General features: G+C 64.4%; 60 protein-coding genes and 1 riboswitch. Of the genes, 11 read left to right on the top strand and 49 right to left on the bottom strand.

What is annotated here, in order from left to right:
• Positions 1–165: 165 nt before the first annotated feature.
• From gcvH to ACNQOP_RS16580, 4 genes are all read right to left on the bottom strand, one after another.
• On the bottom strand, positions 166–552 hold the full coding sequence (gene gcvH / locus ACNQOP_RS16565; RefSeq protein WP_257368931.1) for a glycine cleavage system protein GcvH: 387 nt from the start codon (positions 550–552) through the stop codon (positions 166–168).
• A gap of 34 nt (positions 553–586) precedes the next feature.
• A complete protein-coding gene (gcvT, locus tag ACNQOP_RS16570; protein WP_416405176.1) occupies positions 587–1735 on the bottom strand; it encodes a glycine cleavage system aminomethyltransferase GcvT in 1149 nt (382 codons plus the stop codon).
• Between the two features lie 13 nt (positions 1736–1748).
• On the bottom strand, positions 1749–4595 hold the full coding sequence (gene gcvP / locus ACNQOP_RS16575; RefSeq protein ID WP_416405177.1) for an aminomethyl-transferring glycine dehydrogenase: 2847 nt from the start codon (positions 4593–4595) through the stop codon (positions 1749–1751).
• A 177-nt stretch (positions 4596–4772) separates the two neighbouring features.
• Positions 4773–4870: riboswitch (glycine riboswitch) on the bottom strand.
• A gap of 95 nt (positions 4871–4965) precedes the next feature.
• Entirely contained in the window at positions 4966–5505 is a 540-nt protein-coding gene (locus ACNQOP_RS16580; RefSeq protein ID WP_416405178.1) for a TetR/AcrR family transcriptional regulator, read from the bottom strand.
• Positions 5506–5577: 72 nt separating this feature from the next.
• Here ACNQOP_RS16580 and ACNQOP_RS16585 point away from each other — a divergent pair, with 72 nt between their 5' ends.
• Entirely contained in the window at positions 5578–7125 is a 1548-nt protein-coding gene (locus ACNQOP_RS16585) for an MFS transporter (protein WP_416405179.1), read from the top strand.
• 58 nt (positions 7126–7183) lie between these two features.
• Here ACNQOP_RS16585 and ACNQOP_RS16590 read toward each other — a convergent pair whose 3' ends face one another.
• Positions 7184–7999 carry a sigma-70 family RNA polymerase sigma factor gene (locus ACNQOP_RS16590; protein ID WP_257368936.1) on the bottom strand — a complete coding sequence of 272 codons (816 nt, stop codon included), beginning with the start codon at positions 7997–7999 and terminating at the stop codon, positions 7184–7186.
• A gap of 210 nt (positions 8000–8209) precedes the next feature.
• Here ACNQOP_RS16590 and ACNQOP_RS16595 point away from each other — a divergent pair, with 210 nt between their 5' ends.
• Positions 8210–8761 carry a flagellar protein FlgN gene (locus ACNQOP_RS16595; RefSeq protein WP_416405180.1) on the top strand — a complete coding sequence of 184 codons (552 nt, stop codon included), beginning with the start codon at positions 8210–8212 and terminating at the stop codon, positions 8759–8761.
• Between the two features lie 554 nt (positions 8762–9315).
• On the opposite strand, the gene csrA is transcribed toward ACNQOP_RS16595, so the two are convergent.
• From csrA to ACNQOP_RS16725, 26 genes are all read right to left on the bottom strand, one after another.
• The gene (csrA, locus tag ACNQOP_RS16600) at positions 9316–9555 is read right to left on the bottom strand and encodes a carbon storage regulator CsrA (RefSeq protein WP_235518896.1); all 240 of its coding nucleotides are present in this window, start codon (positions 9553–9555) and stop codon (positions 9316–9318) included.
• A 4-nt stretch (positions 9556–9559) separates the two neighbouring features.
• The gene (locus ACNQOP_RS16605) at positions 9560–10525 is read right to left on the bottom strand and encodes a hypothetical protein (RefSeq protein WP_416405181.1); all 966 of its coding nucleotides are present in this window, start codon (positions 10523–10525) and stop codon (positions 9560–9562) included.
• The gene (locus ACNQOP_RS16610) at positions 10503–12554 is read right to left on the bottom strand and encodes a flagellar biosynthesis protein FlhA (RefSeq protein ID WP_235518894.1); all 2052 of its coding nucleotides are present in this window, start codon (positions 12552–12554) and stop codon (positions 10503–10505) included. The genes ACNQOP_RS16605 and ACNQOP_RS16610 overlap by 23 nt, the downstream gene beginning before the upstream one ends.
• A complete protein-coding gene (locus tag ACNQOP_RS16615; protein WP_416405182.1) occupies positions 12551–13636 on the bottom strand; it encodes an EscU/YscU/HrcU family type III secretion system export apparatus switch protein in 1086 nt (361 codons plus the stop codon). The genes ACNQOP_RS16610 and ACNQOP_RS16615 overlap by 4 nt, the downstream gene beginning before the upstream one ends.
• Complete coding sequence (locus tag ACNQOP_RS16620) at positions 13636–14394, bottom strand: flagellar biosynthetic protein FliR (RefSeq protein WP_257368941.1); 759 nt, start codon at positions 14392–14394, stop codon at positions 13636–13638. The genes ACNQOP_RS16615 and ACNQOP_RS16620 overlap by 1 nt, the downstream gene beginning before the upstream one ends.
• A 1-nt stretch (position 14395) precedes the next feature.
• The gene (fliQ, locus tag ACNQOP_RS16625; protein ID WP_159708780.1) at positions 14396–14671 is read right to left on the bottom strand and encodes a flagellar biosynthesis protein FliQ; all 276 of its coding nucleotides are present in this window, start codon (positions 14669–14671) and stop codon (positions 14396–14398) included.
• Positions 14671–15414 (bottom strand): flagellar type III secretion system pore protein FliP, encoded by a 744-nt coding sequence (fliP, locus tag ACNQOP_RS16630; protein ID WP_235519720.1) that lies wholly within the window; start codon positions 15412–15414, stop codon positions 14671–14673. The genes fliQ and fliP overlap by 1 nt, the downstream gene beginning before the upstream one ends.
• 122 nt (positions 15415–15536) lie before the next feature.
• Positions 15537–16082 (bottom strand): flagellar biosynthetic protein FliO, encoded by a 546-nt coding sequence (gene fliO / locus ACNQOP_RS16635; protein WP_416405183.1) that lies wholly within the window; start codon positions 16080–16082, stop codon positions 15537–15539.
• Positions 16083–16808, bottom strand: coding sequence for a flagellar motor switch protein FliN (gene fliN / locus ACNQOP_RS16640; protein WP_284985909.1), 726 nt, complete (start codon positions 16806–16808; stop codon positions 16083–16085).
• Positions 16805–17701, bottom strand: a complete 897-nt coding sequence (locus ACNQOP_RS16645) for a flagellar motor switch protein FliM (protein WP_284985908.1) — start codon at positions 17699–17701, stop codon at positions 16805–16807. The genes fliN and ACNQOP_RS16645 overlap by 4 nt, the downstream gene beginning before the upstream one ends.
• Before the next feature lie 63 nt (positions 17702–17764).
• Positions 17765–18586: an OmpA/MotB family protein gene (locus tag ACNQOP_RS16650; RefSeq protein ID WP_257368946.1), complete on the bottom strand. Its 822-nt coding sequence runs from the start codon at positions 18584–18586 to the stop codon at positions 17765–17767.
• A complete protein-coding gene (locus tag ACNQOP_RS16655; protein ID WP_349471992.1) occupies positions 18583–19395 on the bottom strand; it encodes a motility protein A in 813 nt (270 codons plus the stop codon). Before ACNQOP_RS16655 ends, ACNQOP_RS16650 begins: the two co-directional genes overlap by 4 nt.
• Before the next feature lie 3 nt (positions 19396–19398).
• On the bottom strand, positions 19399–19743 hold the full coding sequence (locus ACNQOP_RS16660; RefSeq protein ID WP_416405184.1) for a flagellar FlbD family protein: 345 nt from the start codon (positions 19741–19743) through the stop codon (positions 19399–19401).
• Between the two features lie 155 nt (positions 19744–19898).
• Positions 19899–21071: a flagellar hook protein FlgE gene (locus ACNQOP_RS16665; protein ID WP_235518879.1), complete on the bottom strand. Its 1173-nt coding sequence runs from the start codon at positions 21069–21071 to the stop codon at positions 19899–19901.
• Between the two features lie 46 nt (positions 21072–21117).
• Positions 21118–21558, bottom strand: a complete 441-nt coding sequence (locus ACNQOP_RS16670) for a flagellar hook assembly protein FlgD (RefSeq protein WP_235518877.1) — start codon at positions 21556–21558, stop codon at positions 21118–21120.
• Positions 21559–21572: 14 nt separating this feature from the next.
• Entirely contained in the window at positions 21573–23759 is a 2187-nt protein-coding gene (locus ACNQOP_RS16675; RefSeq protein ID WP_416405185.1) for a flagellar hook-length control protein FliK, read from the bottom strand.
• Positions 23759–24424 (bottom strand): C40 family peptidase, encoded by a 666-nt coding sequence (locus tag ACNQOP_RS16680; RefSeq protein WP_416405233.1) that lies wholly within the window; start codon positions 24422–24424, stop codon positions 23759–23761. The genes ACNQOP_RS16675 and ACNQOP_RS16680 overlap by 1 nt, the downstream gene beginning before the upstream one ends.
• A 2-nt stretch (positions 24425–24426) precedes the next feature.
• A complete protein-coding gene (locus tag ACNQOP_RS16685; protein ID WP_416405186.1) occupies positions 24427–24852 on the bottom strand; it encodes a flagellar FliJ family protein in 426 nt (141 codons plus the stop codon).
• Positions 24849–26186 carry a FliI/YscN family ATPase gene (locus tag ACNQOP_RS16690; protein WP_416405187.1) on the bottom strand — a complete coding sequence of 446 codons (1338 nt, stop codon included), beginning with the start codon at positions 26184–26186 and terminating at the stop codon, positions 24849–24851. The genes ACNQOP_RS16685 and ACNQOP_RS16690 overlap by 4 nt, the downstream gene beginning before the upstream one ends.
• The gene (locus tag ACNQOP_RS16695; RefSeq protein ID WP_416405188.1) at positions 26183–26800 is read right to left on the bottom strand and encodes a FliH/SctL family protein; all 618 of its coding nucleotides are present in this window, start codon (positions 26798–26800) and stop codon (positions 26183–26185) included. Before ACNQOP_RS16695 ends, ACNQOP_RS16690 begins: the two co-directional genes overlap by 4 nt.
• A complete protein-coding gene (gene fliG, locus ACNQOP_RS16700) occupies positions 26790–27818 on the bottom strand; it encodes a flagellar motor switch protein FliG (RefSeq protein ID WP_235518867.1) in 1029 nt (342 codons plus the stop codon). Before fliG ends, ACNQOP_RS16695 begins: the two co-directional genes overlap by 11 nt.
• Positions 27815–29449, bottom strand: a complete 1635-nt coding sequence (gene fliF, locus ACNQOP_RS16705) for a flagellar basal-body MS-ring/collar protein FliF (RefSeq protein WP_416405189.1) — start codon at positions 29447–29449, stop codon at positions 27815–27817. The genes fliG and fliF overlap by 4 nt, the downstream gene beginning before the upstream one ends.
• A complete protein-coding gene (locus ACNQOP_RS16710) occupies positions 29449–29748 on the bottom strand; it encodes a flagellar hook-basal body complex protein FliE (RefSeq protein ID WP_235518865.1) in 300 nt (99 codons plus the stop codon). Before ACNQOP_RS16710 ends, fliF begins: the two co-directional genes overlap by 1 nt.
• Positions 29748–30140: a flagellar basal body rod protein FlgC gene (locus ACNQOP_RS16715; protein WP_235518861.1), complete on the bottom strand. Its 393-nt coding sequence runs from the start codon at positions 30138–30140 to the stop codon at positions 29748–29750. The genes ACNQOP_RS16710 and ACNQOP_RS16715 overlap by 1 nt, the downstream gene beginning before the upstream one ends.
• Positions 30140–30481, bottom strand: a complete 342-nt coding sequence (locus tag ACNQOP_RS16720; protein ID WP_349471985.1) for a flagellar basal body rod protein FlgB — start codon at positions 30479–30481, stop codon at positions 30140–30142. The genes ACNQOP_RS16715 and ACNQOP_RS16720 overlap by 1 nt, the downstream gene beginning before the upstream one ends.
• 119 nt (positions 30482–30600) lie before the next feature.
• Positions 30601–31257, bottom strand: coding sequence for a cyclodeaminase/cyclohydrolase family protein (locus ACNQOP_RS16725; RefSeq protein ID WP_416405190.1), 657 nt, complete (start codon positions 31255–31257; stop codon positions 30601–30603).
• A 90-nt stretch (positions 31258–31347) separates the two neighbouring features.
• On the opposite strand from ACNQOP_RS16725, the gene ACNQOP_RS16730 reads away from it, so the two are divergent.
• Positions 31348–32574 (top strand): amidohydrolase, encoded by a 1227-nt coding sequence (locus ACNQOP_RS16730; protein WP_416405191.1) that lies wholly within the window; start codon positions 31348–31350, stop codon positions 32572–32574.
• 1 nt (position 32575) lies between these two features.
• On the opposite strand, the gene ACNQOP_RS16735 is transcribed toward ACNQOP_RS16730, so the two are convergent.
• From ACNQOP_RS16735 to ACNQOP_RS16750, 4 genes are all read right to left on the bottom strand, one after another.
• Positions 32576–32860: a hypothetical protein gene (locus ACNQOP_RS16735; RefSeq protein ID WP_416405192.1), complete on the bottom strand. Its 285-nt coding sequence runs from the start codon at positions 32858–32860 to the stop codon at positions 32576–32578.
• Entirely contained in the window at positions 32847–33305 is a 459-nt protein-coding gene (fliS, locus tag ACNQOP_RS16740; protein ID WP_235518853.1) for a flagellar export chaperone FliS, read from the bottom strand. Before fliS ends, ACNQOP_RS16735 begins: the two co-directional genes overlap by 14 nt.
• Positions 33302–34684 (bottom strand): flagellar filament capping protein FliD, encoded by a 1383-nt coding sequence (gene fliD / locus ACNQOP_RS16745; RefSeq protein WP_235518851.1) that lies wholly within the window; start codon positions 34682–34684, stop codon positions 33302–33304. Before fliD ends, fliS begins: the two co-directional genes overlap by 4 nt.
• 107 nt (positions 34685–34791) lie before the next feature.
• Entirely contained in the window at positions 34792–35637 is an 846-nt protein-coding gene (locus tag ACNQOP_RS16750; RefSeq protein WP_235519712.1) for a flagellin, read from the bottom strand.
• 229 nt (positions 35638–35866) lie between these two features.
• On the opposite strand from ACNQOP_RS16750, the gene ACNQOP_RS16755 reads away from it, so the two are divergent.
• Genes ACNQOP_RS16755 through ACNQOP_RS16770 form a run of 4 tightly spaced genes read left to right on the top strand, consistent with a single transcriptional unit; the run spans position 35867 to position 39084 of the window.
• Complete coding sequence (locus tag ACNQOP_RS16755) at positions 35867–36349, top strand: flagellar protein FlgN (protein WP_349471979.1); 483 nt, start codon at positions 35867–35869, stop codon at positions 36347–36349.
• Positions 36350–36379: 30 nt separating this feature from the next.
• Complete coding sequence (gene flgK, locus ACNQOP_RS16760; protein WP_416405193.1) at positions 36380–37813, top strand: flagellar hook-associated protein FlgK; 1434 nt, start codon at positions 36380–36382, stop codon at positions 37811–37813.
• A 3-nt stretch (positions 37814–37816) separates the two neighbouring features.
• The gene (gene flgL / locus ACNQOP_RS16765) at positions 37817–38704 is read left to right on the top strand and encodes a flagellar hook-associated protein FlgL (RefSeq protein WP_416405194.1); all 888 of its coding nucleotides are present in this window, start codon (positions 37817–37819) and stop codon (positions 38702–38704) included.
• On the top strand, positions 38701–39084 hold the full coding sequence (locus tag ACNQOP_RS16770) for a flagellar assembly protein FliW (protein ID WP_416405195.1): 384 nt from the start codon (positions 38701–38703) through the stop codon (positions 39082–39084). The genes flgL and ACNQOP_RS16770 overlap by 4 nt, the downstream gene beginning before the upstream one ends.
• A gap of 139 nt (positions 39085–39223) precedes the next feature.
• On the opposite strand, the gene ACNQOP_RS16775 is transcribed toward ACNQOP_RS16770, so the two are convergent.
• Together ACNQOP_RS16775 and ACNQOP_RS16780 are read right to left on the bottom strand one after the other, a co-directional pair.
• Positions 39224–39439, bottom strand: coding sequence for a hypothetical protein (locus tag ACNQOP_RS16775; RefSeq protein WP_416405196.1), 216 nt, complete (start codon positions 39437–39439; stop codon positions 39224–39226).
• Positions 39440–39506: 67 nt separating this feature from the next.
• Positions 39507–40502 carry an NAD(P)/FAD-dependent oxidoreductase gene (locus tag ACNQOP_RS16780; protein ID WP_416405234.1) on the bottom strand — a complete coding sequence of 332 codons (996 nt, stop codon included), beginning with the start codon at positions 40500–40502 and terminating at the stop codon, positions 39507–39509.
• A gap of 122 nt (positions 40503–40624) precedes the next feature.
• Here ACNQOP_RS16780 and ACNQOP_RS16785 point away from each other — a divergent pair, with 122 nt between their 5' ends.
• Positions 40625–41212 (top strand): helix-turn-helix domain-containing protein, encoded by a 588-nt coding sequence (locus tag ACNQOP_RS16785; protein WP_284985889.1) that lies wholly within the window; start codon positions 40625–40627, stop codon positions 41210–41212.
• On the opposite strand, the gene ACNQOP_RS16790 is transcribed toward ACNQOP_RS16785, so the two are convergent.
• Complete coding sequence (locus tag ACNQOP_RS16790) at positions 41209–41499, bottom strand: helix-turn-helix domain-containing protein (protein WP_235518839.1); 291 nt, start codon at positions 41497–41499, stop codon at positions 41209–41211. The genes ACNQOP_RS16785 and ACNQOP_RS16790 overlap by 4 nt on opposite strands.
• Positions 41500–41566: 67 nt before the next feature.
• Between ACNQOP_RS16790 and map the strand changes: the two genes are divergently transcribed.
• Positions 41567–42346 carry a type I methionyl aminopeptidase gene (map, locus tag ACNQOP_RS16795; protein ID WP_416405197.1) on the top strand — a complete coding sequence of 260 codons (780 nt, stop codon included), beginning with the start codon at positions 41567–41569 and terminating at the stop codon, positions 42344–42346.
• 216 nt (positions 42347–42562) lie between these two features.
• Positions 42563–44101: an APC family permease gene (locus ACNQOP_RS16800; RefSeq protein ID WP_416405198.1), complete on the top strand. Its 1539-nt coding sequence runs from the start codon at positions 42563–42565 to the stop codon at positions 44099–44101.
• Positions 44102–44214: 113 nt separating this feature from the next.
• On the opposite strand, the gene ACNQOP_RS16805 is transcribed toward ACNQOP_RS16800, so the two are convergent.
• The 11 genes from ACNQOP_RS16805 to ACNQOP_RS16855 all read right to left on the bottom strand — a co-directional run bounded on the left by ACNQOP_RS16805 (position 44215) and on the right by ACNQOP_RS16855 (position 54348).
• Positions 44215–44760, bottom strand: a complete 546-nt coding sequence (locus ACNQOP_RS16805; protein WP_416405199.1) for a hypothetical protein — start codon at positions 44758–44760, stop codon at positions 44215–44217.
• 216 nt (positions 44761–44976) lie between these two features.
• On the bottom strand, positions 44977–45279 hold the full coding sequence (locus ACNQOP_RS16810; RefSeq protein WP_211712788.1) for a DUF4193 domain-containing protein: 303 nt from the start codon (positions 45277–45279) through the stop codon (positions 44977–44979).
• Between the two features lie 131 nt (positions 45280–45410).
• The gene (locus ACNQOP_RS16815; RefSeq protein WP_416405200.1) at positions 45411–45623 is read right to left on the bottom strand and encodes a hypothetical protein; all 213 of its coding nucleotides are present in this window, start codon (positions 45621–45623) and stop codon (positions 45411–45413) included.
• 80 nt (positions 45624–45703) lie between these two features.
• Entirely contained in the window at positions 45704–46909 is a 1206-nt protein-coding gene (lhgO, locus tag ACNQOP_RS16820; RefSeq protein WP_416405201.1) for an L-2-hydroxyglutarate oxidase, read from the bottom strand.
• A gap of 144 nt (positions 46910–47053) precedes the next feature.
• Positions 47054–47548: a DUF805 domain-containing protein gene (locus ACNQOP_RS16825; protein ID WP_235518832.1), complete on the bottom strand. Its 495-nt coding sequence runs from the start codon at positions 47546–47548 to the stop codon at positions 47054–47056.
• Positions 47549–47896: 348 nt separating this feature from the next.
• Positions 47897–49447: an o-succinylbenzoate--CoA ligase gene (menE, locus tag ACNQOP_RS16830; RefSeq protein WP_416405202.1), complete on the bottom strand. Its 1551-nt coding sequence runs from the start codon at positions 49445–49447 to the stop codon at positions 47897–47899.
• A gap of 11 nt (positions 49448–49458) precedes the next feature.
• On the bottom strand, positions 49459–50784 hold the full coding sequence (locus tag ACNQOP_RS16835; RefSeq protein WP_349471969.1) for an MFS transporter: 1326 nt from the start codon (positions 50782–50784) through the stop codon (positions 49459–49461).
• Between the two features lie 41 nt (positions 50785–50825).
• Positions 50826–51281 (bottom strand): MaoC family dehydratase, encoded by a 456-nt coding sequence (locus ACNQOP_RS16840; protein ID WP_235518828.1) that lies wholly within the window; start codon positions 51279–51281, stop codon positions 50826–50828.
• Positions 51282–51312: 31 nt separating this feature from the next.
• The gene (locus ACNQOP_RS16845) at positions 51313–52509 is read right to left on the bottom strand and encodes an acyl-CoA dehydrogenase family protein (RefSeq protein ID WP_416405203.1); all 1197 of its coding nucleotides are present in this window, start codon (positions 52507–52509) and stop codon (positions 51313–51315) included.
• Between the two features lies 1 nt (position 52510).
• Complete coding sequence (locus ACNQOP_RS16850; RefSeq protein ID WP_416405204.1) at positions 52511–53401, bottom strand: amidohydrolase family protein; 891 nt, start codon at positions 53399–53401, stop codon at positions 52511–52513.
• 2 nt (positions 53402–53403) lie between these two features.
• Complete coding sequence (locus ACNQOP_RS16855) at positions 53404–54348, bottom strand: SDR family NAD(P)-dependent oxidoreductase (RefSeq protein ID WP_416405205.1); 945 nt, start codon at positions 54346–54348, stop codon at positions 53404–53406.
• A gap of 139 nt (positions 54349–54487) precedes the next feature.
• On the opposite strand from ACNQOP_RS16855, the gene ACNQOP_RS16860 reads away from it, so the two are divergent.
• Positions 54488–54946: a MarR family winged helix-turn-helix transcriptional regulator gene (locus tag ACNQOP_RS16860; RefSeq protein ID WP_211712778.1), complete on the top strand. Its 459-nt coding sequence runs from the start codon at positions 54488–54490 to the stop codon at positions 54944–54946.
• The last annotated feature ends 64 nt before the right edge of the window (positions 54947–55010 follow it).

Genomic DNA, 55010 nt, shown 5'->3' on the forward strand with positions numbered 1-55010 from the left:
CTTGAGATGTCCCGGCAGATGGTCCTGCCGGATGGCCGCTCCCGCTTGTGGCGGAAGTCAACCGAAGCACGACGCCGGATGGCCCCCAAAGGCGGCAACCCGGCGTCGCAATTTTTCAGTTACTGGTTACCACGCTACGCCCATGGAGCTCGCGCGGCGGGATACCTAGGACAGGTCTCCGCCATTCTTGGAGGCGTATTCCTCGGCGGAAAGCAGCGGACCGTCGGCCTCGGCGGCCACCTTGAACAGCCAGCCTGCACCGTAGGGATCGTTGTTGATCAGTGCGGGGTCGGAAACAACGGCGTCGTTGATTTCGGTGACCTCGCCGGTGACGGGCGAGTACAGGTCCGAGACCGACTTGGTGGACTCAACTTCGCCACAGGTTTCGCCTGCGGTCACAGTGGAACCGACCTCCGGAAGGTCAACGTAGACAATGTCGCCCAGGGCGTCGGTGGCAACCTCGGAGATACCAACAGACACCGAGTTCCCTTCGCCGCGGGAAACCCACTCGTGTTCGTCGGAGTACTGAAGTTCGGGCGCTACTTTGGGCATTCTGTTTCCTAACGTGTGGTGAATGAAAAACTGGCTACTTTTGGCGCTTGTAGAACGGCAAGGCAACGACCTCGAAAGGCTCGGCCTTGCCGCGAAGGTCGATGTCCAGGGCGGTTCCAACCTCGGCAAACTCGACGTCGACATACGCCAACGCTACCGGGTAGCCGAGCGTCGGGCTGGGCTGGCCGGAGGTCACTTCGCCAACAACCGCTCCGTCCTTCAGGACCGGGTAGTGGCTGCGTCCGGCGCGGCGCCCCAGGCCCTTGAGGCCAACGAGCTTGCGGCCGGTGGTGGACCCGGCCCCGTCCGCCTTCAGGGCAGCCAGGGCTTCCTTGCCCACGAAGTCGCCTTCCTTGGACAGCGCAACCACGGGCCCAAGTCCTGCGGCGAAGGGGTTGCCCTCACGGGAAAGTTCGTTGCCGTAGAGGGGCATGCCCGCTTCGAGCCGGAGGGAGTCGCGGGATGCGAGGCCGGCGGGGATGAGCTCGCCGTCATCCGCGACTGCGGCAATGGCCTGCCACAGGGCTGCGGCGGATTCATTGGGCACGAAGATCTCGAAGCCGTCCTCGCCCGTGTAGCCGGTGCGGGCCAGGAGCAGGTCCTGGCCGCTGCCGGCTACCAGGAACGTGACCTCGACGGCGGCGTAATACTTCAGTTCCGTGACCAGGGAGTGCTGCTCGGCAGGCACGAGCCGCAGCAGGATCGATTCCGCAAGGGGACCCTGGACGGCGATGAGTGAGGTCTCGGCGGAGGCGTCCTGAACCACAACGTCGAATCCGGCGGCCCGTTCGGCAAGGGCGTCAGCCACTACCTTCGCGTTGCCCGCGTTGGGGACTACGAGGAACTTGTCCTCACCTTCTTCGGGTGAGGGGCGACGGTAGGTGATGAGGTCATCGATGATGCCGCCGTCTTCCTGGCAGATCAGCGAGTACTTGGCCTTGCCGTCGGCCATGGCGGAGATTTTGCCTACCAGGGCGTAGTCCAGGAACGCAGCAGCTTCCGGCCCGGTGACCCAGACTTCGCCCATGTGGGAGAGGTCGAACAGGCCTGCGGATTTGCGGACGGCGTGGTGCTCAGCCAGCTCCGAGGAGTACTTGAGCGGCATTTGCCAGCCACCGAAGTCGGTGAAGGAGGCGCCGAGTTTCTTGTGCTCTTCGTAGAGGGCCGTGTAGTTCTCAGTCATTTTCCGGAACCCCCTAGTTCTCGAAGTCTTCGATGGGCGGGCAGGAGCAGACCAGGTTGCGGTCTCCGGCTGCGCCGTCGATGCGGCCAACGGGCGGGAAGTACTTGTCCTGCTTCAGGTGGTGGACCGGGAAGGCAGCCTGCTCACGCGGGTAGGCGCGGTCCCAGTCGGAACTTACGACGGCGGCTGCCGTGTGGGGCGCGCGGCGAAGCGGGGAGTCCTGCACGGAGAAGTCACCGGCAGCGACCTGGTCGATTTCCTTGCGGATGGTGATCATGGCTTCGATGAAGCGATCGATCTCCACGAGGTCTTCGGACTCGGTGGGCTCCACCATCAAGGTCCCTGCAACCGGGAAGGCGAGCGTGGGGGCGTGGAAGCCGAAGTCAATGAGGCGCTTGGCCACATCTTCAGCGGTGACGCCGGTCTTGGCCGTCAGTTCCCGCAGGTCCAGGATGCACTCGTGTGCCACGAGTCCACCTTCGCCGGTGTAGAGCACCGGGAAGTGGTCGTTGAGGCGGGACGCGATGTAGTTCGCAGCGAGCAGCGCGGACTTGGTTGCTTCGGTGAGGCCCTGGCCACCCATGAGCTTCACATATGCCCAGGAGATCGGCAGCACACCGGCGGAACCAAAGCGGGATGCGGAAATCGGAACGTCGTTGCCTTCGGTCCAGGAAGCCGCATCGCCCGGCATGAACGGTGCCAGATGTGCCTTGGCAGCAACCGGACCAACGCCGGGACCGCCACCGCCGTGCGGGATGCAGAAGGTCTTGTGCAGGTTCAGGTGCGAGACATCGCCACCGAACTTGCCGGGCTGGGCAAGGCCAACAAGGGCGTTGAGGTTGGCACCGTCGATGTAGACCTGCCCGCCGGCTTCGTGGATGGCGTCGCAGACTTCGCGGACGTCGGCATCGTAGACACCGTGCGTGGACGGGTAGGTGATCATGATTGCCGAGAGGGCGTCGCGGTTGGCCTCGATCTTGGCCTTGAGGTCCACGTGGTCGATGGTGCCATCCGGCGCGGTGGCAACGACCACCACCTTCATGCCCGCCAGGACGGCAGAGGCAGCGTTGGTGCCGTGGGCGGAAGCCGGGATGAGGCAGACGTTGCGCTGCTCGTCACCGTTGGAGTGGTGGTAGCCGCGGATCGCGAGGAGCCCGGCGAGTTCACCCTGGGAACCGGCGTTCGGCTGGATGGAGACCTGGTCGTAGCCGGTGATCTCGGTCAGCTGTGCCTCGAGGTCGGTGATGAGCTCACGCCAGCCTTCGGTCTGGGAGTCCGGCGCGAACGGGTGGATGGAAGCGAACTCCGGCCAGGAGATAGCTTCCATTTCAGCCGTGGCGTTGAGCTTCATGGTGCACGAACCCAGCGGGATCATGGTGCGGTCCAGCGCGAGGTCCCGGTCGGACAGCTTGCGGATGTAACGCAGGAGCTGGGTTTCGGAGCGGTGGGTGTTGAACACCGGGTGCTGCATGAAGTCGCTGGTGCGCTCAACGGAGGATTCCAGCGCGAAGCCTTTAACGGCTTCAGTTACCGAAGCGCCGAAGACGCTTGCGACGTCGGCGACAATCGCCGTCGTTGTTGTTTCATCCACTGAGATGCCAACCGTGTCGGCGTCGACGCCGCGCAGGTTGATGCCCTTGGCTTCAGCTGCGGCCACCAGCTCGGCGGCCTTGCCCGGGACGTGGACCGTGATGGTGTCGAAGAACGAGCCGTGGAGGACCTCGACGCCGGCAGCCTTCAGGGATGCGGCCAGGGTCCGGGCGTGGTCGTGGGCGGTCTCCGCGATTGCCTTCAGTCCCTCGGGGCCGTGGTAAACCGCGTACATGGAGGCCACAATCGCCAGGAGTGCCTGGGCTGTACAGATGTTGGACGTAGCCTTCTCGCGGCGGATGTGCTGCTCGCGGGTCTGCAGCGCCAAGCGGTAGGCGGGGACACCGGCGTCGTCCTTGGAAACGCCTACCAGGCGGCCGGGCATGGAGCGCTCCAGGCCCTTCTGGACGGCCATGTACGCGGCGTGCGGGCCGCCGAAGAACAGCGGCACGCCCAGGCGCTGGGCGGAACCGACAGCGATGTCGGCGCCCTGCTCGCCCGGAGGGGTGATGAGCGTGAGGGACAGGAGGTCGGCGGCGACCGTGACCAGCGCGCCGCGCTCTTTGGCTTCAGCAATGACGGCGGAGTGATCGAACACGCGGCCGGAAACGCCGGGCTGCTGGAGGACGACGCCGTTGATGGCACCTTCCGGAAGACCGGCGCTCAGGTCGGCTACCTCAACTTCGAAGCCGAGCGCTTCCGCGCGGCCCTTCACGATCGCAATGGTCTGCGGCAGGCAGTCGGCGTCGAGGACAGTCTTGCCGTCCTGGGCGGACTTGTTCTTGTTGGCGCGGCGCATCATCAGCACGGCTTCGGCCACAGCCGTTGCTTCATCCAGGAGGGAAGCGTTGGCGATGGGCAGGCCCACCAGGTCCTGGACCATGGTCTGGAAGTTGAGGAGCGCTTCGAGGCGGCCCTGGGAGATTTCCGGCTGGTACGGGGTGTAGGCGGTGTACCAGGCCGGGGACTCGAGGATGTTGCGGCGGATCACCGGCGGCGTGACGGTGTCGTAGTAGCCCTGGCCGATCATTTGCACGGCGGTCTTGTTCTTGGAGGCGAGCTTGCGGAGCTCGGCAAGGACTTCGACTTCGCTCAGGGCGTTCTGCAGGGTGAGGGCGACGTCCTGGCGGATGTCGTTGGGGACGGCGGTGTCGACCAACGCGTCAACGGTGTCGTAGCCCACGGACTTGAGCATGGTCTCAATGTCGGCCTGGCGGCGGGCGCCAATATGCCGATCAACAAAGGTGGTGGAGGCAGAACTAACCGTCACGAAGGAACTCCATTACTTGGGCGGCGTTTGGGTACGCCACAGTGGCTGGGTTCCTCCCCGCTCTGTATTGGACCTGAGAGTTTCCGCGTTGTTGGAACAACATCGCTTGCACCGTCGGTGAGCACAGCGCTCTTTCACCCTTCGGTGGTCAGAGCGCCTGCTGCTTTCCAGAGTTGCCTTGCCGCGGCGGTGCGTGGGCCTGAGAGATTCCTGGGGAGGGTTTGCTCCTACGGCGCCTGCATCACGTGCTTGCAGGACTCTCCCGCCGCAGATCATAGGCAATGTTCAGTTATAACGCGGCCCGAATTCAGGCAGGCCACAAGGGTTAATTGTCCTACGTGTGGCGCGTCGCCGCAAATGGGATGATGCGCTACTTCCGCAGCCGCTCCAGCACTCCGAGCAGGATTTTGACGTCGGCTTCCCGGCCGTCGTCGCCGGCCTCCTGGCCGCCCTCGAACATTGCGTTGAAATACAGTCCGTCGCCCATGTAGCTAACGGCCTTCGCTACCTCGGGTCCGACATCCTTGGCCAGGACATCAAGCCACTGCTTTTGGATTCCGGCAAACCTGCGGCGCGTTTCTTCGTGGGCAACCTCAGCCAGCCGCGTAGCAGCGACGAAAGCGCGGTCCATCGGCGTCCCGGCCCACAACGACGTCCGGATGAAGTAGGCAGCGGCGCCGTCCGGCGCGGCCCTCATCTGCTCAATGTCCTGTACTGCCAGTTGGTCCAGGCGTTCCAGGAGGGCACTAATCAGCGACTCCTTGTTCGGAAAGTGGTACAGCAAACCGCCCTTCGAGACGCCCGCACGCTTGGCAACTGCATCGAGCGTGGCGGCCCGCTCCCCTACCTCTATAAGGAGGGCTTCGTAGGCATCCAGGACGGCGTCCCGGGCAACTGGTTTTCGTGGCATGAGTACATCATTCCCTAAAGGTTTGCTGAGGATTAATTTGAAACTATACCGTCTGGACGGTACAGTAAGGACATGTTCTCGCCGTCCTCCACCCAAGCTCCCCGTTCAGCTCGTCCCGTCATGGGCCCTGCACCGTGGCGCGACTGGACGGCCCTGGCACTCCTGATGTTCCCGGTACTGCTGGTGGCCGTCGACAACACCGCGCTCACCTTTGCCCTGCCCGAGATCGCCCGATCCCTCGATGTCGGTGGTGTGCAACTGCTCTGGATCGTCGACGCCTACCCCTTGGTCCTGGCCGCGCTGCTGGTCTCCATGGGCAACCTCGGCGACAGGATCGGACGACGGCGGCTGCTTCTGATCGGCAGCACAGGCTTTGCTGCGGTTTCGGCTGCTACGGCGTTCGCGCCTTCCGCGGAATGGCTGATTGCCGGACGCGCCGCCCTTGGCGTTTTCGGCGCCATGCTGATGCCCTCGACGCTTTCCCTGATCCGGAACATCTTTACCGACCCCAACCGCCGCCGGCTCGCAATTGCCGTGTGGGCGGCCGGGTTCTCAGGCGGTGCTGCCCTCGGGCCGATCTTCGGCGGTTGGCTGGTGGAACACTTCTGGTGGGGCGCCGTCTTCCTGGTGGCAGCCTTCCTGCTGCTGCCGCTGCTTGCCTTCGGTAGGGTGCTCATCCCTGAGTCCAAAGACGCGAACCCGGGCCGGGTGGATGTCCCCAGCATCGCTTTGTCCATCTTGACCATGGCTCCGTTTGTCTACGGCATCAAAGAATTCGCAGTGCACGGCTTTGGGGCATCAGCGGCGGCGTTCATGCTTTTCGGTCTGGTGATGGGTGTCCTCTTCGTCCGACGCCAGCAGAGGATCGACAGCCCGATGCTGGATGTCAGCCTGTTCAAGAACAAGGTGTTCAGTACGGCAATCGTTGCCAACGTACTTTCCCTCTTCTCCATGACCGGCTTCATCTACTTCTTCGCCCAGCACCTGCAATTGGTTGAAGGCCAGTCCCCCATGGAGGCGGGTATCGCAATGATCCCGGCCCTCCTGGCAACAGTCATCGCCGGACTGCTGGTGGTGCCCCTGGTCAAAAAGGTCCGGCCCGGTTTTGTGGTGGCCGGAGGGTTGACGCTCAGTGCCATTGGCTACTTCGTGGCTGTTGTGGGCGACCACGGCAGCGGCCCCGTGTTCCTCCTGTCGGCCCTCACAGTTCTTGCTATTGGCGTGGGCGCGGCGGAGACCATCTCAAACGACCTCATCCTGGCCTCCGTACCGGCTGACAAATCCGGGGCAGCATCAGCCATCTCGGAGACCGGTTACGAATTGGGTTCGCTGTTGGGAACGGCTGTCCTTGGTTCCATCCTCACGGCCTCCTACCAGCACAACCTGGTCATACCGGACGGCGTATCCGGCCACGCCGCTGAAAAGTCCGGGGAAACCCTGGCCGGCGCCGTTGACGTTGCTACCACGCTCCCAGCGCCCTTGGCTGAAGCCTTGACGGCCTCGGCACGCGTCGCCTTTGACTCCGGCGTCCACATCACTGCGGCGATTGGGCTGGTACTCATGGCCGGAGCGGCTGCCCTTGCCGCCGTCGTACTCCGGCGTGTCCCCAGGGCGCACTAGCCGAGTCTACGCAAGGAGGCCGGGTCGCTGAGCGGCCCGGCCTCCTTCGCATCAGTGTCTAAACGGCGCTGTTGAGTGAGGTCCCCAGGCCAAAGCCGCGAGTGATTCCACCCGTGGTTGCCGCGGCAAGGGATGAAAGATAGTCATTGCGGCGGCGGGCAGTGATGCGCGATTCCGGTTCGAAAACCTGGTCGGGCGAATCGGCGTAATGGGCCGCCAGGCCGTCGCGCATGAGCCGTATCCCCTCAGCCCGCTGCTGCGAGACGGCGGCATGCGTGGAACCCAGTTCCTCGGCAAGCTCCTTCACGGACCGTCCCGCGAGATAGATCTCCTGGACCACGAAGCGCATTTTTTCGGGGAGGGCATCGACGGCGGCACGCAGGTACTTGATCCGCTCATCAGCCAGCACCGAGTGTTCCGGGGAATCCGTGGGGGACGCAACGGTGTCCGCCACCACCTCATCCAGTGAAGTCAGCGTCCGGGATGCGTCCACCAGGGCAGCTTCAACATGGCTACGCTCGACACCCAGGGCCGAAGCCATCTCGGCGACGCTGGGACCCCGTCCCAGCATGCTGGTCAAGGTCTCCTGGACGCCCAGGGTTTCCTTGATCCGCTTGCGGGCCGACCGCGTAGCCCAATCTCCGGCTCGCATCTCGTCCGCAAAGGCACCTACGATCCGGCGGCGCGCGAAAGCACCGAACGGAACACCGAGGTCCGGATCGAAGGAATCAGCAGACGTTATCAGGGCAACGGCACCGACAGAAGCAAAATCATCGCGCGATAAATGCGACGCGCGCGCGCAAAGGTCAGAGACCAGGTAACCAACGAGCGGAAGGTGCTGCAACACCAGCTCGTTGCGCTGTTCGCGATTCAAAAGTGAGTCCCCCCATGAGACCGGATTATTGAGTTGCAAACCCGACTTCTTTGCCGTTTCGCCGATGTCCAGAGACCAATCAGAGCATCGTTGTTGAGCGTTCAATCAGGTACGTATTCAGTGAACATACCACCTCAAAAGCTCCCTGCGTGTACGCTCGACAGAAGTAAAGATAAACCCTGCCAAATTGTGATTTTGGCGGGCCATAAAATGAATTGGGGAACCGTGGGGGCGGACGAGCTATCGGCAACGCTGTGGCGCGAACGGAGGCAGCTGGATTTCCTGCTTTTCCTCCTCGAAACACAGCTCCTGCATCTCCGGGCAGGCAACTGGCACCGGTTGACCTTCACCGCGGCCGAACTCGAAAAAGTCCTGGAAAATCTACGTTTCGAATCCCTCGCACGCGGGGTGGAGGCCTCGGCCCTGGCGGCCGAATGGAAAGCCCCGGATCAATCCACCCTTCCATCCCTTATTTCGCTGGCGCCCCCGGGTCTGTGGCCCGAACTCCTTGACGATCACCGCCGGGGACTGACTGCGTTGTTGGCAGGAATTGACCTTGCCGTTGCCCGGAATGTCGAGCTGTTGAATGCTCCGCCGGACGAGGCCGGGATACCCTCGCCGGCGTCGGGCACCGATGAGGCACTGGTTAGCGACGTTGCGGACTTGGACCTCCTGGCCCGTGATTCGAACATCCAACGCGCCTTGGCTGCAGTGCGCTCGGCTACCCTGCCCACGCTGCGCGATTTCCTGGAGCTGGACTAGCCCCCCCTCGACGCTCCATCACATCCCGGCGCCTTCCGCCCAACCCTCCATCACAACCCACCCCCATCAGCCCAACCCTCACTCACAACCCACCCCCATCACCCCAACCCTCACTCACAACCCACCCCCATCACCCCAACCCTCACTCACAACCCACCCCCATCAACCCAACCCACCCCCATCAGCCCAACCCTCCATCACAACCCACCCCCATCAGCCCATTCAGCCCAACCCTCCATCACAACTCTGCGCCTTTGGCAGTAGACGCCCATCCGTGAACCGCATTTACTGCGCCACCATGGGTGGCGAGCTCTTCCCGCGGATCCCAAGGCCCGGCGTCGACCTTCCCCAGGAGGACGCATCCGGCTCAACCGGGCGGGACGTGAGAGAGGATCCCCGCCCAACTGGGCGGGACGTGAGAGAGCGCCCCGCCCAACACGGTGGAACGTGAGAGAGCGTCCCGCCCAACACGGCGGGAGGTGAGAGAGCGTCCCGCCCAACACGGCGGAACGTGAGAGAGCGTCACGCCCAATAGGGCGGGATGTGAATGAGGGTCAGGCTTTGGGGGCAGGCGGGCGGAGGGCCGCCAGGAGTTCCTCGGCGTCGGGGCCGGCCTGGGTTGCTGCCAGGTTGGCTGCGGCGATGGCTTCCACCACCTCGCTGCGCTGGATGGACACTCCGCGGGGAGCCTCGATTCCGATCCGGACGCCGTCGCCGCGCCCTTCCATGACGGTGATGACAATGTCGTCCCCGATCATGATCTTTTCGCCCGGCTTACGCGTCAGTACCAGCATGCTTTCAATTTACCTTTCCGAGGACGGGTGCGGTGGCGGGTTTGCCATCCACCCAACCGACAGGAATGTCCAGCCTATCCACCGTTTGCGGACTCGCGGTTTCCGAGGCACCGATGACGGCGAGCGCGTCAACACCCAAGGACTCCCCTGCCACGACACGCTGGAGTGCCTGTACCCAGGCCTGGGTGTCTTCCGCTTTGTGCCGGGCGTCGACCACCACCCACATTTGGTCGGCGGCCAGGAGGGAGATGTCCGCGCCATGTAATGGCACGTCCCCCGGGCGTCCGAGCCCGAACGCAACCACCACGGTCTGGCCGGTGAGGACGGCTTGGGCGCGTGCCGCCGTCGTGCCTTGCCTTCCTTGGACGTGAAGGTGGCCGAAGGCGGTGAGCCGTCCCGCGGTGCGGACATCCGAGCCTCCGGCGGCTATGGACATTTCCAGGGCCGGTCCGAGCGCGTCGTCGCCGAGGCCCAAGAGGACGATGAGGTTACCGTCGCCGGTCATGGGCTGCGGAACCTTCGGCATGGGCTTAGGGGCCGACGGCGGCAGGGTCGCCAAAGCCGGCACGGAGGGGGACGGACCAGCCGGCTGGAGTTCCTTGCCGAGTTGTTCCAGCAGGCCCGCGAAGTCCGGGGATGCGGTGGAGACCGGCGAGGGGGTGGGCTGGTGCATCTCGAGTTCGGCGGCGTCGGCTTGCTCCAGGAGTGCCGCGATGGCTGGCCCGTGGAGTTCGTGAACGGGACTTGGCTCAACAAGCCGGGCAGTCAGCGGCGCCTGCTGGCCAGCGGGTTCAGGGACGTCCGACACCTCCACTGTGGCTTCGAACCTGGCTGCGGCGAACAGTCCCACGATTCCCGGATTGGTGACCTTCTCGGCCGAGACTATGCGCGCGCCGGGTCCGTACTGCTTGAGTGCTTTGGCGCGAATGGCTTCCAGCGACGCACCGCTAAGCTTGTAGCGCTTCTGCATGGCGGACCACCCCCACCGTCTCGATACGGATGTTGGCGGAGGTCACTTCGCGATACGAGAGAACGGGGACACCGCCGTCGGGGGCTGCGACGAGCCGCCGTATCGCTGGACGCAGGGTTGGTGCACACACAAGCACGGCTTCCCGGCCGGCAGCAGCGGCTCCGTCGGCAGCGGACTTCAGGGAGTTCAGGACGCTGTCCAACTTCGCCTGGCCCATGACAATCTGGGTCCCGCCTTCGCCTGGACGCATGTCTTCCAACATGGACTGCTCCAACAACGGATCGATCATGATCACGTTGAGGACCTCACCGTCCATGTACCTGTCTGCCAGCACCGGACCCAGCGCGTGCCGGGCGGATTCCACCAGCGATTCCGGGTCGGTGGAAACCTTGGCCCGCAGCGCCAGCGCTTCGTAGATCCGCGGGAGGTCGTTGATGGGGACCTGCTCTTCGAGGAGTCCTTGGAGCACGCGCTGGATTTCCGCCAGGGACAGCAGGGCAGGCGTAAGTTCTTCGACGGCGGAAGGGCTTTGTTTGCGGACCCCTTCGGTGAGCACCCGTACGTCTTCGCGGGTCAGGAGCCGGGCCGCGTTTGCGGTGATGATCGAAGACAGGTGCGTGACCAGGACGGAGACCCGGTCAATCACCGTGGCTCCGGTCATTTCGGCGCTGTGCCGCATTTCCGTGGGAACCCATTTGCCGGAGAGACCGAACACGGGTTCCACGGTTGCGGTGCCCGGCAATGCGTCCAGGAATTCGCCCAAGGCAAGCAGCTTGCCCGACGGCGCCACTCCCCTTCCAGCCTCGACGCCGGCGATGCGGATGGCGTAGGTGGAGGGCGGCAGGTCCATCGCGTCGCGTGTACGGACGGGCGGGACCACGAGCCCCAGTTCCATGGCGATCTTGTGCCGGAGTGACCGTACCCGCGCCAAGAGGTCATCGGAGGCACCGGAAACAATGTCCACAAGGTCCGGTGCGAGCAGGATCTCCACAGGGTGGACGCGCATGTCTTCCATGAGCCGCTCGTTGGGGTCCTCCTCCCCGGTCAAAGCTGCTGCGTTCTCTGTCTCCTGCGTTTCGGCCTGGAGTTTTTGTGCTGTGGCTACACGCCTGGAAGCGAGGACCAGCAGCGCGCCCACCACCACGAACGGAAGGATGGGCATGCCGGGAATGAGGGCCATGCTGCCGGCGGCCAGTCCTGCGATCAGCAGCGCGTTGGGTGATTGCATGAGCTGCGAGGAAGCGGTGCGGCCCATGTCTTCTTCGGCATTGGACCGGGTGACGATCATGCCGGTGGAGACGGCCATGAGCAGTGCGGGAATCTGGGTGACCAGGCCATCGCCCATGGTCAGGAGGCCGTAGGTGTTCAGGGCATCCCCGGCGTCCATGCCGCGCTGGAGCACGCCAATGGCGATTCCGCCTACGAAGTTGATGATGATAATGATGATGCCCGCGATGGCATCACCCTTGACGAATTTCGAAGCACCATCCATGGCACCGTAAAAGTCGGCTTCTGCGGAGACTTCAGCACGCCGCTTCCGGGCTTCGGCGTCGGTAATGAGTCCGGCGTTGAGGTCCGCGTCGATGGCCATTTGCTTACCGGGCATGGCGTCCAGGGTGAAGCGTGCGCCCACCTCGGCAACACGTTCGGCACCCTTGGTGACCACCACGAACTGGATGACCACCAGGATCAGGAATACCACGGCGCCGATGATCAGCGAACCGCCAACCGTGACCTTGCCGAACGCCTCGATGACCTGTCCCGCGAAGCCCTGGCCCAGCACCAACCGGGTGGACGCCACGTTGAGTCCCAGCCGGAACAGCGTGGCTACGAGCAGCAGCGACGGGAAGACGGAGAAGTCCAGGGGCTTCTTCACGAACATGCTGGTCAGCAGGATCAGCAACGCCAGGAGGATGTTGCACACGATCAGGAAGTCCAGCAGCGCGGCCGGCAGCGGAACAACCAGCAGCAGCACAATTCCTACGATGCCAACCGGCACGGAAAGCCGGGCGAACTTGTTGTTCTTCATGCCTGCATACTTTCTTTCATCTGATGGATTCCCCGTGCAGTTCCGCGTTTCTTCAGCGACATCACAAAGGCCAACACTCCGGCGACCGAGCGGTACAGCTCAACCGGGATCTCCTGGCCCAACTCGCAGGCCGAGTGCAGGGCCCGCGCCAGGGGGATGTCCTGGACCATGGGCACTCCCTTGGCTTCGGCTTCCTCCCTGATGCGGGCAGCGATCAGCCCTGAGCCTTTTGCCACGACGCGCGGTGCCGATTTACCGGCGTCGTACTTCAACGCAACTGCCACGTGCGTCGGGTTGATCAGCACGACGTCCGCGTCCCCAATGGCGCCGATCATGCGGTTGCGGCTCATGCTGAGCTGGCGTGAACGCCGTTGGGATTTGATGAGGGGGTCGCCGTCGGTGCTTTTGTTCTCGTCCTGGACTTCCTTCTTGGACATCCGCGTTTTCTTGCGGTTGCGGCGCATCACCACGAAGATGTCCGCCGCTGCCAGCACCAGCCCTGCGGCGACGGCGAACTGGATGAGCGCGCCAATTCCCCCCGCAGCCGCTGCCAAAATCCCGGCAACCGGAAGCCCGCCGGCGGTCAACAGCACCGGCATCAGTCCCTGCACCACGGCGTAAAGGACAAGACCCACGACGGCGGTCTTCAGGAGCGCTTTGACGCCTCCCCATAGTGCCTGGCCGCCGAACATGCGTTTGAAACCGGCGAGCAGGTTGAAATGCTCAAACTCGGCCCGGAACTTCTTGAAGCGGATGCCGCCCTGCAGGGCCGAGCCTGCCAGCACCACCACGGTGACAACCATGAGCAACGGCCCCAGGATTCCGGCGAGGGACCCCAGCCCTGCTTCCAGTGCAGCAACGGCTTTAGCGGGATCAGGCTGCGCGATGACGCTTTTCACGGTGAAGAGCTGGTCGACGGCCGCGTTCGAGGCGTGATCGATGGTTGCCGGGAGCATCGCCGCGGCGGCCCCCACTGCCAGCCAGGCCATGAGGTCCTGGGAACGGGACAGTTGCCCCTTTTCCCGGACTTCGCGCATGCGTTTGTCGGTGGCTTGTTCGGTCTTCTCTTGTGAATCCGCCACTAGCCCACCCCCATCAGAGTATTGGCTGCCTGCTCGGCAAGGGTGGAAACGAGCCGGGGCAACGCCAGGAACAGGAATCCTGCCAGCGCCAGCGTGATGAAGATCTTGAGCGGAAAGCCGAGGGAAAAGGCGTTGAGGGCCGGGGCCACGCGGGTGAGGAGTCCGAGCCCGACGTCGGCGAGCACCAGGACCACCAGGAGCGGACCGGCGATCTGCACGGCGGCGAGGAACATGCCGGTGACGGCGCCGATCAGGGCCTCGATGGGACGGCTGAGATCGATGCCACCCGCCAGGGGCAACGCATTGAAACTTCCCATGAGGCCGCCAAGGACCATCTGGTAGCCGTCCGAGGCGAAAAGGAGCGCAAGGGCCGCCATTTGAAGGAGCCGGGTGAACTGGGCCCCATTGACCATCATTTGGGGATCGAATGCCTGCGCCATTTGGAAGCCGCTGAAGAGGTCCACCAGGCTGCCGGCGGACTGGATCGCTGCGAAGATTACCATGACCAGGAAGCCCAGGACCAGGCCGGTGACCAGTTCCAGGACCACGGCCATGACGAAACCTGCCGTGTCCGACGGGACGGCTCCGGACGAGAGCCGTTGGGAAACGGCCAGCCCCAACCCGATCCCGAGCATGGCTTTGATGCGGGCCGGGATGGCGTGGTGGGCGAACGGCGGAGCGACCACCAAAAAGGCTGTCATGCGAACCGATGCCAGCAAGAGGACCTGGATCCACGACTGGTCGACGGGGATGTCCACCTCACGCTCCGCCGATCAGGCCGGGGATGCGGGCGAACAGCTCATTGGTGAAAGCCACCATTTCCGAAATCATCCAGTGGCCACAGACCACCAAGGCGATCGCTACTGCAACAGCCTTGGGGACGAATGACAACGTTGCTTCCTGCAACTGCGTGATGGACTGCAGGAGCGAAATCGCCAGTCCCACCACCAGTGCGGTAACCAATGTGGGTGCGGCGAGCTTGGCTGCGACGATCATGGCCTGGAGGCAGATGTCCAGGACTGCATTGGTATCCATCAGCCGCTCGAATAGCTCTGGATCAGGGACGTGATGACCAGTCCCCAACCGTCCACCAGGACAAACAACAGGATCTTGAACGGCAGCGAGATCATCACCGGAGGAAGCATCATCATGCCCATGGACATGAGCGCAGCGGATACCACGAGGTCGATGACCAGGAAGGGGATGAAAATGACGAAGCCGATAATGAACGCGGCACGCAGTTCCGAAATCATGAAGGCCGGAACCAGTGTCTGGAACGGCACGGCTTCAGGGTTGGCGGGGTTGTCCATCTTCGCGGCCCGAGTCATCAGCGCGATGTCCTCTTCCCGTGTGTGGGCCAGCATGAAGTGTTGGAGCGGAGACCAACCCGCGGACATTGCACCGTTGAAGTCCAGCCCGCCGTTCAGGTATGGCTGCACGGCCGCTGTATTGATGTCCGAGACCACGGGCCACATGACGAACAAGGAGAGGAACAGCGCGAGTCCGGCCAGGACCTGGTTGGGCGGGATAGCCGGCAAGGAGAGGGCGTTCCGGGTCATCGCCAGCACCACGAAGATCTTGGTGAAGGACGTCATCATGAGCAGCAGCGCGGGGGCTACGGAAAGCAGCGTGATCCCGATCAGCGTTACGACCGCCGTGGAGGGTGTCCCGTCCAGGCCGTTGATGTCTATGCTGACGTTCCCGGAACCGGGTGCCGCAGGCGGAGTTGGAGGCGTGGGCTGCGTGGGATCGATGGGGGTTGCCTGGGCGGCTGCCATTCCAAGCAGCAGCAGAACGCCCGTGAACAACACGACTGCCGCAGCAGAGAACAACTGCGGCAGTGCGCGCCGGCGTGCGGCAGGAAATGGCCGGCCCGGCAGGCCGAACCCAGCAGTTCGGATCAATTGCGGCGTCCCCGGATGGCATCCGAGGCTTGCCGCCAAGTGGAAGCGGACAGGATGGAGCCATGCATGGGGTGCTCCGGCATTTGGCCTCGACGGTGGAGTTCGCTCCGACGCCGAAGCACCGGCAGCGAGTCCGTTACCGGCTCCGGAAGCGACCCAGTGAGCGGCTGCGGCCGAAGTTCAGGCTGGGGGCGAAGTTCAGGCTGGGGCCGACCCGATGCCTGCCGGAACAGCTCCGCGAAGCTCCCGGCCGACTGGGCTCCCACTGCTTCCTCCGGCTCCGGCGCTATGGCAGGCGTGTCACCGCTGTGGAGCACTGTCACCGCGTGCTCGGTGACGCCCAACAGGAAACGCTTGTCCCCGGCGTCGACCACCACCACCGACGCTTTCTGGCCTACCACCTGACGGCTCACGACCGTCAGCGCGGCATCCGCGCGCCGGCGGCCTTTGCCCTTGCCGAGGCGCTTCTGCACCAGCCAGATGAAGCCCAGCACGGCGCCGAGGGCCACGAGCACCCGCAGCCCGAGGATCATTGTGTCCATCTACAGTGTTCCCTCGGACCCGTCCAGGATGCGGGTGATGCGCACTGCATAGTCCTGGTCCACCACTACAACTTCGCCATGGGCGATCAGCCTGCCGTTCAGCAGCACATCCGCCGGTGCACCGGCTGACCGGTCCAGTTCAATGACCTTCCCGGGCTCGAGTGCCAGGGCGTCCCGCACTGACATCCGGGTACGGCCGATCTCCACGGTCAACGCCATCTCAACGCTGCTGATCAGGCCCAAGCGGGCAGCCAGCTCGTTACCCTGTCCACGGGCACCGGCATCAGTGCCAGTACCGTTGTCCCGCACACGGACAGCGAACCAGCCGAAGGGGGCACCGCCGTCGTTCAGTTCAAAAACTGCAGTATCGGGGTCCGAGAGCAGCGCGGCTGAGTCCTCCTCGCGCACCTCACCCAACACGCCGGCGTCGAACGCTGACGCGGCCTGTTCCAGAGCGGGACGCAGAACGTCGCCGGCCTGCACGGCATGCTGGACCGCACCACCCAGCCCGGCTCCACCGGCGGCGGCCAGGAACGACCGGTCCACCAGCAGCAGCGCAAAATCGGCCGTCAAGGCTCCAACAAACGTGGCAGTGACGGCCGGAGAAGCATAGGCGGCCGCGTCCTGCGCCGGAACGATGCCGGCAACACGGAGGGTGGATGCGCTGGGCAGGTGCAGCGCGAGGCGCTCGGCAGCAGCCGCCTGCAGGGTCAAAATGTTGCTCATCGCTGATGCTCCTCGGTTGTGACGATGACTGCGGCGGCGCGGGAGCCGTTGCGGGCGGCCGCGGCGGTGGCCAGGCGGGTGCCGTTGATGGTGACATCGAACGGACGGTTTTCAAGGTGCGGCAGCGGCAGGACATCTCCGACGGCGAGACCCAGGATTTGTGCGGGTGTCACCGGTGCGGCGGTCAACTGTACGGCCACATCCACCGGCACCTGCGCCAGTTGGGTGCGGACCAGTGCTTCGTTGTCGACGCTGTGGACCATGGGGTTGACATCGCCGAGCCTGGACAGCAGCACGTCGGCAGGAACTGCCAAGGTGGCCGCGCACTGGGTTTCCCCCACGTTGACGTTGAAGGACGCCACGATCATGAGCTCGGAGGGGGCGGCCGCCTGCGCGAACTGGGAGTTGTACTGGATGCCGTCCATCGTCACGGCCTGCGTCAGGAGGTTGCCCAAAGAGTACCGGAGGTCTTCCAGCACTTCCTCCACCATCCGGGAAACCAGTGCGTGTTCGATCTGGGTGAACTTCCGCTCCGGCACTGCGGTTTCCGTTGAACCCCCCAGCATCCGGCTCAGCCACGACAGGGCGGCCGTAGCGGGGAACTGGATGACCAGGCGGGATTCGCTGCCATCAATCCTGCAGAGCACCATGGACGTGACCGAAGGGAGGGAGGCCGAGTATTCGTCGTAGCTCTGCATGCTCAGCTGTTCCAGCGTGGCCGTGGACTTCAACCGCACCTTGGCTGTGAGCTGCGTACCCCACTGCCGGGCGAAGGTTTCGAAAGCAACTTCCAGGACCCGGCTATGCTGGCGCGGCAAAGTGGTGGGTCGACGGAAGTCGTAGACCTCTACGGTGCGCTGGCGTACCGCCGCGCGATCTTCCTGTTCTCCCACGGACGGCACTATCGGCACGTCGGAGAAGCGCGTAAGACGTTTCCCGCTACGACTATTTGGACTCTATTTCGCAGCTTTCGCCGCCGCCGCGGATTCCTTGGTCTGGGCTTCTATCGCGCCGGGAATCAGCGCACGCACATCCTCCGGGCTGGAGGACAACAACACCACGTCCACGCGCCGGTTCAACTCCATGAGTTCCTCGGTGGAGTCGTCCGTCACCTGGCGCGCAGCACCAAAAGCCACCGCACCGATCCTGCCAGGCGGCATGCCGGCGTCGTCCACGAAGTACCGCAGGACGTTGACGGAACGGGCCGCCGACAGCTCCCATGTGGATGCATAGGCCGTGATTCCCTTGGCTGCGTGGCCCTCCACCATGACTTCAAGCCCGGAGCCCACCACGGTGGGTGCGATGGTCTTCAGGATCTCGAGGGCGCGGTTGGTCAGGTCCGGCATGTCCGGTTGGAAGAACGTCTGGGAGCCCACCAGTTTCACGGACAGACCCCGCTCGCCGACGTCGAACTGCACGTTCGCGCCAAGGCCCTGGGCATCGAGTTTGGCCTTCATTTCATGCTCAAGGGCAGTGAGCTTGTCGGCTTCCTTGATGGCCAAATCCAGTGCCGAAAAACCCTCGCCGTCGGAAGCAGCGAGCTCCGCCGGGACCACAACGCCAGTAGCCGTATCCACTTTCTGGCTGATCTGGGTGCCGAAGCCCGTGGCCAGCGAATTGCGCAGCTTCTCGAACTTATCCTGATCCACCGAGGACATGGCGAACAGGACAATGAACATGCACATCAGCACCGTGACCATGTCCATGTAGGAAGCCATCCAGCGTTCGTCGACGTGGTGCTCCTCGGGCTGGGCACCCCGCCTCCTCCGGGACCTCATGCTGCCTTGGACGCCGGCAACTTACCGGACTTGCCGCCGTCGTCCGCTTTTCCGTCTTTGGACTTGGCCTTGGCCCCTGCGGGCGCCATGGCCCGGAGCCGTTCGGCCAGGAGCAAGGGCTGGGTGCCGTTCTGCACAGCGAGCAGGCCCTCCATGAGGAGCGTCATGCGTTCGATTTCCAGCTCGGAGAGGCGCTTGAGCTTGGCACTCAACGGCAGCCAGATGAAGTTCGCGGACAGCAGGCCCCAGAGGGTGGCAACGAAGGCTGCCGCGATCATCGGCCCCAAATGGTCGGGCGATGAAAGGTTCTCCAGGACGTGCGTCAGGGAGACCACCGTGCCGATGATGCCGATAGTGGGCGCGTACCCGCCCAGGGCCGCGAAGAACTTGGACGACACGTGGTCGGCACGCATCTTGGTGTCGATTTCGTCCTCCATGAGCAGGCGCAATTCCTCTGCGTCCGTCCCGTCTGCGATGTTCTGGAGGGAGCGCTGCAGGAACGGATCCTTGGCGTTGTTGGCCTCCTCTTCCAAGGAAAGGAGGCCCTCGCTGCGGGCCTTCTCTGCGAGGCGGACCAGCTCGTCGATGCTCTCCGTGGGCTTGGCGGGCTTGCCGAGGAAGGCCTTGGGAACGTCCTTGAAGGCCTTGATGACATCCGCGAGCGTGTTCCCTGCCAGGCCCACCGCGATGGTGGCGCCGAAAACCAGGATCATTGGTGCCGGCAAGAGCAGCGACATGAGGTTCGCGTGCTCCAGGGTGACCATGGCCACCACGGATGCGAAGGCCAGCAGCAGGCCAAGAATTGTCATCGACTACATTCCGTTCGGGTGGTTGTTCGGCTGCGGCTCGGGCTGCGGCGCGTCGGCCGGGCCGGGCTCGGGCTCGGGCTCGGGCTCGGGCTCGGGCTCGGGCTCGGGCTCGGGCGACCGGACCAGGCTCAGCGGATACCCTGTGCGTGCGGGAAGATCCTGGGCACGGCGAAGGACACTGGCACGGTAATCCGCGATCAGCTCCACCACCTCGGCGAGCGATTCCCGCACGACGTAAGCGGCGCCGTCGAGAGTCACCAAGTGGGTGTCCGGACTCTCGTGGATCCGTTCAAGGATGTCCGGGTTCACGGCGAAGCGTGTGCCGTTGAGGCGGGTGACAACGATCATGGGCCGTTTCTGGTCAGGGTGTGGCTGGAAGTGGTGCTGTCCCCTACTGTCGGCCGGACCGGGCCGGGCGTTAGCTTGCGTGCAGCCCTCTCCCGTCCTTGTTCGGTTATCCGCACGTACTACGCGGCTGGAATCCGGACAAGGACGGGATCTGCTTAGCGCTTCAGGTTGCTCAGTTCCTGCAGGACCTCGTCCGAGGTGGTGATGATGCGGGCATTCGCCTGGAAACCACGCTGGGCCACAATCAGGTTGGTGAACTCCTGCGACAGGTCCACGTTGGACATCTCCAGCGAACCCGAAGCCAGCGAGCCAAGACCGCCTTCACCGGCAACCCCAAGCTGGGCCGCACCCGAGTTGGCCGTGGCAACATACGCGGAGCCTCCGGCCTTCTCCAGGCCTTCGGGGTTGGTGAATCGCGCCAGGGCCACGCGTGCCAGGACTTCCTTGGCACCGTTGCTGAAGGACCCCACCAGGGAACCGTCGCCAGCCAACGTGAACGACTCAAGTTCGCCCGCTTCCGCGCCGTTCTGGCCGGTAACGGAGAGGGTACTCATCTGCGCGAAGCCGGTGACCGCGCCCATGTTCACCGTGATTCCACCAACCGTCATCGTCCCGCCGGACGTCAAAGCACCGTTGGCGAAGGTCAAGGTGCCCGTTCCATTGGCTCCGTTGGCGTCCGCACCGGCCACATTCCAGCCCGTGGCCGAACGGCTGAACGTCAGGGTGAGGCTGCGCTCCGCCCCGTTGGCGTCGTACACCTTCACCTGGCGCTCCACGGAGGTGCCCACAGCGGCGTCGGAAGGCAGGTTGCCGCCCAAGGTGGCGTTCGTCGTCGCAACAGCCGGCGCGGTGGTGCCCGGCGACAACGTGATGGGCCCCGTTGCGCCGCCCGGGTTGACCACGCCGTTGGTGGCCGTCCAGCCCTGGAGGATGCCGCCGTCGGGACTGACCAAGCGGCCCGCAGCGTCCATCTGGAAGTTGCCCGCGCGGGTGTAGTACTGCTGGGTGCCCTTGCCGGTGACGAAGAAGCCCTCACCGGAAATCATCAGGTCCGTGCCGCGGCCCGTGCTCTGCGACGATCCCTGGCCGAAGTTGGTGCTCACGCCAGCCACCCGGACTCCGAGACCGATCTGTGCTGGATTGGAACCGCCCACGTTCTGCTGCGGTCCCGCCGCGCCCTGCGTCATCTGGGAGAGCGTGTCCTGGAACTGGGCGGACGAGGACTTGTAGCCGGTGGTGTTCACGTTGGCGATGTTGTTGCCGGTGACGTCGAGCATGGCCTGGTGGGCTCGGAGGCCGGAAATTCCGGAGTACAGCGAACGGAGCATGGTGTTGCCTTTCTTCGGTTTGGTTCGGGGTAAGTGTTTTTGGGGATCAGGTGGTCTTCTTGGGCTCGACGGGCGCTGGTGCCGTCATGCCGGTGATCAGGTCCAGGGGCACTTTGGCCTGCCCCACGGTCACGGTGGGTACACCGTCGGCGAACGACACCGCACTGGCGACGCCCGCGCCCTTGGTGCCGTCGGCGAGCGTATAGCTCACCTCGGTTCCGATGATCTGCGCCGCAGCGCTCCGCATCTGAAGCGAGAAGCTCTCCTTGGACCCGGCTGTCAGCTCGGTCATCTTCTCCATCATGGAGAGCTGCACGGACTGGCTCATCATCTGGTTGGTGTCCATGGGGGCACTGGGGTCCTGGTACCTCAGCTGGGTGACCAGCAAGGACATGAAGACCTCCGAATCCATGGCCTTGACCGGGCTCCTTGGGGTGCTGCCCGGGGCTGCGCCGTTGTTGGCCGCGATTGCGGGAATGGTTGTCATGCTCGTCTCTTTCGTCAGGCCAGGATGTCCAGGCGGTTCGGGCTACCCGGGCGGCGTACGACGCCGGGTGGCAGCTGTGGTTGGGCATCGGCACCTTCGTGCCCCGCTTCGCCGGGCCCTTGTTCGTTGGGGCCTTGGGTGCGGGTCCCTTGTTCGCCGGGCCCTTGTTCGCCGGGCCCTTGGGTGCGGGTGTCCGGGTCACGTGTTCCGCTGCCGGGACCTGAGCCGTGCCCTGTTCCTTGGCCGGGATCCCGTCCGCTGCCTTGCCCGGGATCCCGTCCGGCGTCGGGTGGGCTGTTCTGTGAAGAGAGGCTCAGGCTCGCGCCGGAGTCCTCGAGGCTTCGTCGAAGCTCCGGAAGGACATGCCGCACCGCGTCCCTGCCCGCGTCCCCGGGTGCGAACAGTTCGATTCGCACGCCCGCGGCGTCGATGTGGGCCCTGACCGTGAGGGGTCCCAGGTCGTCCGGGGCAACACGCAACGTCATCACGTGTTCCCCGTGTCCCGCCGAGGCCAGCGAAAAAAGTGGTGCGGCGAGCTGGGGTGCGAGGGCCGGTTGGGCTGCGCTAGCCAGCGGGGTTGGGGTAGCCGGCGGGGTCGGTATGGCTGGCTGGGTTGGGATGGTGTTGAGCTGCGGGGGTACAGGCTGCAGGCTCGGGGGAATTTGTGAAGCCTGCGTGACTTGGACTGCCTGGAGAGAGCCCGATTCGACGCTTCCCTGCTGGTTAGACGCAAAGAAGCGTCTGTCGTGCAGCGATCCGTCGAATTGGAGGGCCGGAGACAGCACCGAAGCAGTGCCCACCCCTACCCCTGCACTGGTGCCCACCCCTACCCCTGCACTGGATGGAGGAATGGGCTGCGCCGGCTGAGGGTTGCCGGCAGCGGCAAGCCCTGTGTTCCCTGCAAGCCCAGCCGCACCAGCACCCGCCACGTTCCCGGGTAAGCCGCCGGGCCCGGGCACACCCGATTCGGGGGTTTGCTGCGAATCGTGCCGTGCGTTCGGCACACTCCGCAGCGAAGCATCGAATTGGAGAGCACCAGAAAGTGCCGGAGGGGCATCAACTGCTACCCCGATGCCAGGAGCCGCTGCCCCGGGCACGCCCATTTCGACGGCTTGGTGCCCATTAGACGGTAGGAATCGTCTAGCCGGCAGCGAAGCGTCGAAATGGGTGGCCGAACGAATCCCGGGCACGCCAACATCTCCCTCAATCCGGGCCAATCCCGACACCCCGGCAGCCGCATAAACACCAGCGGGCACTGCAGACGCCAGTGCACCCGATTCGGGGGTTTGCTGCGAATCATGCCGTGCGTTCGGCACACTCGGCAGCGAAGCACCGAATTGGAGAGACGACGAGACCTCGACCCCTCCCCCGGCACTGGATGGAGGCGTGGGCTGCGTTGTCTGATAACCGGAGGCAGCGGCAAGCCCAGCCGCACCAGCACCCACCGTGTTCCCGGCCAAGCCGCTGGCTCCCGGCACGACGGCCCCCGCCCCACCGGCCACGGCACCCGCCGCTCCAGCCACCATGCCAGCACCGGGCACGCCGGCCTCGGGCACGCCCGATTCGGGGGGTTGCTGCGAATCGTGCCGTGCGTTCGGCACACTCCGCAGCGAAGCATCGAAACGGAGAGAGGAAGAGACCTCAACCCCTCCCCCGGCACTGGACGAAGGGGTGGGCTGCTTCGGTTGAGAACCGGAGGCAGCGGCAAGCCCAGCCGCGCCAGCTCCCACCGTGTTCCCGGCCAAGCCGCCGGCCCCCGGCCCACCGGCCCCCGGCCCACCGGCCCCGGGCACGCTGGCACCCGCCACGTTCCCGGCCAAACCACCGACCCCGGGCCCACCAGCCCCGGGCACGCCCCGCTCGGGGGTTTGCTGCGAACCATGCCGTGCGTCCGGCACACTCGGCAGCGGAGCATCGAAACGGGCTCCCCCGGCAATCCCGAAAGGAAGCGCGGGAAGAGCATTGGCCGCTCCCCCCGGGCCACCCACAGAATCCCCGGGCGCGTCCGTTTCGATGGCCCGCTGCGAATTAGACGGCAGGGAACGTCTATCCTGCAGCGCACCGTCGAGCTGGCCGGCGGGGTGGGCTTCGGCTGCCATCACGGCCTCGAAGGCGCCGGCGTCCCCTGGGCCATGAGGCATCCGGGCGCCGGAACCAAGCTGGGGACCAAGGAACCGCGGACCCGCGGCAACGGCGGACATCAGGACACCCCGGCCGGAACAATCCGACGGATCGAGGTCAGGTTGGAGTACTTTTCCCAGGCGTCCCGGATCTGGATGGTCTGACCGGGCACTGGTGCGTCGATGGCTTTCCCGTTGCCCAGGTAGATGGAGATGTGCTCCCCGCCGTAGCTGACAAGGAGGTCCCCTGGCTTCGCTTCGGCCAGTGAGGCCACAGGGGTTCCTTTCTGCATCTGGTCACTGACCACACGGGGCAGCTCCACGCCAAGGTCCTTGAAGACCCGTTGCACGAAACCGGAACAGTCCATGCCTACTGCCGGGTTGGTTCCACCCCAGACGTAGGGCACACCGATGTACTTCTTGGCTGCTGCAACCACGGCGTCACCCGACGTCGTACCGCTGCTGCCGCCGACAGCCGCCGCTCCGGTGGCCGCCGTCGTGCTTCCCAAGGCCGCGTTCGAAGAAGTCGCACTACCTACGGCCGGCAGCAGGGAACCCAGGCCTGAGGCAAGGGAAGTGGAGGTGCCCATCGCGCTGCTCAACGCGGAAGCGAAGGAAGCAGCATCAGAGGCTGAGGCAGCCGAGCTCCCCGAGGAGGCTGAAGAGTCCGGGGTAGAACGGGTCGGCGACGTCAGCTGTTGCAGGGATGCTTCGATGTTCTGTATCCGCCCAATGGCGTCGGTCATGCTCACGGGGTGGCCTTCCTGTGCCATGCGGTGGATGCGATCTCGTCCAGGACGCCCTGTTCGGCGTTCAACTGTGAGGCAACGAACGCGGCGTCGTGCCGGGCTTCAAGCTTCTCCAGGCCCACCGCCCGGCGCTTGGCTTCGGTGTAGTCGGCGCGGGCGGCGTCGGCGTCCGCCTCAGCACTGGCTACCAGGGCGTCGAGTTCGGCCAGCATGCTCTGCGAGGACGCACGGGCCGCGGCGATGGCGAGCAATGACGCCGAATCCCCTGCATGCCCATTCGAATCAGCAAGCACCTCGCGGGCTTCTGCACGCCGGACGCGCAATGACGCGGATCGTGAGTTGGCGGCGGCGAGCCCGCTTTCCGCGGACGTCTGTTCAGCCTGCCGCAGCCTCAACAGCCCGGCAAGGGAGAATTGTCGGTTCACGCTGCTCCTTCAAAGTGTCCAAAGTTGGCTGTGAGCTGGGCCAACGCGTCCCAGGACCCACTGTTGGGCGTCGATTCGCCCATTGGCTGGCGCAAGAACTGGTTGATCGCGTCCTCGTGGTCAAGGGCCGCGTCCACCAGCGGGTTGCTGCCCCGCTGGTACGCGCCGACGTCGATCAGGTCCTGCGCGCCACGCCTCGCCGCCAGGACTCTCCGGAGGGCAACGGCGAGCGCGGTGTGCCCGGCAGGGTTGACCTTGGAGGCAACGCGGGACACCGAACCGAGGACGTCCACGGAGGGAAAGTGCCCTGTGACGGCGAGTTTCCTGTCCAGGACGACGTGTCCGTCCAGGATGGAGCGGGCGGCGTCGGCGATGGGTTCGTTGTGGTCGTCGCCGTCCACCAGAACGGTGTAGATGCCGGTGACGGAGCCCGTTTCTGCGGTGCCGGCGCGTTCCAGGAGCCGGGCCAGGACGGAAAAGGTCGACGGCGGGTAGCCGCGTGTCGCTGGCGGCTCACCTGCGGAGAGGCCGATTTCGCGTTGGGCCATGGCCACGCGGGTGAGTGAGTCCATCATGAGCACAACGTCCTTGCCGGCTTCGCGGAAGGACTCGGCGATGCGGGTGGCGGTGACGGCGGCCCGGAGCCGCATGAGGGCGGGTTCGTCGGAGGTGGCAACCACCACCACGGAGCGGGCCAACCCCTCGGCGCCAAGGTCGTCTTCCAGGAACTCGCGGACTTCACGGCCGCGTTCCCCAACGAGGGCGATCACGGAGACTTCGGCGTCGGTGCCTCGGGCCACCATGGACAACAGCGAGGACTTTCCCACGCCGGAGCCGGCGAAGAGCCCCATGCGTTGGCCGCGACCCAGTGTGGTCATGGTGTCGAGGATGCGGACTCCGGTCTGCAGGGGCGTGTCGATCCGGGCCCGGCTCATGGCATTCGGCGCTTCCTGATCCAACGGAACCATCGGGGACGGTGGAAGTGGCCCCTTGCCGTCAATAGGTCGGCCAAGTGCATCGAGCACCCGTCCGAACAGCCCGACGCCGGTAGGTACAAGCATGGGAGATCCAGCGGCCCGTGCGGTTGTTCCTGCCGCGACGCCGGTCAACCGGCCCAGGGGCATGCACCGCAGCGTGCCACCCACAGAGGCGACCACTTCGGCGTCGAGCGTTTCCGTTCCGGAGCCGACCGTCACCAGCTCCCCCACTGCGCAGTGCAGCCCGGCGACGTCCAATCCCAATCCGAGCACGGAGGTCACGGTGCCCACGCGTTGCGGGGCGGCGGCGGCCAGTGCTGCACGGAAACTGTGCGCGTGGGGGCGGTACGCGGTCACTGGCGGACCTCGAGCAGGGCTTTCCGGGCCCGGTCCAGCGCGGTACCGATCTGGGCGTCAATCCAGCCGTTGGGGTACTCGCCGATGGCGTCGCCGGGCCTGAGCGTGGCATCAGCTTTCAGCTCCACACCGGCAATTTCGTCAACACCCGAGGCCTGGAGCGCTGCGATGTCGTGTGGGTGGAGGCGCACTGCGGTGACGTGTTCGACGCCGGTGCTGCCGCCGGCTCCCAGCGCGCGGTTCAGTGCCGCCCGGGCCGTGTCCGCGCCGTGGGCGAGCTCGTATCCGAGGATTGCCTCGGCCAGTTCCACCGCGCTGGCCGCCAGCACGTCCTGCATCTCGTCCAAGGTGACTTCCTGGCGCTGCTGGGCCGCTTGTGCTGCAGCCTGCAGGACCTGTGCGGAACGGGCCAGGGAGGACCTGCCGGCGTCGAGCATTTCCTGGTGCTCGGCCCGCAAGCGCTGCTGGAGCTCGCGGTGCTCGGCTGCGGCGGCTTGCATACCGGCGGCATAGCCGGCCGCATGGCCTTGGACGAAGCCGCGATCGACGTCATCGGAACGGTCGGTGGTGCCAACCGGCGGGAAGGTGATGCGGGTGAAGTTCTCAGTAGACAAAGTCGTCCTCGTCCCCGCGCCGGACCACGATCGCGCCTTCGGCTTCGAGTTCGCGGATGGAGCGGACGATCTCCGCGCGGGCTTCCTCCACTTGCGAGGCACGAACCGGACCGGAGGCGGCCATCTCGGCTTCGAGGATTTCCAGGTTGCGGCCGGACACGTTGGCCCGGACGGTATCCAGAACCACGGCCGGGGCGCCCTTCATGGCTACTGCCAGGACGTCGGCGCTGACTCCGCGGAGGATCCGTTGGATGTCCCGCGGTTCCAGCTTCACGATGTCCACGAAGGTGAGCATCCGGGCCCGGACCTCGGTGGCGAGCTCGGGATCCAGCGTGCCCAGGCCGTCCAGGACCGAGCGTTCGGTGGTGATGTCTGACCGGTTGATGATGTCCACCAGCGGTTGGATACCGCCAACGATTTCGTTTGACTTCCGCTGCGACATGACAGCGCCGGCCCTGGCTTTGAGGGTTTCAGCCACGATCCCAACGGCTTCGGGTGATGCTGAGCCCATGGTGGCGATGCTGCGGGCAACATCGATGCGCTGGGTGTCGCCGAGGCCCGCCATGACGGCGGAGGCCTTCCCCGGCCGCAGGTGGGCGAGGATCAGTGCGATGGTTTGCGGGAGTTCGCCGTCGATCAGGGCCAGGATTTGCCCGGGATCCATCATTTCCAGGAACTCGAACGACTTACCGGCCATGGTGGACGCGAGCCGGTCCATGAAGCCGGCGGCTTTGTCCGCGCCGAAGGATGCTTCCAGGAGCCCGACGGCGAATTCCTGGCCACCGCGGGCAGTGCGGCGCCCGCTGACGGCCAGGCCGTGGAATTCGTTGATGACGTGGTCGGCGACCACCGAGGACACACGGCGGAGCCGAACGATTTCGGCCGCGATGTCTTCGGCTTCGGATTCGGAGAATTGGGCCATGACGGCTGCCGCGCTGGACGGGTTCATTTGCATGAGCACCACCGCCACTTTTTGCACCCCGCTCAGGGCTGAGGCTTCCGGGACCATCTGGCTCATACGGACTGCCTGTCATCCATGAGCCCGCGCAGGTACTCGGCCGTGCGTGCCGGGTTGTCAGCCACCATGGCTTCGATTTGGGCGCGCTTCAGTTCGCCGTCGAGGGCCTCGGAGCCTGGCAACGGCAGCGCCGGGGTGGGCTGGACCGGGGCTTGGGGCTGGATGGAGGTCAGTTCGATCGCTGTGGTCGGCGGGCCGGTGAGGGCCGGCGTCTGAAGGGCTTCGGGGAGGGCGTCGTAATCCATCTGCTCGCCCAGGTCCACAGGCTCGCGGCGTTGGCGGCGTTTGAGGGTAATGAGCACAACCACGATCAGGGCGATGGCTGCCAGCATGATGCTGCCTGCCAGGATGAGGGTGTTCATCAGGGCTGCATCCTTGGCAGCGGCAGCGTCGGCTTTCGCCGCCCCGAGTGCTTGGGCGGCTTTGTCGGCGGCAGCGGTGCTGAATGGCAGCACCTCCACAGTGACCACGTCACCCCGTCCGGCATCGATCCCTGCCGCTGAGGTGACCAGTGCGCGCACCGAGTCCACGTTGACCCCTCCAGCTGCGGCCTGGTTGATCGCTACAGAGATGGTCTGGCGCTTCACGGCGCCCTGCGGGATGGTCCGGTCCTCGGTGACCTTGTTGACGGCGTTGTTCTTGGTGGTATCGCTGGAATCGTAGGATCCGTTGGCGTTGGAGCCACCGGGCACTGCGATGTTGTCCGGGCCGAGGACGCCTGCTGCGCCGCCACCGGTGCCGGTGTACTTTTCGGTTTTCGTGGACTCGCTGAGCGCCGGAGTGTTGGCCGCGGGCGCGAACGTTTCGCTGCGCTGCTGGGCGGACTCGGCGGTGACGTCCGCTGCGACGGCGACGGTTGCGTTGCCGGGGCCTACGACGCTGTCCAGAACTGCCCGGACTGCATCGGAGGTTCGTTGCTGGTAGTCAGTTGCCTGCTTGGAAGAGGAACCGGTGGCTCCGCCGCCCACGGTTGACAGGACGTTGCCTTGGGAATCGACCACAGAGACGTTGGTGGGTTTGAGGTTCTCGATGGCTGCCGAGGTCAGGTGCACAATGGCCTGCACCTTGTCAGCTGACAAGGTGGTGCCGGGCTGGGTCTCAACGAACACCGACGCTGTGGCCTCAGGGGTGGTGTCCACGAACACGGACTTCTCGGGAATGGCGAGCCGGACCGCTGCGCTCTTCACGCCGTCCATCGCCTGCACCGTGGTGCTCAGTTCGCCCTCCAGCGCCCTTTTGTAGGTGACGGATTGCTGGAACTCGGAGGATGTGACACCCAACTTATCCAGCAGCGAGTATCCGGTGGCAGCAGCGGAAGGGAGTCCGGCGGCAGCAGCCTTCAGCCGTTCGTCGTAAACCTTGTCCTCCGGGACCAGGATGGTTGAACCGCCGTTGCTGAGCTCGTAGGGGATGTTGTCCTTCCGGAGCTGCTCCACGATGCTGTTGGCGTCGGTGTCTTTCAAGCCGGAGAACAGTGGTGAGTAGGCGGGCTTTCCCAGCCATGCGGTCAGCGCGACGCCGCCAAGCACCAGGACGGCCACGCCCAGGATGGCGAGGGTGCGCTGGGCAGGGCTGAACGCCTGGATGCCGCTGCCGAACTTGCGGAAAAACTGGGAAATCGCCGGTGGCATCAGGCCTGCATCCTCATGATCTCGTTGAACGCGTCAATACCCTTGTTCCGGACAGCGGCCACCAGTTCAAAGGTCACCTGCGCACGGGTGGACGCAAGGGTCGCTTTGTGAATGTCGTCCAAGTTGCCGGTCACCGCAGATACGGCCAGTTCCTTGGATGTCGATTGCAGGGACTGCAAATTGTCGACGGCGCCCGTCAATGCGGCTCCGAAGTCGCCGCCGGTGGTGGCTGGCGCTGCCGGGCTTACGTAGCCGGTTCCGCTGACGCCTTGGACCGCTGTTATTGGGCCGATGGCCATCAGGATTTTCCTATCTCAAGGGCCGCCAGGTAAGTTTCGCGGGCGCGGTCAACCACTTGGGCGTTGGCCTGATAGCCGCGCTGGGCGATGATCAACGTGCCCATCTGCTCGGCCATGTCGATGTCCGGGTAGCGGACGTTGCCGTTGGCGTCGGCCAAGGGGTGGTCAGGTTGGTAGACAATCCGGCCTTCGCCATTTCCCAGCGGTGTGCTCTTGACGTACACGCCGTCGCCGTTGTTGCCCTCGGCGGCCTCGATGTAGCGTGCCCGGAAAACCTGCCCGTCGGTCCTGGACGCGTTGTTCATGTTGGCCAGGTTGTCGGAGACTGCATCGAGCCATTTGCGGTGTACCGTCAGTGCGGAACCGGCGATTCCGATCGCGTCAAACGTCATCAGTTGGTCCTCAGTGCGGTTCGGAGGGACGTGAATTCGCCGGTTGCTGCCCTTGAAGCGAATTGGTAGCGCAGCACTGTGTCAATGTTGGAAAGGGTTTCCGTGTCCAGGTTGACGTTGTTGCCGTCGGTGCGGGTGGGCTCATCGGACGGGCTTATGGACGCTTTGACGTTGCCGTCCCCGGAACGTACCGAAGCGGCCAGCTGGTCTTCGAAGGACACCCTTTTGGCCTGGTAGTTGGGCGTGTTGACGTTCGCGATGTTGTTGGCGATGGTCCGCTGGCGCAAGGCGAGCGCGTCCAGGGCGCTGGCCATGGCGACGGAAGTCACGGATTCAAGCACAAAGTCCTCACCTGCTGGTGTCCTAAGGCCAATCCGTGGCCATGCATCGAGCGATCCCTGCTCAGCAACAGTTATCGGCAGCGCCTGCGAACCCGTTAGGAGAATACTTCCACTTATTTTTAGCGCTGCGTCGGTGCGGCTTTCCCGTCCACGCTTGCCGTCAGTTCGTCGATCCGGTCCAAGGCTTCGCTGAGCCGGCTGACCGTGTCCCACAGCCTGGGGTGCTGCTCCCGGACTTCCTCGAGTTCGGCACCTGCTGACGTGAGCGAACCGAGGTCGAAGCTGACATTGGTCCTTGCCCCGGCAATCGCAGCCCTGAGCGCCCCGAACGCCACCACGACGTCGGCGATGAGCGCCGGATTTCCGTGCGCAGCCAGCCAGCCAAGGTCCTCGATGGCGTCCATGGCTTTCCCGCCCAGGACGGCGGATGCTTTGGCCGCATCAACCGATGCCCGGTGGATGGCGTCGTCGCGTTCCGGTCCTGGATCCAAGCGGAAGGCAGCGCCGAACGCCTTGGATGCGGCAGCGTCGTCGTCGGCCAGCCGCAGTGCGGTCCGACGCAGTTCCTTCGCCCGCCCATGCAGCGCCGCCAACTCGGACTCCTGCTCCTCCTCAGCCTCCGTATATCCGGCCACCATCGAGGTCAGCGAGGCAGCGATGGCCAGCATCACTCCGGTCCCGGCACCGCCGCCAGGCGAGCCTGTTGATTCGGCGAGGGCTTCCGTCCACGCTTCCACAGTGGCTGCCTGAGTTGTCACTGACCCGGAATCATTCATTGCACCAGTCTGCCCTCTGGCTTCCCAGCAAGTGCGGATTTCGCGTCGATACACTGGCCGTACCGACGACGTCGAAAGAAGGGCAAACCCATGACCATTGACCTCGAAGAGCTGTACAAAGACCTGCACACGAATCCTGAACTCTCATTCCAGGAAGTCCGGACCGCAGGGATCGCCGCGCAACACCTCCAGGACCTTGGCTTCACCGTGCACCGCAACGTGGGAAAGACAGGCGTGGTGGGGGTGCTGGAGAACGGCCCCGGCCCGGTGGTCATGCTCCGTGCGGACATGGACGCTCTTCCAGTCAAGGAAGCCACCGGCCTGGACTACGCGAGCACAGCGACAGGCGTCGATCATGAAGGCAAGGACGTTCCCGTCATGCACGCCTGCGGGCACGATGTGCACGTGACCTGCCTGGTGGGGGCTATTGAAACACTGGCCGGGCAGCGGCAGGAATGGCAGGGCACCCTGATTGCGGTGTTCCAGCCCGCCGAGGAATGGGGTGGGGGCGCACAAACCATGGTGGAGGACGGCCTCTACGACCGCGTCCCGAAACCCGATGTCGTCCTGGGCCAGCACGTGGCCCCGTTCCCGGCCGGATGGTTCGGCATCCGCCCGGGCGTCACCATGGCATCCGCGGACTCCCTTAACGTGACCCTGCACGGACGCGGCGGCCACGGCTCCCGCCCCGAAACCACCGTTGACCCGGTCCTTATGGCTGCCGCGGCCACGGTCCGGTTGCAGGGCATCGTTTCACGGGAACTCGCCGCCAGCGACTCCGCAGTGGTGACGGTGGGACAAATCCATGCCGGAACCAAGAACAACATCATCCCCGAGACCGCGAGCCTTGGGCTCAGCGTGCGGTCCTTCAGCAACACCACCCGGGATAAGATCCTGGGTTCCATCGAACGGATTATCCAGAGCGAAGCAACGGCTTCCGGTGCTGCCAAGGAGCCGGAGTTCCATTACGAAGAGCACTTCCCCTTGACGGTCAACGATGAATCGGCCACGGCTAAGGTAAGGGCTACGTTCCAGGCGACCTTCGGCGAGGGTCACATTATCGATCCGGGTCCGGTGTCTGGCAGCGAAGACGTGGGAGCGTTGGCCAAGGCTGTGGATGCTCCCCTGGTCTTCTGGTTCCTGGGCGGAGCCGATCCTGCGCTCTTCCAGGAGTACGCCACGACGGGCCGGTTGCCGGAGGATATCCCGTCCAACCACTCCCCCTACTTCGCGCCGGTGATCCAGCCAACCCTGCAGCGCGGAACGGAAGCACTGGTCACCGCGGCCCGTGAATTCCTGGGGTCCTCCGCCAGCTAAGTCAGCCGCGCACGTCGAGCAGCAGTGGCCTGTCCGACGCCGACCCCGAAGGAACGGCGTCGATGGCACCCAACTGCGTGCCGGCGTCGTGCTTCAACCGCGTAAGGATAGCGACCGCGTCCGCCTGTGCATCAAGGACCCGGCGGGCGCGCTCGGCCAAGGCGGCGGGCAAGGGTCCCGCGTCGGTCGGCGGCGCCCACGGCCCTGCGGGACCGCCCGAAACGGCACGGGCAATGTCGTGTTCAAAACTGTCCAGGATCGCGGACCAGGCCTCAAGCGACTCCAAGGGCCCTGCCCGACGCAGCAACTGACCCAGCAACGGCCCCCGCAACGGAACCAGCCGGGGTGTCAGCCGACAAGGCAGCCGAGGCTTCGTGCCAGCCTTGGCGGAGTGGCTCCAGAAGCCCGATGCACTCCTTGGTCCGTTCCACGTCCCGGTAAATGTTGGCGCCGATCAGGGCTTCCATGGAGTAGTCGTAGATGCTCGCGAGCGAGGCCGCGCCGTCCCAGGCATCGGTCCGCAGGGTGGAGCGCAGTTCAGCCACGATCGCCTGGGCGTGCAGCAGGTTCTCCCTGGCGGTGTCCCAATTGCTGCTTTCCTGTGCCAGTTGGGCACGTTTGAGGTCCAGCAGGAGCCGGTCGTAAAGCATGGTGAGCAGACGCGCCGGGGGTGCCGAGAGGACGGCGTCGTCGTTGTACCGGGAAAGTTGCTGGGCGCGGAGAGTCATCATGCTCCTGAGGACTGCTTGGAGAGGCTGGAAATTTGGCCGGACAACCAGGCCGACTGGGACTGGAGGCCGCCGAGCAGCACCTCCATATTCGTATAAACGGATTGGAGCGTGGCGCGGCGGGTAATGAGGCGCTGATCCCAATCCGCGATCCTGTTGCCGAGGTCGCGCACTTCGGATTCGCGGCCTTTGATCAGCCCGGACACTGCGCCCGTGTACGGATCAGACGCGGCGGTGGCTGCCTCGGCGAGCCTGGCTGCCAACCCCTGGACGGCGGCTTGCGTGGCGGCGGGGTCTGCGGCGAGTGATTTCGCGAACTTGTCGGCGTCGAAGGTGAAGTCGCCGGCCTTGGTGATGTTGATTCCGTACTCGGAGGGCGACTTCCCGTCGATAGGCCGGGACAGTGCTGTGAGTACTTGGTCGTTGACGGCGCGGACAGTGCTGTTGCCGGTGAAAATTCCGGCTTTGGTCACTGTGGCGCCCTTGGTGTCCGTGGTTTTGGACACTGAAGAGTAGATGGCGATGAACCCCAGAACGTCGTTGACGGACTTGACCAGGTCCTCGGCCTTCTTGGTGATTCCGGGAACGTCGCTGTCCACGGTCACCGTCACCGGGCCCGTGGTCACAGCCGAGGCCGTGATGGAGACGCCGGGAAGGACATCCTCAAAAGTATTGGTAGCGGAGCTAAGGACCTGCGCGGCGGGCGTGCCGGCATACAGCGTCGCTTTCGCGTCCTGGGCGGACTTCACGACGGCGGCAGTCGGCTCCGTCATCAGGTCCACCGCGGTGCCGTCCCCCACTTGCGCGGCCGTCCCCCGGTAGGCGGTGAAAGCACCTGCTGCCCCGGCCGTGGTGGCAGTGAGCTGCAGCCGGTAACTGCCGTTGCCGGCCGGGACCTTCACGGCGTGTGCGCCCGCTGATGCTGCGTTGATCGCCGAAACCACGTCATCCAAGGAAGTCCCTGAGGGAGCAATCTCGGTCTTCTTACCCGTGGAATCGACGATCGTCAGCCGTTCAGGCACCCCGGCGTTGGACGGCCAGGCGGACATGGCTGCCGTGACGTTGACCTGCGTTTGGGCCAACTGCGTCACGGTCAGGTCGATCGATCCGGCGGTGGCCGCCGTCGTGGTTTTCGCGGTGATGGCAGGTGAACTGCTGGTTGCGGTGAACAGGTTCAGGGCACCGGCAGCCGTCCCGGCAACGGCGAGGTCCTTCAGCGCGGTGAGTTTGGTGTTGAAGGACTGCAGCGTGGAAATGATGGTCTGGTTGGACGCCAGCTTGGTCTTGAGCTGGGTCTGCGGCAGGGCTTCGACGGACATCAACGAGTTGATGATGTCCGTGGTCTTAAGGCCGCTGACAAGGCCGTCGATAGCTGTTCCCACGCGGGTCCCTTCCGGAAGGCTCGTAAAGCAAAGGTGTCCGACGACGGCCGGCCAGGATGGGGCCTGGCCGGCCGCCGTCAGCTCATGCGGCTAAATGCTGTGAAGGCTTAGCGCAGGAGGGACAGGACACCCTGGCCGGACTGGTTTGCCTGGGCCAGCATTGCGGTGCCGGCCTGGGACAGGATGTTGGCCTTGGTGTACTTGACCATTTCCGCGGCCATGTCCGTGTCAGCGATGCGGGACTGTGCTGCCTGCAGGTTTTCACCGGAGACGGTCAGGGTCTTGATCGCGTGGTCCAGACGGTTCTGGTTGGCGCCAAGGTCCGAACGCTGTGCGGAGACCGTGGTGATCGCTGCGTCGATAGCGGTGATCGTGGTCTGTGCAGCACCGTTGGTGCTGACGTCGAAGCCGGTGGCTCCCGCGATGCCGTCTGCCGAGGACAGGGTGCCCGTAGCCGTTGCGACGTTACCCAGAGTCACGGCAATGGTGTCATTGGCCGTGCCTGCAGTGCCCACCTGGATGTTCTTGGAACCGCCCTGGAGCAGGTTGATCCCGTTGAAGTTGGTGGACTGCGTGATGCGGTACAGTTCCTTGCCCAGCGAGTCAGCTTCCTTCTGGATGGCCGCCCGGGCGTCACCGTTGTTGGTGTCTGATGCACCCTGGACTGCGAGGTCGCGCATGCGCTGCAGAACGGAGTGGACCTCGCTAAGGGCACCTTCAGTGGTCTGGATCAGGCTGATGCCGTCCTGGGCGTTGCGGGCGGCAACCGTGGAGCCGGTGACCTGGGACTTGAGGCCTTCCGAGATGGCAAGGCCGGCTGCGTCATCGGCAGCACGGTTGATGCGCAGGCCGCTGGAAAGCTTTTCCATCGACTTGGACAGGTTGTCCTGGGTGGCGTTCAGGTTGCGGTACGCGTTGTTCGCCATCAGGTTGTTGTTGATCTGCATGCCCATGTTGGTTTCCTCCATGATGTGGACTTACTGTGCAACAGCCCATCCGTGGGCCGTCACACAGCACTATCGACTGGCGATCGTGGGGCCGTTAGGAAAAATCCCAAGGAAAGATTCAGGGACCTTCCCGCCTAACCCCTGCCAGCCGGCGGCCGATAGCTAATGGGGAGTTGGCGGGAGGTACGCCATCACAACCGCACCCGATACCGACCAGAACTGGAGTTGACCCCCTGTGGCCATCCATGAACTGTCAGCCCTGCTGTGGCGCGAGCGCGAACTTCTCGATCTCCTGACCTTCAAGCTCGAAGAAGAGCAACTGCTCCTGACAGCAGGCAAGTCCCGTTGGCTGCCCCACGGGACCAGGGAAGTGGAGCAGGTCCTGGAGCGCGTTTCGCAGGCTGGCCTGGCCCGCACGGTGGAGATCGCCGCGGTTGCTGCGCAATGGGGCGTATCCCCGGATTGTTCCTTGGCTGAGCTCGCCGCAGCCGCGCCGGAGCCCGCGTGGGCCGAGGTCCTCACCTCCCACGTCACCGCGATGCGCCAGCAGGCAGCGGCCATCAAGGAACTCCGCGACGCCAATGAGCAGTTCCTGCGTGCGGCCGTCCGTTCCACCCAGGAAACACTCGCCGACCTGAAACCCGCGGCGGGAACCTACGACTCCCACGGCCGGACCGGGGACCAATCGGCCGCGCACCTGGTCGACCGGCAATTCTGACCGCCCACCCAGCGAAAAGGACATCTTCACGTGAGCACTTTCGGCGGACTCAACACGGCCTACCGTGGCCTCACCGCAGCGCAGCAGGCCATCAACCTGGCGGGCCAGAACATCGCCAACGCCACCACCCCCGGCTACACCCGTCAACGGCTGGACCTGTCGGCCATCGGCGCACCCGTCCCGGTTGGGCTGAACCCGGCCACGGGCCAGGCCGGCCAGGGCGTCTCGGTGGACGGTATCGCCCGGCTCGGCAGCAGCTTCCTGGACGCCGGGGTTCGCAGGACCGGGGCCCAGTCCGGTTTCGCGGGGATCCGGTCCACGGAACTCCAGCGCCTCGAAGATGCACTGCAGGAACCCGGCCCCCACGGGATTTCGACGGCGTTGCACACCTTTTGGGCGTCATGGCAGGGGGTTTCGAACCACCCGGGCGAATCCGCTCCGGCGTCGGTCTTGCTCGAAGCGGCCGCCACCCTTAGCGAAACCGTCTCAGCTGGTTACAAAGCGCTCGACGCCCAGTGGAGCCGGGTTCGTGGAGAAGCCTCTGCCACTGTGGACGAACTGAACGCCACCGCAGGCAAGGTGGCCGAATTGAACGCCACCATCCGCTCGGTCCTGGCCTCCGGGGGTTCCGCGAACGAACTCATCGACACGAGGAACCAGATGACCGAGGCCATAGCCACGCTGGCAGGTGGCACCGTCCGCGAGAATCCGGACGGCACTGCGGACGTCTTCGTCGGAGGCAACGCCCTGGTGTCCGGGACCTCGCACCGCGCATTGACCCTGGCCGGACAAACCTCCATGGGCGGCCCCGGACAGCCGGTGCAGCTGGAGTGGGCGGACCGTACCGGCCTTGCGGTAGACCTCGACGGCGGCCAACTCGCCGGAGCTGTCTCGCTCCTGGCTCCCGCGGCGCCGGGAAGCAAGGGAGCCGGAACTGGCGGCGCAATCGCCGAAGCTGCAGAGGCTTACAACGCCTTCGCCACCCAACTGATGAACGACGTCAACGCAATCCACCGGACGGGCCAGACCTCCACGGGTGCCGGCAACCTGGACTTCTTCACCAGCACGCCCGGCGTCCCGGTGGCACTGTCCCTGCGCGTGGTTCCCACCAATGCCGCGGGAATCGCGACCGGCGCACCCGATGCCGGCTCCTTGGACGGCAGCATCGCGGATGCGGTGGCCCAAATCGGTTCGAAGCCGGGCGCGCCTGACACCTTCTGGAATGGAGTGGTGGCAGGCATTGGGATGGCCTCCAAATCAGCCCAGCAGCATTCACAACTGGCAGACGCGGCGAGTGTCGCCGCCGTCGGGCAGCGTTCGTCAGCCGCCTCGGTGAGCCTTGATGAGGAGAACGTCGCACTCCTCGCGAGCCAACACGCTTACCAGGCCGCGGCGCGCGTCATGACAGCAATCGACGAAGCCCTGGATGTCCTGATCAACCGCACCGGATTGGTGGGAAGGTAAGCCATGCTCAATCGCGTCACCAACCAGATGATGTCAGCTTCCGCGCAGCGGAATCTCCAGACCGCCCAATCCCGGCTTGCAGAGTTGCAGGAACGGGCCCAGACACTGAAAAACATCAGCCGCCCTTCCGACGACCCCGCCGGTGCCGCCCAAGCCATCGCAATGCGCGCACAACTCAGTGCGGCCACACAATACGGCTCCAACATCAGCGACGGCAATGGCTGGCTCGCGGCTGCCGATACCGCTTTAGGGCAGTCCACCAACATCCTCAACCGCGTCCGGGACCTCGTCATCCAGGCCTCCAACGGCACCCTCAACAGCAGCGCGAAGGAGGCCATCGCCGTCGAGATCGAAGGCCTGGGCAAGGACCTCCTGACCCAGGCCAACACGCAGTACCTGGGCCGCAACGTCTTCGCCGGCAACTCGGACACCGTGGGTGCGTTTACGAACACAACTCCGCCAGCGTTCGTGGGCACGGCCGGCGGGTCCGTGGAACGTCGCGTTGACGCCGCCCGGACTGTGCGCGTGGATTCCGACGGCGGAGCGATCTTCGGCGATGGCGCCGGCTCTGTTTTCGCCCTGGTGAGTGACGTCGTCGCCGACATCCGTTCCGGCGCGGACCCCAATGCCCGGCTGGCCGCGCTCGGCGACCGCATCAAAGCCGTGATCGACGGCCGCTCCGATGTTGGCATGCGGCAAACGCGGCTCGGGCAGGCCCAGGACTCGCTGGAGGGGATGAAGGCTACGCTGGAAACTCAAAGGTCGCGTGTCGAAGACATGGACTTGGGAAAGGCAGTCATGGATTTGAAATTGCAGGAAACCAACTATCAGGTGGCACTTGCCGTCTCGGCCAAGGTGCTCCAGCCGACGCTGATGGACTTCCTCCGATGAGCACGGCACTGGCGTTCGACACCCTGACTTTCGCCTCCCCCATGCCCGGGCTGGAATCGGCCGAGGGGTTCTCGCTGCGCCGCATCGCCGGAGCAGAAGGACTCTACGCCCTGGAAGTGGCTGAGCCGCGCGCCCGGATGTTCGTAGCTGACGCCTCCGTGTATGTTCCCGATTACGAGCCAGCCATTCCCGCGGCGTCGTTGGATGCGCTGGGCCTTGCCAGTGTTGCCAACGCAACCGTCCTGGTGGTGGTCAACCCGGCGTCGGAGAAGACCACCGTGAACCTGATGGCACCACTCCTGGTCAACGCGGAGGGCACGTGCCTCCAAGTGATCCTGGACGGCGCCGTGTATCCGCTCCGGGCAGAGCTGGCAGGCTAGGAAGATTCGCGTCACAGCGTTTTTATAGCGGGTCCCGCGCAGGGCGATCCCGCGCAGCGGCGGTCACGCGCAGCGGAAAGGCGCTGCCGGAGCAGCGCCTTTCAGTGGATCGGTTCTTCGGGTCAGTCCAGGACGGCGCCTAGACCTTCTCGCGGATGCGGTCGATCTTCGGTTCGGAAACCTCGATTTCCCTGCGACGGCGGGCCAGGAAAGTCCACAGTGTTCCTTCCGTCCGCGGACGGCTTTCTGCGGGTGCTTCCGTTTCCTTCACTGGCTCAGACGTGTGCGTCTCGGGCTTGCGCGCGGAGTCCTTCTTCGTGCGCCGCTCGAAGTCGTCATAGTAGGCGTAGCACATACGCAACCTCCTTCAACGGCTGTCCTTCAATGTTCCTCGCTCTTGGTCTCTGAGTCGACCCTTTTGCTCACATTCGGACAGCCAACCGGGCAGCTTCCACGGCCAGCGTGGTCTCTTCGAGCATCAGGTCCGCGTTGATGGCAGCCGCGGCCATGGTGCCGGATGCCGCGGAAGCCATCACTTGGCCGGTGAGGTCGGTAACGTTTCCGGCCGCCCACACCCCGGGGACGGAGGTAGCTCCACCGGGCTGGCTCACTTCGACGAGGCGGCCCACCCCCATCGGGTGCTCCACCGTGGAAATACCCAAGGACTCAAGGACGCCGGATCGTGCCTCCACCCGCGGTCCGGCCACGAGGGCGTCCACGGGAACCACCTTGCCGGATTCCAGGACCACGCCGGCCAACGCATCATCGGAAACGTCAAGGGAACGGACTTTGCCCTCAATCACGGTGATGGAACGGGCCGCGAGTTGTTCCCACTGCTCCTCAGTCGGCTCCACAATGTCGTTGAGGAACAGCGTGATGGAGGGGCTCCACTGGCGGAACAGCAGTGTTTGGTGCAAAGCCATGGGGACGGATCCCAGGATGCCGATTGCCCTGTTCCTGACTTCCCATCCATGGCAGTACGGGCAGTGCAGGACGTCCTTGCCCCAGCGCTCACGGATCCCTTCGACGTCGGGCAGGATATCCACGACGCCGGTGGTGACCAGCAAGCGGCGGGCGGCCACGGTACTGCCGTCCGCCAGTTCCACCTCAAAGGCGGGCTGGGCTGCGGTGCGCGGTTCCGCCGTCGTACGCTGTTCCCCGGTTGGGCGCGCCGCTACGGCTTCCCCGCCCACGACGTCGGCCCCGTAGTGGATTGCCTCATCCCGCCCCAGACTGAGTAGCTCCGTGGGGTTGATTCCATCGCGGGAGAGGAAGTTGTGTACGCCGGCCGCCGGCGCGTTCCTGGGCTCGCCGGCGTCGATCACCAGAACGGATCGAAGGGCGCGGCCCAAACTTACAGCCGCACTTAACCCAGCTGCGCCACCACCAACAACCACTACGTCGTACTGTCCGGCCATCCGGCTGTTTCCTGTTTCCACTATACCTCCACGTCATCGGAGCGGCCCTGCGCCGCTCCTTCCATGGTTTGGCACATCATCGTGAACAGCAAAGAAATTTGCCAGTATGGCAAACTGATCCCATGGCTACAGACTTCAGCTCCATGCTCGACGCCGTTGGTCCGCGCCTGAGGGCGATGCGGACGCAGCGTAACGTGACCCTCGCGGAAGCTTCGGAAGCCACGGGCATCTCGGTCAGCACCCTCTCCAGGCTGGAGGGTGGCCAGCGGAAACCCACGCTGGAACTCCTCCTGCCCTTGGCGCGCCTCCATCAGATCCCGCTGGAGGAGCTCATTGACGCTCCGGAAACGGGCGATCCCCGCATCCATCTCAAGCCGCACGTCCACCCCTGGGGCACCGCCCTTCCCCTGACCCGACGACCGGGCGGCATCCAGGCCTTCAAAATGGTGCTCCGAGGTGCCACGGGCAAGGAAACCCCGGAACCCCAGTCACACGAGGGCTACGACTGGATGTACATCCTCAACGGCCGGCTGCGACTGGTCCTGGGCGGGAACGACTTTGTGCTGAAGCCCGGCGAGGTGGCCGAATTCGATACGCGGACGCCACATTGGTTCGCGAGCGCCACCAAGGACCCGGTTGAGCTGCTCACGCTCTTCGGTCAGCAGGGCGAGCGGATGCACGTGCGGGCACGCCCGCAGCGCCAGGGCTAGGACGCGAGCCTTTCGCGTTCGCCGCGACGGACGGTCCCGGGTTCGGGCTGGTTGATCTCGGCCCACACCTCATCCAGTGACAAGCCAAGGACCTCGGCGATTGCGGCCACGGTGGGGAACGCGGGGGTTGCTACCCTTCCGGATTCGATCTTCCTGAGGGTTTCAGGGGAAACCCCTGCATCCAGGGCAGTTTCGAGCATGGACCTCCCTCCCCTGGCGCGTCGCAAAAGGGCGCCGAGACGCTGTCCGCGTTCGGCCTCTGCGGGTGTGAGGGGCAGCCTGACCATGGATCCAATTCTAATACCGGGATAATATGGCCGGGATAGTTATTGGTAATCCCGCGAAAGGCCCTCCATGATCGAGATCCTGACCCCCGCCGAACTGCTCCGGGCAAAGGACTCCGGCGCCCTCGTCGCCAATATCCTGCACACCCTCAAGCAACGATGCGCAGTGGGAACCAACCTCCTGGACATCAACCAGTGGACCAAGGAAATGATCCTCGAAGCGGGCGCGCAGTCCTGCTACGTCGACTACGCACCGTCCTTTGGCCGGGGACCCTTCGGGCACTACATCTGCACTGGGGTCAATGACGCCGTCCTCCATGGAAAGCCCCACGGCTACGCCCTGGCCGACGGCGACCTACTGACCCTCGACCTCGCGGTTTCCCTTCGGGGCATCGCGGCAGACGCCGCGATCAGCTTCATCGTGGGCGACTCGAAGCCCGCCGAAAGCGTGGCGATGATTGAAGTGACCGAGCGCGCCCTGCGTGCCGGGATTGCCGCGGCCCGCCCGGGGGCCCGGATCGGCGACCTCTCCTACGCCATCGGTTCCGTTCTCACCGAGGCCGGGTACCCGGTCAACGTCGAATTTGGCGGGCACGGCATCGGATCCACCATGCACCAGGACCCGCATGTACCCAACATGGGCCGGCCCGGACGCGGATACAAACTGCGCCCCGGCCTGCTGCTTGCACTTGAACCGTGGGTCATGGCGGACACGGCACAGCTCGTCACCGACGCGGACGGCTGGACCCTGCGCAGCGTCACCGGCTGCCGCACGGCACACAGCGAGCACACCATCGCCATTACCGCCGACGGTGCGGAAATCCTGACCCTGCCAACCCTCGGCGGCTAACCCGGACGATCGGGGCGGCGAAGTCACATATGAATGGGATTCATTTGGGCCTTGCGCCGGAGCGTGACACAGGCCATACTAAATGAACGCTATTCATTTAGTGACTGTCGTCTCACCGGAGTACATGCCACCATGATTGAACTTTCCCGCCTCGAAGGCCCCACGTCCTTGGCCAGCACCACGCAGCAACCTTCGGCCATCTAGAAAGGGCCCCATATGAGCCAGACAATCCGCCGCAGCAGCGTCGATGCTGCAGAGTCGCACAACATCAGCGGCAAGGGACTGAAGACGGGGCAGTTGGGGCTCCTCGCCGTCGTCGTTCTTGGCATTTCAACTATCGCCCCGGCGTATACCCTCACGGGTGCGCTCGGACCCACCGTCAACCAAGTCGGGCTCCAGTTGCCCGTTATTTTCCTGATCGGGTTCATTCCCATGATCCTGGTCTCGCTCGCATACCGGGAGCTCAACGCTGACTCCCCGGACAGCGGCACCACCTTCACCTGGGTCACCAAGGCCTTCGGCCCATGGGTTGGCTGGATGGGCGGCTGGGGCCTGCTCGCAGCGAACATCATCGTCCTGTCCAACCTGGCGGGCGTCGCCGTGGACTTCTTCTACCTCTTCCTGGCCCAGGCCACCGGCTCACCCGAGCTTGCGGACCTGGCCTCCAACAAACTCCTGAACGTTGCAACCTGCTTCGTCTTCGTGGCACTGGCCGTCTGGATCAGCTACCGCGGCCTGCACACCACCAAAATCGTTCAGTACGGCCTGGTCGGTTTCCAACTGCTGGTCCTGGGCCTGTTCGTGGCCATGGCGTTTGCCAACTGGTCCACCTCCGAGACCGCGATCCCCTTCAACTGGGACTGGTTCGACGTGACCAAGGTGGAAACCTTCGGCCAAATCGCTGCAGGCATCTCGTTGTCGATCTTCGTGTACTGGGGCTGGGATGTCTGCCTCACGGTCAACGAGGAAACCGCCAACGGCAAGAAGACTGCCGGACTGGCAGGCACGCTCACCGCTGTCATCGTCCTTGGCATCTACCTGCTGGTCACCATCGCCACCATGATGTTCGCCGGTGTAGGAGATGCAGGAATTGGCCTGAACAACGCCGAGAACCACGCCAACGTCTTCACCGCGCTGGCCTCCCCGGTCATGGGTCCGTTCGCGATCCTCATGTCCCTCGCGGTGCTGTCGTCGTCCGCGGCATCCTTGCAGTCCACGTTTACGTCGCCGTCCCGCAGCCTGCTGGCCATGGCGCACTACGGTGCACTCCCGGAGCGTTTCAGCCACATGAGCAAGAAGTTCTCGACGCCGGGCTTCGCCACTGTCGCTGCGGGCGTCCTGTCCGCCGGGTTCTACGCGGTGATGCACGTGATCAGCGAGAACGTCCTCAACGACACCATCCTGGCTCTGGGCCTGATGATCTGCTTCTACTACGGGCTCACGGCCATCGCCTGTGTTTGGTACTTCCGCAACAGCGTGTTCTCCAACGCCCGGAACTTCTTCTTCCGGCTCGTCTGCCCGCTGCTCGGTGGCCTGGGACTCTTCGTGGTGTTCATCCAGACCGCAGTGGACAGCTGGGATCCGGATTTCGGCAGCGGCTCGGAAATCTTCGGTGTGGGCCTCGTGTTCGTGCTTGGCATCGGAATCCTGGCCCTCGGTGGCGTGGTCATGCTTGTTCAGGCCCGCATGCGTCCCGGGTTCTTCCGTGGCGAGACCATCCGCAAGGACACCCCGGCACTGGTAGTTCCGGAGTAGCCGGTCCGCACGGCTCGCGTTACGCCGAGTTCGTGGGAAAGCGGCCAGCTCGCAGGGAAGTTTCCCGCGAACTGGCCGCTTTCCCACTTTATGGAGGGCCAAGGGCCGACCGATCACCAGTGGTGGGCGACATCCACTACCAGCCGGGACCCGCCGTCGGGCCCGTCCAAGGTGAGAACCCTGAACGGAAGCCGCGCACGGACCCCCAGCCCAATGCTCGTGGTTCCTTCGAAGCTGCCGGCGAAAACCACCTGCCGGAACGTCTGGTATCCCGAAACGTTGGACAGTTCCGCCTTGGCCGCGGGTTCATAGGTGGGCTGGCCGGCCTGGTTGTACGACGGCGCCGTCACAACCACCTGCAGGTCCGCGTCCCCCAGCACCGGGATGGGGAAGCCGGTCGGGTCCTGGGTCACCACCGGAACATACTGCACGGAGTAGCCGGCAACCTTCCCGGCCATATCGATCACCAGGCGATCGAAGCACGGCTGTTGGCCGGTGCGGACGCCTGTGACCTTGGCGGCGCTCATATCGGGATCGGCCTTGGCCAATGAACCCCACGAGATGCCGCAATACGTGGCGGCCAAGGCTGGTCCCGGCGCCATCAGACCGAGTCCGGCAATGGCCATGACGGCCGCCAAACCCGCTCCCAATTTCCTCATTTTTTGTGCCCCCTTCAGGCTACGTTGATACTTCAACATTAGGAGGGTGGGAGGGGCTTGGGGCGGGTTGTGGCCGCTTCGGCACGCAACCGTTAAAGGGTGCGCCGATTGGTTACGGGCGGGTCATGACAAGGTCCCGCGGGCCGTGTTTTCAGGCCGGAAACGGGGTCTCCGTACCTTGGTTCGTGATCGAAGGTAACGAGACCTCGGCGTTATCTAGCCTTCGCAGTCCTTGCAGTACTTCAGGCCGTTCTTTTCCAAAGCCACCTGCGAGCGGTGACGGACCAGGAAACAGGATCCACAGGTGAATTCGTCGGACTGCTCAGGGACCACAATGACGGTCAGCTCTTCACCCGAAAGATCAGCCCCGGGAAGGTCGATGCCTTCGGCCGTGTCGATGTCCTCAACGTCGATCACGGCGGTCTGGGCACCGCCGCCACGGGATGCCTGGAGGGCCTCAAGCGATTCAGCGGGAGACTCTTCTTCTGTCTTGCGCGGGGCGTCGTAATCAGTAGCCATTGGGTGTTCGCTTTCGTTGCTGCATAGTGCCCATTCCGGCACCTCAGTGATGCAGTTTAGGGCATGCTACCCGCAAATTACGAAAAGTGTGCCCAACGCAACAGTCCTTGGCTTTCCGATGCCCCCAAAGGCTAGATACCGGGCCTCGAAGCGTGGGATTGAATGGCCTGCGAACCGGCAACTGTGACCCCGCTGAGCGCCGGCAACCACGTCAGATCCGCGGCGTCGGATCCGGGGCTCCCCGACTCGGGCCCGGCGCAGTCCATCACGTAGGCGGCTTCAATGACGGAGCCCAGCTTGGCGAGCGCGGTGGCGGCCCAGCTTCCAAGAGTCGATGCGATCATGCCGCCACGCTATCCACCGTGTGGTCCGGAGCGGTTTCAGGTACGTCACGGGCTTGTTAACTGTCTGGCGCCTCCCGTGGTCACTCTGCCAGGGCCTGCTCCACGATGTACTCCGCGATGGCCATCGACGACGTCGCGCCCGGGGAAGGCGCGTTGCGCACCATCACCGTGTCCCGGCGTCGTGCAATGACAAAGTCGTCCACCAGCGAACCGTCACCGTTCATGGCCTGGGCACGCACTCCACGGGTACCCGGCAGGACGCTGGCCCCCTCGAGCGAGGGCACGAAGCGCATTGCCTCACGGATGAACTTCTTCCTGCTGATGACGGTCTGGAATTCCCGGGCAGCAGACGGCACGTTATGCCAGGCGAAATTCCAGAAGCCCGGAAAGAGTGCGTAATCCAGGACGTCCCGGACATTGACGTTTTTCCACGCGTAGGATTCACGACCAAAGGAGATAAATGCATTGGGACCCAGCATCATTTCGCCGTCTATGCGTTTGGTCAGGTGCACGCCCAGGAAAGGATGCTTCGGGTCCGGCACCGGATAAATCAGGCCACGCACCTTCTCCCGGGCTTCGCCCCCGAGAAGGAAGTATTGCCCGAAAAAGGGCACGATCCGCGGGGTTGGGGGCTCTCCGGTTGACTTGGCGAGGCGATCGGATTGGAGGCCGGCGCAAGTAACCACCAGGTCGTAATGTTCGTCACCGTCCTTCGTGGACACCGCAACGCCGCTCCCCTGCTGTTCCAGCGACGTCACCTCCGTCCCAAGGCGGATGGTCCCGCCCGCTGCGTGGACGTCGTCGGCGAGCGCCCGGGTGATGGCTGCGTAGTCGACAATCGCCGTTTTAGGCGAGTGCAAAGCAGAAAGCCCGACGGCGTTTGGCTCCACCTCGGGTATCTGGTCACCGCGCAGCATCCGCGCTCCGGGCACCCCGTTGGCCGTGGCGCGGGCGAGAATGTTGTCCAGGCGTTTGGACTCCTCCGGTGTCTGGGCAATGACCAGCTTGCCGCAGGCCTCGTAGGGAAGGCTCTTGGCGGCGCAGAATTCCTGGAGCAGCTCCACCCCACGGCGGCACAACCGCGCCTTCAACCCACCGGGTTCGTAGTAGAGGCCTGCATGGACCACCCCGGAGTTGTGCCCGGTCTGGTGGGCAGCCAGGTGGTCTTCCTTCTCATACACGGTGACCTGGACGTCGTCGAGGGTGTTGGTCAGTTCCCTGGCCACAGCGATGCCGATGATCCCGCCGCCAACCACTGCGGCGCGTTTGATGTTTCGCGTGGACATGGCACTCCTCGTCGTTGGGGTCGGTCCGTGTCAGTCACAGCATGTCATGTCCGGCGCATCGGAACTCGGAGGCGGGCACGCAAAAGGGGCGGCACACCGGGTGCCGCCCCTTTCATTGGAGCGTACTGCTTGGTGCTCGGCTGACTAGGCAGTCGGCTGGTCGAAACGCTGGCCGGCCGGGTTGGACGGCAGGAGCGCAAAGATGAGCAGTGCCAGGCCACCAAGGCCCGGGATCAGGCCGAGCAGGACGAGCCAGCCGCTGAAGTTGCCGTCGTGGAGACGGCGCACCAGCAGCGCGATGGACGGGATCAGGACAGCCAGGTAGAAAACGACAATCAGGATGAGGCCGACGACTGCGCCCGGCCCCGGAACGGAGGTGCCGTTGGCGCTGACGGTTGCGCCTGCGGCTCCGAGGATGCCGGTGAGGAGCTGCAAGACGAAACCGACGACGCCCAGGACCAGGGCGACCCACCAGTATTCACTGCGGCTGGCGCGGCCGTTGAAGGCGGTGTACTTCTTGAAGAAACGGTTGACTGCTGCGCCGATCGGGGCGCCGTAGTAGGGAGCCCACAGTGGCGGCTCGCCGCCTTGGGCGGCGTAGGGCTGGGTCTGCTGAGGTTGCTGCGGGTAAGAGCTCATTAGTATTTCCCCCGGGTAGGTTTGAGGCGCTCAGGTGATGAGTCGTGCCTTATCGTAATGCCCCGGGAGCCAATAAGGCAGTTTGATGGACAAAGTTAACCCGGATTTAGCCTGTTGACGGATTATTTCCCCCCAACCCTCACTCACAAACCACCCCCAACCCCCAAACCCTCACTCACAAACCACCCCCAACCCCCAAACCCTCACTCACAAACCACCCCCAACCCCCAAACCCTCACTCAGCATTCCGTGGGACGTGAGAGAGCGTCCCCACCAAACGGGCGGGACGTGAGAGAGCGTTCGGTTCAAACGGGCGGGACGTGAGAGAGCGTCCAGGGGTGGGGACCCCTATTGGGCGAACTGTTTCCGCAGGTCCATCTTGCGGATTTTCCCGCTGGCCGTCCGCGGCATCTCCTCGACGAAAACCACGGACTTGGGGATCTTGTACCGGGCCAGGCGCCCTTCCAGATGCGCCCGCAGTTGATCCTCCGTCAAGGTCCTCCCCTCACGCAGGGTGACGATGGCCCGGGGCACTTCGCCCCACTTTTCGTCGGCAATACCGATCACGGCCACGCTCCCCACCTCAGGCAGCTCCGCTATGGCAGCTTCCACCTCCGCCGGGTAGATGTTCTCGCCTCCGGAAATGATCATGTCCTTGAGGCGGTCCGAGACGAACAAGAAGCCCTCTTCGTCCTGGTGGCCCATGTCGCCCGAACGGAACCAGGAAGAGTCCGCGTAGCTGTCTGCGGTGGCCTCGGGCCGGTTCCAGTACTCCTTGATGACGTTGGGGCCGGAAATCTGGATCTCGCCGACAGCGCCGAGAGCAGCAACACCGCCCAGTGGATCAGCGATCCGCACATCCGTGAAGAAATGCGGCAACCCGGCGGATCCGGCTTTCTCCTTCGACCGGGACACCGGCAGCATCGTCGCCCCGGGCGCGGTTTCGGTCATGCCATAGCAACTGGTGAAGCCGATGCCGCGCTCCTCATACGCGTCCAGCACCCGCTGCGGAACGGCAGAACCGCCGCAGGTGAGCTTGTCCAGGGAGCTGAGGTCCGCCGTCGACCATTCCGGATGGTCGCAGAGCATCTGGAAGGTGGTGGGGACGCCGTTGAGCGTGGTGACTTTATGCTCGGCCACCAGTTCCAGTACCCGCCCGGCGTCGAATTTTGCTTCAAGAACCACGGTGGCGCCCTTGAGCAGCATCGGCAGCAAGCCCATGTCCAGCGACGCCACGTGGAACAGGGGCGAGATCATGAGGGCCACGTCGTTGCGGTTCAGGTCCATGTCCACCACGGTGTTGATGCAGTTCCAGGTGATGTTGCCGTGCGTCAACAGCGCACCTTTTGGCTTGCCCGTGGTGCCGGAGGTGTAAAGGATCATGGCGCCGTCGTCCAGGGTCACCGCCACATCCAAGGGCGTGTCGCCTGCCGCGTCAATCACGTCGCCGTAAAGCTCGACGCCGGATGGCAGCTCGTCAGCGGAACTGTCAGTGCCGTCGTCGGGCGCCACCACAAGACGGTGCGTTACCACTGTGTCTGTCACGGACGCGGACGCCACGACTTCCAAAGCGGAAGCGTTGACCAGGAGCCGCGCGCCGGAGTCTTGCAGTTGGAACTGCAGTTCCGGGGCAGCGAGCCGGGTGTTGAGCGGCACGAAGATGGCCCCGACCAGCCCGCAGGCAAAGAAGGTCTCCACGAACGATGGGTGGTTTTCGCCAAGGTAAGCCACCCCGTCCCCTTTGCCCACGCCGCGGGCGACAAGTGCATTGGCCAGGCGATCGGTGCGGGTAGAGAGTTCGTCGTAGCCCAGGATCCGGCTGCCGGAGACGAGGGCAGCTTTGGCCCCGGACTTTGCCCGGCGGCGGTGCAGCCAGGATCCAACTCCGTTGTTGTCCATGGTCCGTACTCCTAACTGACCGATGAAAGGTCGTTGTTCTTAGACTCCCGCGTGAGCAGGATGAAGACAATCGACACCAATGACATTGCCGAGAGGAAGACCACCACGGGGACGATGCTTTGCCCGGCATCCTTGTAGAGGCCAGCCACGATGCCCGGGGTGAAGCCGGCACCTATCAGGGTGGCCAGCTGGTAGCCGACCGCCGCACCGGTGTAGCGGTTGGTGGTGCCGAACTGCTCCGAAACAAACGCGGCAAGCGGCCCGTAGAGGGAAGAGTGCAGGATCAGGGCAACAGTGAAGGCCAGGAAGATCAGGGCGATGTTGCCCGAGCTCAGCATCCCGAACATGGGGAACAGGTACAGGATGAACAGGGCCAACCCGGTGACCATCACTGGACGTCGTCCGAAACGGTCGGACATTCGTCCTCCCAGGAGGACGAACAGAATGGAAATAGCCGAGGCTCCCGCGAAGGCATAGAGCACGCCTTGCTGGGGTGCGCCCTTGGAGACCGCGTAAGTGACGGAGAATGTGGGCAGCACTACCTGTAGTCCGAACCCGGCGGCACCGGCGAACATGATCATGATCAGGGCCTTGGGACGCCGCAGCACTTCCAGTAGCGGGATCTTGCGCTTGGTTCCTTGTGCGCTTTCCTTGGCCACCGCTTCAGCGAAGATGGGGCTTTCGGAGACCCGGAGCCGCACGAACATACCGACAATCAGGAGCACGAACGACAGCAGGAACGGCACACGCCACCCCCAGGCAAGGAAAGCATCCTGCGGAAGGGCGGAGAAGATGCCCATAACCACCGTTCCCAGCACGGCACCCGTCGGTGCACCGGCGTTGACGAACGACGCAGCGAACCCTCGCCGCTTGGGGTCTGAATGTTCCAGCGCCATCAGCGCGGCGCCGCCCCATTCACCCCCGACGGCGATGCCCTGGCAGACGCGCAGGACCACAAGGAGCACGGCACCCCAAGGACCAATGACGTTCGCTCCCGGGATCAGCCCGATCAGCGTGGAGGCAATGCCCATCATGGCCATCGAGACGATGAGCATCCCTTTTCGCCCGATGCGGTCGCCGAAGTGGCCAAAGATGATGCCACCCAATGGCCGGGCGACATAGCCGGCGGCGAAGGTGGCGTAAGCGGCGACCACGCCAACCCATTCGTCCGTGCCGGCAAAGAAGACTTTGGGGAAGGCAACGGCCGCGGCTGTTGCGTACAGCAGGAAGTCGTAGAACTCGATGGTGCTGCCCAGATAGCTGGACAAGATGACCGTGCGTGCTTCTTTGCGCTTTGCGGCCGTGCTCGATGTTGCGAGCGCAGTGTGTCCTGACATGGCTGTTCCTTGGGAGAGGAGGGATATTGCTGGTGGAGGGTTTATTTGTAGAAGCGTGCGAGGAATTCAGCTACGACGGCGGGGCGTTCCTGGCCTTCGATTTCGATGGTGGCGTTGACCTTGATCTGGGCGCCGCCCTTGACTTCGCTGACTTCGGCGATGGTGCCGTTCATGCGGACTTTGGAGCCCACCTTGACCGGTGAGGTGAAGCGGACTTTGTCCAGGCCGTAATTGACCTTGGTGGTGACCCCGTCCACGTCGAACAGCTCTCCCCAGAACGGGATGATCAGGGAAAGCGTGAGGAAACCATGCGCGATCGGGGCACCGAAGGGGCCGTCCTTGGCGCGTTCGGGGTCGGTGTGGATCCATTGCTGGTCGTCCGTGGCGTCGGCGAAGAGGTTGATCTGCTGCTGGGTGATTTCACGGTAATCAGTGGTGCCGAGGTCCTTGCCGGACATGGTGAGCAGGGTGTCGAAATCGACGACGAGATTGGGCATCTTTGCCTCCTGTGTTGTTGTTTGAAGAGATTCAGCGGGTGAAGGCACTCTCGCCCGTGAGGGCGCGGCCGATGATGAGGGCGTTGATTTCGTGGGTGCCCTCGTAGGAATAGACAGCTTCTGCGTCGGCGTGGAAACGCGCGACGTCGGCGGCGAGCGTAATGCCGTTGCCGCCCACCACTTCGCGGGCCAGGGCGACGGTTTCGCGCATCAGAAGGCTGGTCTGCATTTTGGCGAGCGCCGAGTCCTGGTCCCGCACGATCCCTGCGCTCTGCTGTTCGGTTAGACGCACCACGAGCGACAAGCTCGCAGTGAGGTTGCCGAGCATTCGGGCCAGCTTCTCCTGCACCAGTTGGAAGGAACCGATCGACCGGCCGAACTGTTGGCGTTCCTTGACGTACGCCAGTGCGGCTTCGAACGCTCCGGCCTGTATCCCGGTGGCGATCCAGGCAACGTCCGAGCGCATGGCGCGCAGCATCGCCGCAACGTCCTTGAAGGAGTTCACGTTGCGAAGGCGCATGGCTTCCGGGACGCGGACACCGTCCAGGGTAATGTGCGCATTCTGCATCATCCGCAGGGACGTCTTGCCCGTGATCTTCTCCAGGCTGACGCCGGCGGCGGTTCGGTCCACGAGGAAGGCCTTGACCTGTCCATCGGCGACATCCCGGGCGAACACACACAGCACATCCGCAGTTGAGGCGCCCCCAATCCAACGTTTGGCACCGTCCAGAACCCATGTTCCGCCGTCGGAATCTTCTTCAAACCGGGCGGTGGTGGCCAGTCCGCCGGCAATGTCCGAGCCGTGTTCCGGCTCGGTCAGGGAGAAGACACCCTTGAGTGAAAAATCCACAACCTGCGGCATCCACTCTTTCTGTTGTTCCTCCGACGCGCCCACCCGGATCGCCGTCCGGAACAACCCGGCCTGCGCGGTGTACCAGGTGGCCAGGGAAGCATCGGTCCGTGCGAGTTCGAAGATCCGGAACCCCTGGTAGATGCCCCGGGCTGGAGCGTCGAAGGGTTCCATCAGGTCAAGATCGATCAGCGGTTGGGCCAATTGCTGCGGGAACTCCCCCCGCTCCCAGTACTCGGCCAGGAGCGGCTTGGCCTCGGCGTCCAGGAAGCCGCGAAGCCGGGCCAACACCTCCCGCTCTTCAGTAGCGAGGAGCGCTTCGGCGTCGTACCAGTCCCCTACTGCGTAGAGCCGTTGTTCCAATGCGGTGGTGGACATCTCAACCACCGAGCCCTAGCAACCGGACGGCATTGTCCTTGAGGATTTTCGGCCGGACCTCGTCCTTCAACGGCAGGTCCGCGAACGCGCCCAGCCATTTCTGTGGAGTGATCAGCGGGAAGTCCGTGCCGAACAACACCTTGTCCTGCAGCACACTGTTGGAGAGCCGGACCAGGGATTCCGGGAAGTACTTCGGCGACCAGCCGGACAAATCGATGAAGACGTTGGACTTGTGCGTCGCGATCGAGTTCGCCTCGTCCTGCCACGGCACCGAGGGGTGGGCCATGATGATCTGCAGCCCCGGGAAATCCGCAGCGACAGCATCGAGCAACAACGGGTTGGAATAGGCCAGCTTGATCCCGAACCCGCCGGGCAGCCCGGCACCCATGCCGTTCTGGCCCGTGTGGAAGACGCACGGCAGGCCCAGTTCCTGGAGCGTCTCCCAAAGCGGGTAGAACTGCTCGTTCGACGGATCGAAGCCCTGCAAGGACGGGTGGAACTTGAAGCCACGGGCGCCGAGCTCAACAGCCTGGTGCTTGGCACCGGCGATTGCGTCCTCCCCCGTGCGCGGGTCCACGCTGCCGAAGGGAATCAGCACGTCGTTGTTCCGCGCTGCGCCCTCGATGAGTTCCGGGATGCTGTTGGGCTCATGCTTGAGTTGGGTCCGTGCATCGACAGTAAAGACGACGGCGGCCATGTTCAGTTCGCGGTACACCTCGGCGATCCTGTCCAGCGACGGGGTCCGGTCCTCCGCTTTGAAGTACTTGGCCGAGGCCTCCGTGAGCGCATCAGGGAGCGATCCGTGGCCGCAGCTGTCCACTTCGAGGTGGACGTGCATGTCGATCGCATCCAAGGCAGCCGCGTCGATGCCCAGTTCGTAACGGGTGGCCATGATCAGCGGGCCTCAGCCTTGGCCGGTTCGGGCTGCAGTTCCTCGGGCAGCGGCAGGAATTCCTCGCCGTAGCCCTGCAGGTTTTCCTTGCCGAAGAGCGTGCCGGCGCTCTCCTGTAGTGCGTCGTAGCTCCAGCCGCCCTCGCGGTATTCGGTGCTGGCAGCGGTCGGGTGGGTCCAGACCTGCAGCCGGTCACCGCCGGCGCCGATCGCCTGGCCGGTAATCCCGGCAGCTTCGTCGGAGGCGAGGAAGGCAATCAGCCCGGCGACGTCGTCGGCCGTTCCGAAACCGAGGTCGTGGCGGAAGAAGGACGGCATGGCCTCGCCACGCTCGTCGGCTTCCACGGCCTTCTGGAAGTACGGGACCGTCTTGGTCATCGCGGTGGCGGCCACCGGGATCACGGAATTGACCGTCACGCCGGCCCTCTTCATCTCCAACGCCCAGGTCCGGACCATGCCTACGATTCCGGCCTTGGCGGCGGCGTAGTTGGTCTGTCCGAAGTTGCCGCGCTGGCCCGTGGGCGATCCGATGGTGATGATACGGCCCGCGATGTTGTTTTCCTTAAAGTACGCAAACGCTTCACGGACGCAGGTGAACGTGCCTTTCAGGTGCACGTTGATGACCAGGTCGAAATCCTCGTCGGTCATCTTCAGCAGGCTCTTGTCCCGCAGGATGCCGGCGTTGGTGACCAGGATGTCCAACCGCCCGAACGTATCGACTGCGCCCGCCACCAGCGCTTTGGCGGCGTCTGTGGTTCCCACGGGGACCACGACGGCGGTGGCCCGGCCGCCGTCGGCCTCAATCTGCGCGACTGCTTGCGCTGCGGTCTCGGCGTTCACGTCATTGATCACGACGGCGGCACCTTGGCGGGCGAGCTCCCTCGCGTAAGCGAGTCCAAGACCCTGTCCGCTCCCGGTGACGATTGCAACCTTGCCGTTCAAGCTCATGGCGTGCTCCTTCGCATGCAGTAACCGGCCGGAGCCGGTGGGGCCGATCCCACTGCGGCGTGAGATCCTTGTCATGATCAATGAGAATACGGATCATTTAAAAAGTCAACGATTGTTTTTCATTACTATTGGAGTTGTCATGGGACCGCAAAGCACCGAAGTGGAAACCCCGCGCCTGGCCGCCGCCAAAATCGGCAACGATGTGGGCCTGCTGCTGGCCAAGCTCCACGCCACCGGTTCCCTCCTGAACAACAAGGCGCTGGCGGACTACGGCCTTCGGGAACGGTCGTTTTCCGTGCTGACACTCGCCTGCAGCGGACTGGAACCTACCCAGCGCGAGCTGGCCGATTTCCTCAGCCTGGATCCCAGCCAGGTTGTCAGCCTGGTTGACGACCTGGAACACCGAGGCCTGGTCAAACGCGCCCAGGGTAAGCAGGACCGACGCGCAAAGATCATCGTTTCCACCGCCGAGGGCCGCCGGATCCACAACAAGGCCCGGGCGGCACTTGAAGTGTGCGAACAGACGCAACTTGAGGGACTGAGCGAGGACGAGAACCTGCAGCTCAGGGCGCTGCTCAAGAAGGCGCTGTGGGGGTAGGCCTGCATGGACATCTGCACAGCGCCCACATAGGACGATATGCAACTGTCCATTTCGGGGGTTC

Source organism: Arthrobacter sp. LFS091 (assembly GCF_047977885.1).
Taxonomy (GTDB): domain Bacteria; phylum Actinomycetota; class Actinomycetes; order Actinomycetales; family Micrococcaceae; genus Arthrobacter.

Coding starts and splice junctions, on each gene's coding strand:
- ACNQOP_RS16710 (WP_235518865.1), bottom strand. CDS start 29,748: ATGGCCATCGGCCCAATAACAGCGGTCCAAGGCGTCAGCGGAACCGGC.
- ACNQOP_RS16730 (WP_416405191.1), top strand. CDS start 31,348: ATGACCATTGACCTCGAAGAGCTGTACAAAGACCTGCACACGAATCCT.
- ACNQOP_RS16715 (WP_235518861.1), bottom strand. CDS start 30,140: ATGACGTTTGACGCGATCGGAATCGCCGGTTCCGCACTGACGGTACAC.
- fliG (WP_235518867.1), bottom strand. CDS start 27,818: ATGAGCCAGATGGTCCCGGAAGCCTCAGCCCTGAGCGGGGTGCAAAAA.
- ACNQOP_RS16605 (WP_416405181.1), bottom strand. CDS start 10,525: ATGCAGAAGCGCTACAAGCTTAGCGGTGCGTCGCTGGAAGCCATTCGC.
- ACNQOP_RS16725 (WP_416405190.1), bottom strand. CDS start 31,257: ATGAATGATTCCGGGTCAGTGACAACTCAGGCAGCCACTGTGGAAGCG.
- fliS (WP_235518853.1), bottom strand. CDS start 33,305: ATGATGACTCTCCGCGCCCAGCAACTTTCCCGGTACAACGACGACGCC.
- ACNQOP_RS16825 (WP_235518832.1), bottom strand. CDS start 47,548: ATGAGCTCTTACCCGCAGCAACCTCAGCAGACCCAGCCCTACGCCGCC.
- ACNQOP_RS16775 (WP_416405196.1), bottom strand. CDS start 39,439: ATGTGCTACGCCTACTATGACGACTTCGAGCGGCGCACGAAGAAGGAC.
- ACNQOP_RS16750 (WP_235519712.1), bottom strand. CDS start 35,637: ATGGGCATGCAGATCAACAACAACCTGATGGCGAACAACGCGTACCGC.
- ACNQOP_RS16655 (WP_349471992.1), bottom strand. CDS start 19,395: ATGACAATTCTTGGCCTGCTGCTGGCCTTCGCATCCGTGGTGGCCATG.
- ACNQOP_RS16800 (WP_416405198.1), top strand. CDS start 42,563: ATGAGCCAGACAATCCGCCGCAGCAGCGTCGATGCTGCAGAGTCGCAC.
- ACNQOP_RS16610 (WP_235518894.1), bottom strand. CDS start 12,554: ATGAAGAACAACAAGTTCGCCCGGCTTTCCGTGCCGGTTGGCATCGTA.
- map (WP_416405197.1), top strand. CDS start 41,567: ATGATCGAGATCCTGACCCCCGCCGAACTGCTCCGGGCAAAGGACTCC.
- fliQ (WP_159708780.1), bottom strand. CDS start 14,671: ATGGATACCAATGCAGTCCTGGACATCTGCCTCCAGGCCATGATCGTC.
- ACNQOP_RS16805 (WP_416405199.1), bottom strand. CDS start 44,760: ATGAGGAAATTGGGAGCGGGTTTGGCGGCCGTCATGGCCATTGCCGGA.
- csrA (WP_235518896.1), bottom strand. CDS start 9,555: ATGCTGGTACTGACGCGTAAGCCGGGCGAAAAGATCATGATCGGGGAC.
- gcvT (WP_416405176.1), bottom strand. CDS start 1,735: ATGACTGAGAACTACACGGCCCTCTACGAAGAGCACAAGAAACTCGGC.
- ACNQOP_RS16845 (WP_416405203.1), bottom strand. CDS start 52,509: ATGTCCACCACCGCATTGGAACAACGGCTCTACGCAGTAGGGGACTGG.
- ACNQOP_RS16665 (WP_235518879.1), bottom strand. CDS start 21,071: ATGCTCCGTTCGCTGTACTCCGGAATTTCCGGCCTCCGAGCCCACCAG.
- ACNQOP_RS16770 (WP_416405195.1), top strand. CDS start 38,701: ATGAGCACGGCACTGGCGTTCGACACCCTGACTTTCGCCTCCCCCATG.
- ACNQOP_RS16585 (WP_416405179.1), top strand. CDS start 5,578: ATGTTCTCGCCGTCCTCCACCCAAGCTCCCCGTTCAGCTCGTCCCGTC.
- ACNQOP_RS16860 (WP_211712778.1), top strand. CDS start 54,488: ATGGGACCGCAAAGCACCGAAGTGGAAACCCCGCGCCTGGCCGCCGCC.
- ACNQOP_RS16650 (WP_257368946.1), bottom strand. CDS start 18,586: ATGAGGTCCCGGAGGAGGCGGGGTGCCCAGCCCGAGGAGCACCACGTC.
- menE (WP_416405202.1), bottom strand. CDS start 49,447: ATGGACAACAACGGAGTTGGATCCTGGCTGCACCGCCGCCGGGCAAAG.
- lhgO (WP_416405201.1), bottom strand. CDS start 46,909: ATGTCCACGCGAAACATCAAACGCGCCGCAGTGGTTGGCGGCGGGATC.
- ACNQOP_RS16810 (WP_211712788.1), bottom strand. CDS start 45,279: ATGGCTACTGATTACGACGCCCCGCGCAAGACAGAAGAAGAGTCTCCC.
- ACNQOP_RS16670 (WP_235518877.1), bottom strand. CDS start 21,558: ATGACAACCATTCCCGCAATCGCGGCCAACAACGGCGCAGCCCCGGGC.
- ACNQOP_RS16680 (WP_416405233.1), bottom strand. CDS start 24,424: ATGACCGACGCCATTGGGCGGATACAGAACATCGAAGCATCCCTGCAA.
- ACNQOP_RS16580 (WP_416405178.1), bottom strand. CDS start 5,505: ATGCCACGAAAACCAGTTGCCCGGGACGCCGTCCTGGATGCCTACGAA.
- ACNQOP_RS16840 (WP_235518828.1), bottom strand. CDS start 51,281: ATGCCCAATCTCGTCGTCGATTTCGACACCCTGCTCACCATGTCCGGC.
- ACNQOP_RS16660 (WP_416405184.1), bottom strand. CDS start 19,743: ATGATCGTTGTCACCCGCCTCAACGGCACACGCTTCGCCGTGAACCCG.
- fliO (WP_416405183.1), bottom strand. CDS start 16,082: ATGGACACAATGATCCTCGGGCTGCGGGTGCTCGTGGCCCTCGGCGCC.
- ACNQOP_RS16855 (WP_416405205.1), bottom strand. CDS start 54,348: ATGAGCTTGAACGGCAAGGTTGCAATCGTCACCGGGAGCGGACAGGGT.
- ACNQOP_RS16850 (WP_416405204.1), bottom strand. CDS start 53,401: ATGGCCACCCGTTACGAACTGGGCATCGACGCGGCTGCCTTGGATGCG.
- ACNQOP_RS16675 (WP_416405185.1), bottom strand. CDS start 23,759: ATGTCCGCCGTTGCCGCGGGTCCGCGGTTCCTTGGTCCCCAGCTTGGT.
- fliF (WP_416405189.1), bottom strand. CDS start 29,449: ATGCCACCGGCGATTTCCCAGTTTTTCCGCAAGTTCGGCAGCGGCATC.
- ACNQOP_RS16815 (WP_416405200.1), bottom strand. CDS start 45,623: ATGATCGCATCGACTCTTGGAAGCTGGGCCGCCACCGCGCTCGCCAAG.
- ACNQOP_RS16835 (WP_349471969.1), bottom strand. CDS start 50,784: ATGTCAGGACACACTGCGCTCGCAACATCGAGCACGGCCGCAAAGCGC.
- ACNQOP_RS16595 (WP_416405180.1), top strand. CDS start 8,210: ATGAATTGGGGAACCGTGGGGGCGGACGAGCTATCGGCAACGCTGTGG.
- ACNQOP_RS16780 (WP_416405234.1), bottom strand. CDS start 40,502: ATGGCCGGACAGTACGACGTAGTGGTTGTTGGTGGTGGCGCAGCTGGG.
- gcvH (WP_257368931.1), bottom strand. CDS start 552: ATGCCCAAAGTAGCGCCCGAACTTCAGTACTCCGACGAACACGAGTGG.
- ACNQOP_RS16790 (WP_235518839.1), bottom strand. CDS start 41,499: ATGGTCAGGCTGCCCCTCACACCCGCAGAGGCCGAACGCGGACAGCGT.
- ACNQOP_RS16785 (WP_284985889.1), top strand. CDS start 40,625: ATGGCTACAGACTTCAGCTCCATGCTCGACGCCGTTGGTCCGCGCCTG.
- fliP (WP_235519720.1), bottom strand. CDS start 15,414: ATGGCAGCCGCCCAGGCAACCCCCATCGATCCCACGCAGCCCACGCCT.
- fliN (WP_284985909.1), bottom strand. CDS start 16,808: ATGAGCAACATTTTGACCCTGCAGGCGGCTGCTGCCGAGCGCCTCGCG.
- flgL (WP_416405194.1), top strand. CDS start 37,817: ATGCTCAATCGCGTCACCAACCAGATGATGTCAGCTTCCGCGCAGCGG.